Source organism: Shinella lacus (genome assembly GCF_010994755.1).
Lineage (GTDB): Bacteria > Pseudomonadota > Alphaproteobacteria > Rhizobiales > Rhizobiaceae > Shinella > Shinella lacus.
The window spans coordinates 1-56,619 of sequence record NZ_WHSB02000010.1 but is presented as its reverse complement, the minus strand read 5'-3'; the positions used below and the strand labels follow the sequence as shown (position 1 = coordinate 56,619).

Sequence of the window (56,619 nt, the reverse complement as noted above, 5' to 3'; positions counted from 1 at the left end):
ACCGGCTGGTTGAACAGCGCCGCCGCCACGGGAACGAAGATCGCGAGGCCGAACGCCTCGAAGAGGACCGCATGACGGACGCGGTCGGGGAAAGTGCGCATGGACATGATGTCTATCCTTTTGTTGTTTTCGTTGACTTGCACGCTTTCTATCTCAATATCGCCGATTACAAAGTTAGCTACTATCCGGATTTGAGATAGATGACCGTTTCCATGGAACAGCTGGAGGCCTTCGCTGCGGCCGCCGAGCACGGCTCCTTCTCCGCAGCCGGCCGGGCGCTGCGCAAGGCGCAGTCGGCGATCAGCGTGCTGGTGTCGAGCCTGGAGGACGATCTCGGCGTCCAGCTCTTCAGCCGCGCCTCGCGCAATCCCGCCCTCACGCCGGCCGGTGAGCGCCTACTGGCGGAAGCGAAGGTCATCCTCGATCGCCGCGAGCACCTGATCGGCGTCGCGGCCAGTTTCGAGGCGCATGTGGAAAAACGCCTGGTCGTCGCCATCGACGAGCTCTATCCGGAGCGCGCGCTGGGCACGCTCTTTGCCGAATTCGCCGAGCGGTTTCCCCATGTGGAACTGGAGCTGCTCTTTCCGATGATGGAGGATGTCAGTCGGCTGGTGCTCGACGGCAAGGCCGATATCGGCGTGATGTGGCGGCAGGAGACGCTGCCGGCGGCCCTCGCCTTCCACACGATCGGCTGGGTGCCGCTGAAACTGGTCTGCGGCCGGAACCATCCGCTCGCCGGCACGGCGGTCGACTGGGAGGAGCTGAAGCGCCATCGGCAGCTGATGGTCGCCGTGCGCAGCGAAGGCCCGGAAAAACAGCGCCTGCGCACCGCCGCCGAAGTCTGGTGGGTGGAAAGCCACTGGGTGATCCTGCAAATGGTCAAGCAGGGCATCGGCTGGGCGCTGGTGCCGGACCATATCATCGACTACTCCCCGGTCATCGACGATCTCGTGACGCCCGCCCTCCAGTTCGACGACGCAGACTGGCCGGTCGCCCTGGAAATGGTCTGGCACAAGCAGAAACCAAGCGGCCCGGCCGCCGAATGGCTGCGCGAGCGCTTCGCCTCCACCCGCATCAACGCCACGCCGGGATAAGGGCCGCAGAAGTGCGGCCCTCGCCTCACCGCCCGCCGCTGAACTGCACGAGATCCCAGAGATTGCCGTAGAGATCCTCGAAGACCGCCACCGTGCCGTAGCCGGCCTGCTTTGGCTCGCGCACGAAGCGGATGCCCCGCTCGGTATAGAGCGCGTGATCGCGCCAGAAATCATCGGTCGAGAGGAAGAGGAAGACCCGTCCGCCCGCCTGGTTTCCGATGAAGGCCTCCTGGTTGGCGGCAGAGGCGCGCGCCAAAAGCAGCGACGTGTTGCCGCCGCGCGGCCGCACCACCACCCAGCGCTTGTCCTGCTCGGGCTGGTAGCTGTCCTCGACCAGCTCGAAGCCGAGCTTTTCGACATAGAAGGCGATGGCCTCGTCGTAGTCGCGGACGACGAGCGCGATATGCGCGATGCTGTGCTTCATTCCGGCTCCCACGGTAGGGGTATTGGCCCGGCAGATCAGCACGAGTTTCCGGCGGATGCCATAATTTTCTTGCCAGCGCACGATGACCACCGGCCCGATAAGGGCTGGCCGCGCAGGTGGCGCACCGTGCGCCGCCGGCCCAAACAGATTCCAATTCACGGACGATCGACGCGGTCCAATCGGACTCGTCCTCCGCGATTTTTCCGGATCCGCTACCGCTTCAGATTCAGATAATGCACGGGATCGCTGGCGGTCTGCGCGGCCTGGAGGTTCTTGTAGCGTCCGTTCTTGCGGGCGATAAGGTCGGCATGGTTGCCGCTCTCGACGATGCGGCCATCGTCGACGACGAGGATGCGGTCGGCGTTGGCAATGGTGGCGAGCCGGTGGGCGATGACCAGCGTCGTGCGACCGGCCGAAAGCTCGGCGAGCGACTGCTGGATGGCGCGTTCGGTCTCCGTGTCGAGCGCCGAGGTCGCCTCGTCGAGGATGAGGATCGGCGGGTTCTTCAGGAAGATGCGGGCAATGGCGAGACGCTGCTTTTGCCCGCCGGAGAGTTTCACGCCGCGCTCGCCGATCATCGTGTCGAGCCCGTCCGGCAGGTTGGCGATCACATCGTCGAGCCGGGCGCGCTTCGCGGCGTCCAGAATCTCCGCTTCCGTGGCGTCGAGCCTTCCATAGGCGATGTTCTCGCGGATCGTGCCGGCGAAGAGGAAGACGTCCTGCTGTACGATGCCGATATTGGAGCGCAGCGATTTCAGCGTCATGTCGCGGATGTCGATGCCGTCGACGGTGATCGCGCCGGCGGTGATTTCGTAGAAGCGCGGCAGCAGCGAGCAGATCGTCGTCTTGCCCGCCCCCGAGGGGCCGACGAAGGCGATGGTCTCGCCCGCCTGGATTGCGAGGTCCAGCCCGTCGAAGACCGGCCTTTCGGCGCTGTAGCCGAAGCGCACGCCGCGATATGCGATATCGCCCTTCAGCCGGCCGGCCTCCCGGGCGCTGTCGCGGTCCATGATGTCAGGCTGCGTGTCGAGGAACTGCGTATACCGCGCAAAGCCCGCAATGCCCTTCGGATAGGTCTCGATGATCGAGTTGATCTTGTCGATGGGCCGGAAGAACACGTTGACCAGAAGCAGGAAACCGACGAAGCCACCGGCGGAAAGCTCGCCGCGCGTCACGAACCAGGCGCCGGCCAGCATCACCACCACCTGCACGAAGCGCATCGAAAGGTAGGACAGCGACATGGACGCCGCCATCACCTTGTAGGCTTCGAGCTTGGTAACGAGGTAGTTGCGGTTGCTCTCGGCAAAAAGCTTGCGCTCGTGATCTTCGTTGGCAAAGGCCTGCACGACGCGGATGCCGCCGACATTTTCCTCGATGCGGGCGTTGAAATCGGCGACGCGGCCGTAAAGCGCGTGCCAGTTTGAGGTCATGCGCGCGCCATAATGCGTGGTGACCCAGGCCGTCAGCGGCACGATGACGGCGGTGATCAGCGCCAGCGGCACATGCACCCAGAGCATCAGCAGGAAAGCGCCGATCAGCGTCATGATCGCGATGAACAGGTCTTCCGGCCCGTGATGGGCGACCTCGCCGATCTCTTCGAGGTCCTTGGTCAGCCTTGCGACGAGATGGCCGGTCTTCTGGTTGTCGAAGAAGCCGAAGGAGAGCTTTTGCAGGTGGTCGAAGGCCTTGCGGCGCATCTCGGCCTCGATGCGCACGCCGAGCATGTGGCCCCAATAGGTGACGATGACCTGCAGGCCGGCATTGATAAGATAGATCAGGAACAGGCCGACGGCGGCGAGCGCGATGAGATCGAGCCGACCGGTCGGCAGCAGCCGGTCGATGAAGAGCGTCACCGCGACGGGAAAGGCCAGTTCCAGCAGGCCGGCGGCGACGGCGCTGCCGAAATCCAGCGCAAACAGGCCCCGGTGCGGACGGTAATAGGCGGCGAAGCGCTTCAGATGGTCGGACATGAACGGCATGCTTTCGATATCGGTCTTATTGCTAAGACGATCAACTACTGCGTCTCATCCCACAGGTCGCAAAATTTTTCTTCCCCGACACGGTTTTGTGATTGGCGCCCCTTTCGCGGGCGCCAATTCTAGCTTCAGGCAAAAGCGGCTCAGTTCGCTGCACTAGCCAGGGAAACACCCGTCAGCCGCTCGGACAGCACCCAGAGACGCTCCGCCGCGTCCGGATCCATCGCCCAGGGCGCCACGCCCTTGTTGCCTGCCGCCTCGCCCTGCGGAAGTGCCACCTCGCAATCCTCGCAATAGACGCCGCCGATGCCGTCGAGTTCGGGGCGTGCCGCCGCCCAGACACTGGTTGCGGCCCCCTGCTGCGGGCTCTTCAGATCGCGTGCGGGGTCGACACGGCGGTTGCCGTTCTCGTCATACACGTCGAAGGCATTGATCTCGTCTTCGCTGAGATGGCGGGCAAGATCGGTGAGGATGACGCCCGGATGCAGCGAGAAGGCGCGCACGCCATGCTCCGCCCCGCGCCGGTCGAGCCCCAGCGCAAAGAGCGCATTCGCCGTCTTCGCCTGGCCATAGGCCTGCCACTTGTCATAGGCGCGCGTGTGGAAATCGATATCGTCGAAATCGACCGGACCGATCTGGTGCCCGCGCGAGGAGACCGACACGACCCGCGCGCCGCCGGCCGCAACCAGCGCCGGCCAAAGCCCCGCCACCAGCCGGAAATGGCCGAGATGGTTGGTCGAGAACTGGCTCTCGTGCCCGTCTGCATCGCGCGCCAGCGGCGTTGCCATGATGCCCGCGCTGTTGACGAGGATCGATATCGGCGTGCCGGCCGCGACGATCCTGTCCGCGAAGGCGGCGATGGACGCGGGGTCCGAAAGATCCATCGCCTCGATGCGCACATTTTCGATGCCGGCCAGCGTGCGCTCCGCCTTGGCGCGGTCGCGCGCCGGCACGATGATCGTGGCGCCGGCGCCGGCGAGTGCGCGCGTCGTCTCGACGCCGAGGCCGGAATAGCCGCCGGTCACGATCGCCGTCTTGCCGGAAAGGTCGATCCCCGCGACCACCTCCTCGGCGGTGCTGGCGGCATTGAAACGGGACCCGATAGGTTTTTGCTCGGACATGTCGTCACTCCTTCGTTCTCTCGTGCTGGTGTCCGTGCTTCATATCGGGTACAGTTTCGGCGTCTCCAGCTTGCAAACTCCAGGTTTTTGTCGTGATCGTCCAGAATGCACAGGATGCCCTGTCCGACGTGCTGAGCGCCATCGATGCGCGCGCGCTCTTCTCCGTGCGCTTCGCGGCCGGCGGCCCGTGGGCGGTCGCCTTCCCGCCGCCGTCCTATGTGAAGTTCAACGCCATCCGCCACGGCGGCGCCTGGGTCATCCCGGAAGGCGAGGCGCCGATGCGCATCGAGGCGGGAGATTGCCTGGTGGTCAGCGGCAAGGCCTTTACGCTTTGCAGCGATCCGCGGATGAAACCCATCCCGGCGCGCGACATCTTCATCGGCGGCAACCTCGATGTGATGGTCGGCGACGGCCAGGATTTCGTGCTTCTCGGCGGCAGCGTGAACCTCGATACGGTGGACGGCACGCTCCTGACCGACGCCTTGCCGCCGGTCGTCGTCATCGCGCGCGAAGAGGCCGGGCCGATCGCCTGGCTGCTGGAACAGCTGGATGCGGAGTGGAACAGCACGGCACCGGGGTCGCGCATTGCCTGCAACGACCTCCTGCGCCTGATCTTCATCCATGTGCTGCGCGCCTATCTCGCCCGCGAGACGTCGCGGCATCCGGGCTGGCTGGCCGGCCTCACCGACCGTCGCCTTGCCCCGGCGCTGCGGGCCATCCATGCCGATCCGGCGCGCCGCTGGACGGTGGACGAACTCGCCGGCATCGCCGGCCAGTCACGCTCGGCCTTTGCCGAGCGGTTCCGCGACACCGTCGGCGCCTCGCCGATCGATTATCTTGCGGCATGGCGCATGCGGCTTGCGGCCGCCCGGTTGCGGCGCGGCGACGAACCGCTGCCGCGCATCGCCCAATCGCTGGGCTATGCCTCGGACAGCGCCTTCGCCGCCACCTTCCGCCGTGTCCTCGGCCAATCGCCCGCCCGCTACCGCAGCCTGCACCGCGGCGCGGCCGCCTAGCTTCGCTCGATCAGACCTTCACGGCGCTCGCGGTGTAGATCTCGTCGATCGTCCGGCCGAGGCTGGCATCGAACTCGGCATCGCTCATTTGCAGGCGCAGGTCTTCCGTGAGCGCACGCGAGAAGCTGGCGATCATGCCGTGGTTGCGGCTGAGTTTTTCGCAGGCGTCGGCGCGGCTGTAGCCGCCCGAAAGGGCCACGACGCGGGCAACCGCCTTGTGGGCAATCAGCGGCTTGTAGAAATCCGCGACCGTCGGGATGGTGAGCTTGAGCATGACCTGCTCGCCCGCCGGCACGGCATCGAGCTGGCTGGCGATCTCGTCGCGCAGGATCGCCTCGGCCTCCTCTTTCGTCGCACTCTTGATCGAGACTTCCGGCTCGATGATCGGAACGAGGCCGTGGCCAAGGATCTGGCGTCCCACCTCGAACTGCTGCTTCACCACGGCGGCGATGCCGGCCTTGTCGGCATGGGCGATCACCGAGCGCATCTTGGTGCCGAAAATGCCCTTCTTCACCGCGCGGGCGAGCAGCGCGTCGAGATCAGGCATCGGCTTCATCACCTGCGCGCCGTTCTCCTCGGCGGCGAGCCCCTTGTCGACCTTGAGGAAGGGCACGACGCCGCGGTCTTCCCACAGATAGGAGGGAACCGGCTTGCCCTTGGCTTCGCCATCCATGGTCTTTTCGAACAGGATGGCGCCGATCACCTTGTCGCCGGAGAAAGCGGGCGCCGTCATGATGCGCACGCGCATCTCGTGCATCAGGCGGAACATCGCCTCGTCACCGCTATAGTCGGTGTCGGCAATGCCATAGAGACGCAAGGCACCGGGGGTGGAACCACCGCTCTGGTCGAGGGCGGCAATAAAGCCCTCCTTGCCGGACATCTGCGCCATCATTTTTGCGTCAGCCATGCTTTCCCCCCTTTTCGGACCGGCGCGTGGTGCGCTCGGACACGCTGCTCTGCCAATTTGCTCGGAGCATAACCGACGATATCTTGTTCTCCTACCCCTTGCCGAGATCGGCGCGGGTGGATTTTACCGGCTCAAAACAAACTCATGTCGCCGACCAGGAGGTTTCGCGCGAGCCACGGGCTCTGCCGGCCCTCGGTGTCGCGCAGCACGCGGGATTTGACGGCGGAATAGAATTCGCCGAGATCGATGACGCCGTTGGCATCGACGTCGGCCGTGCCGCGGCCGGTCCCGAGCACCTCGACGATGGCCGAGGTGAAGACGCCGCCGCCCTTTCCGGCACTTTCCAGCGCCACCTGCCGCCCCTTCGAGGCGGCGAGCACGACCATGGGCGCGCCGGCCGACGTCAGTAAGGCACCAGCGACATCGTCGTTCGTGGCAAAGGCGCTGCTGCCGGCAAGGCCGGTGTGACAGGCGTCGAGCAGGATCACCACCGTTCCCTTCGCCTTGGATAGCACAGCCGCGACGTCACTCCAGGCAAGCGCGGTCTCGCGCAGCGCGCCGGTGCGCGTATCCGGCAGGGCGAGCAGCAGGTCGCCGGTCGTGCCCGTGCCACCGGAACCGACGGCATGGCCGGCAAAAGAGAAGAGCAACGTGTCGTCCGGCCCCGTGGCGGCGACGGCATCGGCCACCGCCTTGAGGATCGTTGCGCCCGTCGCCGCACGGTCGCTCAGCACGGTCAGCTCCGGCGACGCCGCGCGATGGCCGCCAACGCCCGCCAGAACCGCCTTCAGGCGCTCCGCATCGCTGCGCGCGAAGGACAGCGCGGGAATGCCCGGATCGCCGGCATAGGCGTCTATCCCGACTAGCACCGCGCGAAGGCGCCCCTCACCGCGCGATGGCGGCGGCAGGAGCAGACCTTTAGGGGTGCTGACCAGGCCGTCGGCGTCGTCGGCAAGCACGGTGATCCACCGGCTGCCGCCGGGATCGGCAATGTCGAAGACCTCTTCGGCCGCCTGTCCCTGCACATTCCGCTCGTCGATCAGCCGGCCGTCGACGAACACACGAAGCCGCGCGAGCCCGGTATCGTCGGTGGCGCTTACGGCCAGGCGGCGTTTTCCAGCCTCGGCCACGCTCGCCGTGAAGGAAACCAGCGGCGGCGAACCCAGCGTTTCCGGCCGCGCGGCGATCTCCCGCCCTTCGAGCACCGCCTGCGCAAGGCCCGGCCGGTGGAGGGCCGCCCCGAACTGGTGCACGGTCTGCAATGCGGGCATGCCGGCAAAGCGCACATTGAGCGCGTGCGCCCCTTCGTAAGTCGTGTCGAACCGACCATCGGGCAGCATGACGACGATCTCATCATCGATATGTGCTCCCCCCAGGATCTGCTCGCCCGTCCCGGCGCGAAACACGGTGAAGCGACCATCATGGTTGAGCTGCACCAAAAACCGGCCGTCCCGCGTGAGGCGCATGGCGCGCACCAGCGTCGGATCGGCAAGCGGAACGAGGTTTCCGACGCGCTTGCCGGTGCGCGTGTCGATGAAGGCGGCCTGTCCGATATAGCTGGCGGAGACGAGAATCCGGTCTTCGCGCACTGCAAAGACCCGGATTTCGCTCGCATCCGTGGAGCTCCACCCAAACGCGCTGGCATCGTCAGGTGCGTTTTCCGGCACGAGTTCCCGGTCGATGTTCACGATGAGGTCGGGCGAAACCAGAATGAGGCCCGCCATGCTGACCCTGGAGCTGCCAGCATAACAATTGGCAAACAGCAGCGCATGGGCCTGTTCCCCCTCGCCCCAGCGCCAGACCTGTTCGATCGAAGCCGGGTCGAACGCCTCGGCGGAGGTCTTGCATTCGAAGGCGATGTTTTCCGGGGCGACGGTGCTGAAGCGCTTGCGGATGGTGGGAGCGGTCCGCGCCACGGCATCGATGAGCGTATCGATCTTCGCCTTTCGATCGGCATTCACATCCATGTAGTGACCATAGGTGCTGTGAGCGACCGACGACACCCGGTCGATCGCGCCGATGACGGCGCCGATCCGGTCGAACACCGTCGCCTCGGAGGGCTGGAACGACGATTGCGGCAGGCGCCCAAGGCCGCGCCCGGCGATCTGGACCCCGCAAAACACGCCGCCCTCGGCGCGCGCCAGACCCCGCCCATCGCCGACATTCCCGCACCGGTCGTCTGCAGCTACGACTGCCGTGCCCTCCATCAGGGGCTTGCGAATGAGCTTGTCGACGGGCACGAACAGCTGCTCGTCCGGCGCGGATGCATTGATAAGATAGCTCTCCATGCCATGCGTGACGCGTATCGGCTCGCCGAAAAGCCAAAGGTGTTTTTCCAGAGGGATATCGATGCCGCGATGGGTCCGGACGAGCTGGCGAAGCGCTTTTCGCGCGCCGTCCGGGTCGAAGTCGTCGAAATTCCCTTGCGAGGCCGACAAGTAGTAACCCGGCCCGCTTTCCTCCAGGTCGTAAACCTCGCCGGAGACGATGTCCCAGAACCGTCCGCCGTCCTTGGTGCCGTCAGCGCTCGGGCCGGTCATCGCCGCGAACATGCGATCGACATCGAGCACGATTTCGGTGCGCCAGCCGACCCCCATGTTCCGCATGTAGGTTCCGGTGCCGATATCGGCGTTGAGAGTGGAGACGACGGAATTCTCCATCTGCCGGATTTCTGCCCCGAGCACGATGAAACTGTCGTTGCGCGTCCAGGCGAGCAGCCCATGGCGCAGGTTCTGGACGACGGCGCCATCAGCAAGGTCGATGACCTCCAGCCGCCTGTCGATCGAACGCACCGCTGCCACGAAACGTCCTGTCGGCGAGAAGCGCGGCTGCAACCCTGCGCGCGAGAACAGCAACGCACCCATCTCGCGGTCGAACACATCGTATCGGTCCTTGTAGACCTTCATCTCGTAGCGCCCGGACGGATCGGCCAGAACCTCGTCCGGCGCATCGCTTGTGAAGCGGTCCTGCACGACGATTTCCGGCAGCCCGAGTTCCACCGTAAGACGCGGCGAGCGCTCCGTGCGCAGCACATGCTCGCCGCAGGCGCCACCCGTCACGAGGCTGACGCCGATATCCTGTTGGCCGGAGGAAAGCAGGAAGACCGTGATGGCACCGCTTGCCGCAGGCATGCGCCCATGCAGCGGAATGATGGCGCGCGTGCGCTCTTCGGCATGTTTCAGACCATCCGGCCCCTTCGCCCCCGCTGTCAGCGGCAGGAAACCCTTTCCCTTGAAGCGCGTGGCCACCGGGAAATCGGCGACGATGAAAAGCGGCAGGGGTGCGGGTTTTGCCGCCCGGAGCTGATAACCCAATAGGAAGCCCGTGCCCGGCGTCAGTTTCTGCGTCATGCCGATGGTAAACTGGATGCCGGCGACCATCGCCCGCGCCTCATTGAGCGCCTCGGGACAGGCAAGCGCCACGGTCTGCATCACGGGCATCTGCCGAAGTTCGGCGATGCGCTCGCGCATCTGTTTTGCAAGACAGGCCACATCGCCGCGGCATCGGCTTCGCTTGCGCATCCAGGCGCGCTGGTCCGCCACCAGCTTTTCGGCCGTCTTGCCTTCAGCCGCGGAGCGTTGCTGCGAATAGACGGCGGCCATTTCGGCGTCGAGCGCCGCCAAAGCCGGATCGCCGCATATCGCATGTTCCACCGCATTGGAGGCCTTGGTGCAATCGAAACTGGGCTGCGCGGGTGCCGATCCGGCGCCCAGCAGCAAGAGGACGGTGCAAACAGCCGCCATCATCAGAACATGCAGTCGCGTGCCGGAACCGGTCATGCCGTCCCCCTCCGCATAGGGCGTGCTCCCCTGTCCGGAAGCAGGCCTCACCACTCGGCTTCACTGACAATTGCTGAATTCCTGCGCTGGCGGGGCCAGGTATACTCAATTCTTCTAACGTACCAGCCAGGCCGTTCATTCGGCCGACGACGGCGGCGTTCAAAAACGGCACATTTTCCGCAGGTCGCGCCTAAATTCATTAACCCTGGCGTTCCAGCCGAAACAACACATACGAGTTGTAGTTGCAGTTTTGCAAAACTCATTTAGCGTGCCGGAAGCGGAGTGCCGCGCGGCTGCAAGTGGGAAAACGCATGAACTATCTGCACGCGATCTTCCAGCAATCCCCCGAGATTGCTCTCTTCCTCGCCCTTGCCGGCGGCTACTGGATCGGCAAGTTCCAATTCGGCAAATTCCAGCTTGGCGGCGTCGCCGGCTCGCTGTTGGTCGCCGTCGTCCTCAGCCAGGTCGGCGTGACGATCGACAACGGCATCAAGACCGTGCTCTTCGCACTGTTCATCTATGCCGTCGGTTTCGAGAGCGGGCCGCAGTTCTTCCGCTCGCTCGGCCGCAAATCCATTCGCGAGATCGTCATGGCGGCCGTGCTGGCGCTGAGCGGGCTTGCCACGGTGGTGGTGCTCGCCAAGATATTCTCCCTCGACAAGGGTCTCGCCGCCGGCATTGCCGCGGGCGGGCTCACCCAGTCGGCGATCATCGGCACCGCAAGCTCGGCGATCGGCAAGCTTGGCCTTCCGGCAGACCAGACTCAGACGCTCCAGGCCAACGTGGCGATCGGCTATGCCGTCACCTACATCTTCGGATCCTTCGGCGCGATCCTGGTCTGCGTCAACATCCTGCCCTGGTTCATGGGCCGCGGCATTCGCGACGACGCGGTGAAGGCTGAGGCCGAGATGCTCGCCGGCGCGCAGGTCTTCGGCCCGGGCGAAAGCGCGGCCCTGCCGGACCTCGTCGGGCGCCTCTTCACGGTGGAGAAGGCGGCGGGTCGCACGGTCGCCGACCTGGAGGCCAGCGCCACGGCAGCCCCGATCGCCGTCGAGCGCATCAAGCGCAAGGGCAGCATCGTCGGCGTCGATCCCGGTTTCGTTCTGGAACGCGGCGACATCGTGCTCGTCGTCGGGCGCCGCTCCGGCGTCGTCGGGCTGGAGGCGGTCGTCGGGCCGGAACTGCAGGCCTCCGATGGCATGGAGATGGTTCTCGCCACACGCGACGTCGTCGTCGCCAATGCCGAATTCGCCGGCCACACGGTCTCCGACATCATCGAGGCGACGCGCGACCTGCGGCACGGCGTCTTCGTGCTCTCCGTCAAGCGCGGCGGCACCCCACTGCCTCTCGAAGCGAAAACCCGGATCGAGGCTGGCGATATCGTCACGGTCTACGGCCTCCAGGAAGATCTCCAGCGCATCGCCAAGCGCGTCGGGCCGGTTCTCGTGCCGAGCGACAAGACGGATTTCGTCTTCCATGGCCTCGGTATCGTCGTCGGCCTGCTGGTCGGCCTTCTCGTCGTGCGCATCGGCTCGATCCCGCTGACGCTCGGCAGCGGCGGCGGCGCGCTTCTGGCGGGTCTCGCCTTCGGCTGGTATCGCAGCCGCAACATGACGCTCGGCAACATGCCGACCGGCGCATCCACCCTGCTTCGCGACCTCGGGCTTGCCGGCTTCGTCGCAGTGGTCGGCCTCCAGTCCGGCCAGCAGGCGGTGCACACCATCATCGAGAGCGGTCTGTCGATCTTCCTGATCGGCGTCGCCGTCACCATCATTCCCATGCTGATCACCATGGCCGTGGGACGATACGTGCTGCACTACGACAACGTCGCCGTGTTCGCCGGCTCGCTGTCGGGTTCGCGCAGCGCCAATCCCGCCTTCGGCGAAGTGCTCGACAAGGCCGGCAATTCCGTGCCGACGACGTCCTTCGCCATCACCTACGCCCTCGCCAATGTGTTCCTGACCCTGCTCGGGCCACTCGTCGTCGCCCTCGTATGACCGACCCCCAAGGTCAAGCCTTCGGAGAAAGCCCCATGACCGACTACAGCCAATACGCCAAGCTGAGCCCGTTCGAGCTCAAGGACGAGCTCATCAAGCTGGCCACGAGCAAGAAGAACCAGACCATGCTGAATGCCGGGCGCGGCAACCCGAACTTCCTCGCGACCCTCCCCCGCCGGGCCTTCTTCCGGCTCGGCCTGTTCGCCACGGCCGAGGCCGAGCTTTCCTACTCCTACATGCAGCAGGGCATTGGCGGCCTTCCCAATATCGAAGGCATCGAGGGCCGGTTCGAGCGCTTCATCAGCGAGCATCGCGACCAGGAGGGCGTCGTCTTCCTGAGCCGCAGCCTGTCCTATGTCCGCGACCAGCTCGGCCTCTCCGCCTCGCAGTTCCTGCATGAGATGGTCGAAGGCATCCTCGGCTGCAACTATCCCGTCCCGCCCCGCATGCTGCGGGTGAGCGAAGAGATCGTCCGGCAATATCTCGTCAAGGAAATGATCGGCGGCTTCACGCCGGCCGGCGATGTCGACGTCTTCGCAGTGGAAGGCGGCACGGCCGCCATGACCTATATCTTCAACACCATGAAGCAGAACGGGCTCGTCGAGCGCGGCGACAAGGTGGCGATCGGCCTGCCCGTCTTCACGCCCTATATCGAGATCCCGCAGCTCGAGGAATACGGCCTGAAGGAAGTCGCGATCAATGCGGATCCGGCCGCCGGATGGCAATATCCCGATTCGGAACTGGAAAAGCTGAAGGACCCCGCCATCAAGGTGTTCTTCTGCATCAATCCGAGCAATCCGCCCTCCGTCAAGCTCGACGAGCGCAGCCTGAAGAAGATCGCCGACATCGTCGCCAACGACCGGCCGGACCTCATCATCCTGACCGACGACGTCTACGGAACCTTCGCCGACGACTTCCAGTCGCTTTTCGCGGTCTGCCCGAACAACACGATCCTCGTCTATTCCTTCTCGAAATATTTCGGCGCCACGGGCTGGCGGCTCGGGGCCATCGCTACCAATCGGGAAAACGTGCTCGACCGGAAGATCGCAGACCTGCCGAAGAAGACACGCGAGGCACTGGAAAAACGCTACAACTCGATCGTGACCGACGTCAGCGCGCTGAAATTCATCGACCGGCTCGTCGCCGACAGCCGCACGGTCGCCCTCAACCACACGGCCGGGCTCTCGACGCCGCAGCAGGTGCAAATGGTGCTGTTCTCGCTCTTCGCCCTGATGGACGAGCACGACATGTACAAGGCATCGCTGAAGAAGGTCATTCGCCGGCGCGAAGCGGCCCTCTACCGCGAACTCGGCATCGAACTCACCGAGAACCCGAACCAGGTCGATTATTACACGCTGCTCGACCTCGAAGACATCGCACAAAAACTCTACGGCTCGGAGTTCGCGGCGTGGGTGAAGAAGACCTTCACCGCCAACGAACTTCTCTTCCGCATCGCCGACGAAACCGGCATCGTCCTCCTCCCCGGCCGCGGCTTCGGCACGCAGCACCCTTCCGGCCGCGCTTCCCTCGCCAACCTCAACGAATACGAATATGCGAGGATCGGCCGTGCACTGCGGAACATGGCGGACGAGTATCACCGGCAGTTCACGAAGAAGAAGTCGAAACGCTGAGGCTGTCGGAGCCACCAGCCGAGTGGCAGCAGGTCTGACCTGTCGTTTCGGTGCTCACACCGACAGCAGGGTTCGCGTCAGGGCATGTGCCGGGTCGGCGAGGCCGTCGTTGATGGTGAAGTGGTGCCTGTCCGGCTCGACGATCGTCGCTGTTGTGGCGCCCAGTCCCGTCCAGATATTGGCGAGCAGGGCGTTCTGGCGCAGGAATTCCGGGCGCTCGCTTCCGCCCACCCAGCAGGTGATGCGGGCGTCTCTCATAGGCCGCAGCAGCGCCGGGCTTTCCGCAAGCGCCTCCGCTTCGTCGATGGCGAGCCTTTCGTTCATGGCGGTCGACAGGAGGGGGCGCAGGTCGTGCAGGCCTGAAATCGAGACGACGTTGCGGATGCGTTGCTGAACCTGTGGCGCCAGCGGCGCCGTCGTGGTGATCATCCGGCTGGCGAGATGGCCGCCGGCCGAATGCCCGGTCAGGATCAGCGGTCCCTCGACCAGTCCTGCTGCTTCGGTGATGGCCGCCGCGACCTCCCTGACGATTTCCGCGATGCGAACCTCCGGGCACAGCGTGTAGGAGGGCATGGCGACCGCATAACCGCTGGCGACGGCGCCTGCGGCCAGATGCGACCAGAAGCTCTTGTCGAGCTGCAGCCAGAATCCGCCATGCACGAAGACGACCAAGCCCTTGGCCGGACCTTCCGGGAGAAAGAGGTCCATGCGGTTTCTCGGGCGCTCGCCATAGGCAAGGTCGAGTTTTGCGCGGCCGGCCGACAGCAGCGCGCTTCGGAATGTCTCGGCGGGCGTGACCCAGGCCTCCGGCCATCGATCGCCGCGCGGGATGTTCACCCCGTTTGCATAGGCGTTGTCCCAGTCCGAAATGCGGTATTCCAGCATCGTTGCATCCCTCCCGTTGATGTGGCCGACGACATAGAAATCACCCGGACGGCGGCCAAAGGCAATGCCGTCAGCAAAAAACTTTAGGCTTGAAATAATTTTTGACTGATGCGATGCTGCACCATGTTCAGCGCAGAAGTGGAGGTCTTCGCTGTGCCCATCACAATCGATGACATTTCCGCGACGACATGGCCCGTCGGCTCGGCGAAGCCGCGCCTGGCCGCCCGCGCCAACGCGACCGTAAAAAATCTAGCCGATGCAGCCTGAACAACAGGCGCGACACGAACAGGGGGATGGCCGCCACATGCTTGGACCGACCGCACATGTCGACACGTTCACACGCGACAACCTGCCGCCACCGCAGGAATGGCCGGATTTCCTGCTCGACGGTTTCGACTATCCCGACCGCCTCAACGCCGCCGTCGAACTGACGGATGCGATGGTCGCAAAGGGGGTCGGCGACCGCACCGCGCTCATCGGCAACGGGCGCCGCCGGACCTACAAGGAACTCTCCGACTGGACCAACCGGCTGGCCCATGCGCTGGTCGAGAATTACGGCGTGAAGCCGGGCAACCGCGTTCTCATCCGCTCGGCCAACAACCCGGCCATGGTCGCCTGTTGGCTCGCCGCCACCAAGGCCGGCGCCGTCGTCGTCAACACGATGCCGATGCTGCGCGCCGGCGAACTCACCAAGATCGTCGACAAGGCCGAGATCAGCCTGGCGCTGTGCGACACGCGCCTGATGGACGAGATGATCGCCTGCGCCAAGGACAGCCGCCATCTGAAGCAGGTCGTCGGCTTCGACGGGACCGCGAACCACGATGCCGAACTCGACCGGATCGCCCTCGACAAACCGGTGCGCTTCGACGCCGTGCCGACCGGCCGCGACGACGTGGCGCTTCTCGGCTTCACCTCCGGCACGACCGGCGTGCCAAAGGCGACCATGCACTTCCACCGTGACCTGATGGCGATCGCCGACGGCTACGCCCGGGAAGTTCTCGGCGTGACGCCGGAGGACGTCTTCGTCGGTTCGCCGCCGCTCGCCTTCACCTTCGGCCTGGGTGGCCTTGCGATTTTCCCGCTGCGCTTCGGGGCGGCGGCGACGCTGCTCGAACAGGCGACGCCGGCGCTGATGGTGGAGATCATCGAGACCTACAAGGCGACGATCTCGTTCACCGCGCCCACGGCCTACCGGGCCATGCTGAAGGCGATGGATGCCGGCGCGGACCTGTCGTCGCTGCGCGTCGCGATCTCGGCGGGCGAGACGCTGCCCGGCCCGATCTTCGAGGAATGGACCGAGAAGACCGGCAAGCCGATCCTCGACGGCATCGGCGCCACCGAGATGCTGCACATCTTCATTTCCAACCGCTTCGAGGACCGCAAGGCCGCCTCCACCGGCAAACCGGTCGGCGGCTATGAGGCGAGGATCGTCGACGACGAGATGCGCGAAGTGCCGCGCGGCACCGTCGGCAAGCTCGCCGTGCGCGGGCCGACCGGTTGCCGCTACATGGCCGATTCCCGCCAGCGCGACTATGTCCGCGACGGCTGGAACATCACCGGCGACGCCTTCTTCCAGGACGAGGACGGCTTCTTCCATTTCGCGGCCCGCTCCGACGACATGATCGTGACCGCCGGCTACAACATCGCCGGCCCCGAGGTCGAGGCGGCGCTGATCGCGCACCCGGAAGTGGCGGAATGCGCGGTGGTGGGCGCGCCGGACACCGAGCGCGGCCAGATCGTGGAAGCCTATGTCGTGCTGACCGCCGGCGTGCTCGCGGACGAGGCGACGATCAAGCGCCTGCAGGATCACGTGAAAGCGACGATCGCGCCCTTCAAATATCCCCGCTCGGTGAAGTTCGTCGAGGCCCTGCCGAAGACCGCGACGGGCAAGATCCAGCGATTCCGTTTGCGGGCGGAGCACTGACATGAGCGACCCATACGACCCTTCGAAGGAAGGCGCACAAATGTCGTTCGAGGGGCGCATGTCCTACAGCGACTATCTCAAGCTGGAGAAGGTCCTCACCGCGCAGGCGCCGCTTTCGCAGGCGCATGACGAGATGCTGTTCATCATCCAGCACCAGACCTCCGAGCTCTGGATGAAGCTTGCCTTGCACGAGATCAGCTCGGCGATCCGCTCGATCCGCGAGGACCGGCTGGAGCCGGCCTTCAAGATGCTGTCGCGGGTCGCGCGCATTTTCGAGCAGTTGAACAATGCCTGGGACGTGCTGCGCACGATGACGCCCAGCGAATATACCGAGTTCCGGGATTCGCTCGGACAGTCGTCCGGCTTCCAGTCCTGGCAGTATCGGGCGATCGAATTTTCGGCCGGCAATCGCAACCTCGCCATGCTGCGCCCGCACGCCCATCGCCCCGAAATCCTGGAAAAGCTGGAGGCGATCCTCGCCGCCCCGTCGCTCTATGACGAGGCGATCCGGCTTCTGGCACGCAACGGCTTCGATGTCGGCGACGAGGCCGGGCGCAGCGATTGGCGCGAGACGCGCAGCGAGAACGACAAGGTCTTTGCGGCCTGGCAGACCGTCTATCGCAATCCGGAGCGCTACTGGATGCTCTACGAGCTTGCGGAGAAGCTGGTTGACTTCGAGGACTATTTCCGGCGCTGGCGCTTCAACCACGTCACGACAGTCGAACGCATCATCGGCTTCAAGCGCGGCACGGGCGGAACGTCCGGCGCCTCCTATCTCAAGAAGATGCTCGAGGTGGAGCTCTTCCCCGAACTATGGCATGTGCGTACGGATCTTTGATAGAACACGATAAAAATCGAACCATAATGAGGAGAACAGCATGAACCGCATTCTGGCAGCAAGCCTCTTCGGCCTCTCGCTCGCGACATCCGGCCTCGCCCATGCCGAGCCGGTGAAGATCGGCGTGATTACCACGCTTTCCGGCGGCGGCGCCGGCCTCGGCATCGACATGCGCGACGCCTTTACGCTGGCGATCAAACAGTCGGGCAACAAGGACGTGGAACTGGTGATCGAGGACGATGCCCAGAAGCCGGAACTTGCGGTGCAGATCGCGGAAAAGATGATCCAGGGCGACAAGGTCGATCTCATGACGGGGATCATCTGGTCGAACCTTGCCATGGCCGTGGTGCCGAATGCGGTGGCGCAGGATGTGATCTACCTCTCGCCCAATGCCGGCCCGTCGGCGCTGGCCGGTGCGAACTGCAATGCGAACTACTTCAACGTCGCCTACCAGAACGACAACTTCCACGAGGCGATGGGCCAGTACGCCAACCAGGACTACAAGAACTCGTTCATCCTCGCGCCGAACTATCCCGCCGGCAAGGATGCGCTGACCGGCTTCAAGCGCTTCTACAAGGGCAGTCTCGCCGGCGAGGTCTATACCCAAGTCGGCCAGACGGACTATGCGGCGGAGATCGCGCAGATCCGCGCATCCGGCGCCGATTCCGTCTATTTCTTCCTGCCCGGCGGCATGGGCATCGCCTTCATGAAACAATATGCCCAGTCCGGCGTCGGCATTCCGGTCATGGGGCCGAGCTTCTCCTTCGACCAGGACGTGCTGCCAGCCGTCGGCGACGCGGCACTCGGCGTGAAGAACTCCGCCAGCTGGTCGCCGGACCTCGAAAACGAGGCCAGCAAGGCCTTCGTCGAAAGCTTCAAGGCCGAATATAACCGCCTGCCGTCGATCTACGCCGCGCAGAGCTGGGACACGGCAAACCTGATCCTGTCGGCGCTTTCCAAGGCGAGCGCCAAGGACAAGGACGCCTTCAAGGCGGCGCTGAAGGCCGCGGACTTCAAGTCCGTGCGCGGCACGTTTTCCTTCAACACCAACCAGCACCCGATCCAGAACATCTATGTGCGCGAGGTGGTGAAGGATGGCGACGTGCTGACCAACAAGATCGTCGCGACCGCCTTCGAAAACCACAAGGACGCCTACGCCGAACAGTGCGGCCTGTAACGCCCTCGCACGTCCTGTTGTCCGGCGTCCGGCTTTTCTGCCGGCGCCCGGACGATGCCCACGCGATCCCGACCTGAAGCTTGGACCGACGCCGTGTTCACCGCACTCCTGATCGAACAATTGCTCAATGGGCTTCAGCTCGGCGTGATGCTGTTTCTGATGGCCGCCGGCCTGACGCTGATCTTCGGCGTCATGGGCCTCATCAACCTGGCGCATGGCTCGCTCTACATGATCGGCGCCTTTGCCTGCGCGACGGTCGCCGCGGCCACCGGCTCGTTCTGGCTCGGCCTGATCGCGAGCCTCGCCGCCGCAGCCGGCGTCGGCGCCCTCATCGAGGTCGCCGTCATCCGCCGGCTCTACGACCGCGACCATCTCGACCAGGTGCTCGCCACCTTCGCGCTGATCCTGATCCTCTCGGAAGGCGCACGCTGGGTCTTCGGCTCGTTCCCGCTCTATCTTGACATTCCCCCGCAGCTTCAGGGCGCAGTGCCCCTGCCGGGCGGCGGCCAGTACCAGCTCTACCGCCTGGCGATCATCGCCGTCGGCATCGCGGTTGCGGCGGGGCTCTATCTCCTCATCTCGAAAACCCGGCTCGGCATGCGCATTCGCGCCGGCGAATCCGACCGCGAGATGATCGCGGCGCTCGGCGTCGATATCAGCACGCTCTATACTGTGGTCTTCGCGCTCGGCGCCGCACTGGCGGGTTTTGCCGGCGCGCTGGTCGGCGCCCTCCAGTCGGTCCAGGTCGGCATGGGTGAACCCGTGCTCATCCTCGCCTTCGTGGTCATCGTCATCGGCGGCATCGGCTCGATCAAGGGCGCCCTCGTCGGCGCGATGATCGTCGGCGTCGTCGACACGATGGGCCGCTTCCTGCTGCCCTCGCTTCTCGCGCTGACGATGCCCGCCGCGCAGGCCACCACGATCGGCGCGGCCCTGGCCTCGATGCTGATCTATGTCGTCATGGCACTCATCCTCGCCTTCAGGCCGAGCGGCCTGTTCGCGGCGCAGTCGTGAGGACAAGATGACTCGCGAAACCACGATCAACCTGCTGCTCGCCCTCCTCCTGCTCGCCATGCCGCTAGCGGCCGCGGGGCTGGGAGAACCCTTCTACGTCACGCTCGCGACCCGCGTCGTCGTGCTGGCACTCGCCGCCACCGGCCTCAACCTGGCGCTCGGGCTCGGCGGGCTGATTTCCTTCGGTCATGCTGCGTTCTTCGGCCTCGGCGGCTATGTCGCGGGCATCCTGGCGACGCACGCCTTCAACGCCGAGCCGCTGGTGGCCGGCATTCCCGGCACGACGTCGATGCCCATCATCTGGCTGACGGCCGTGGTCATCGCCGGGCTCGTCGCGCTGCCCATCGGCATCATCAGCCTGCGCACCACCGGCATCTACTTCATCATGATCACGCTCGCCTTCGCGCAGATGATCTACTACTTCGCCATCTCCTGGCCGGCCTATGGCGGCGAGGACGGCCTGTCGATTTACGTGCGCAACGCCTTCCCCGGCATCAACACCACGCAGCCCCTGCCGTATTTCCTGGCCTGCTTTACCGTCCTGATGGCGACGCTGCTGCTGTTCCGGCTTGTCGAAGGCTCGCGCTTCGGCAGCGCCCTGCAGGCGGCGCGGCAGAACGGCACGCGGCTTGCCGCGGTCGGCATCGCGCCCTTCAACATCTGGCTTGTCGCCTTCGTTCTCTCCGCGATGATCACCGGTTTTGCCGGCGCGCTCTATGCCGATCTCAACCGGTTCGTCGGCCCCTCCATGTTTTCCTGGCACATGTCGGGCGAGCTGATCGTGCTCATCATCCTCGGCGGCAAGGGGCGGCTGTTCGGGCCCGTCGCCGGCGCGATGATCTTCGTCTGCCTCGAATATGTGCTCGGCGGCATCACCGAGCGCTGGCAGTTCTTCCTCGGCCTCATCCTGCTCGGCATCGTGCTCTTCGCACGCGGCGGGCTTTTGGGCCTGCTCTCGGGAAAGCCGCGTCATGCCTGAGCCCATTCTCGAAATCCGCGATTTGCGCAAATCCTTCAACGCGCTGAAGGCCACGGACGGGGTGAGCCTCGACCTCTATCCCGGCCAGATCCACGCCCTGATCGGCCCGAATGGTGCGGGCAAAAGCACGCTCATCCACCAGATCGCCGGCTCGCTTGCGGCCGACAGCGGTACGATCCGCTTCTTGGGGCAGGACATCGGCGGGCTCGACATGGCGGCGCGTGCGCGGCTCGGCCTTGCGCGCAGCTTCCAGATTTCGTCGCTCGCGCAGGAGTTCTCCGCGCTTCGCAACGTTATGCTGGCGGTGCAGTCCAGGCAGGGCAGCAGCTTCCGGTTCTTCCGGCAGGTGGCGAGCGACCGCAGCCTGATCGATCCCGCCATGGCCATGCTGGAGCGTGTCGGCCTTGCCGCCCGCGCCCATGTGCCGGCGGCGGAACTTTCCCACGGCGAGCGCCGGCAGCTCGAAATCGCCATCGCGCTCGCGCTTTCGCCAAAAGCCTTTCTCTTCGACGAGCCCATGGCGGGCATGGGGCCGGAAAGCTCCAAGCAGTTGACCTCGTTCCTCGACGGCTTGCGCCACGAGACACCGATGCTGCTGGTGGAGCATGACATGGATGCGGTCTTTGCGCTGGCAGACCGCATATCTGTGCTCGTCTATGGCCGCATCATCGCGACGGGCACGGTCGATGAAATCCGCAGCGACCCCGAAGTGCGCCGCGCCTATCTCGGAGAAGCCGCGTGACCCTCCTCGACCTGAAAGGCCTTGAAACCTTCTACGGCGCCTCGCAGGCGCTGTTCGGCGTCGATCTCGATATTCGCGAGGGCGAAGTGGTCGCGCTGATGGGGCGCAACGGCATGGGCAAGACGACGACGATCAACTCGATCATTGGCCTCGTGCGCCCGCGCTCCGGCGTGATCCGCTTTTCCGGCAAGGCGATCTTCGGCATGCGACCCTACCGTATCGCCAGGCTCGGCCTCGGCCTGGTGCCGGAGGGACGGCGCTGCTTTCCCAACCTGACGGTCCTGGAGAACCTCATCGCCACGGCCCGCGGCAGCGAGTGGACCTTCGACAAGGTCGTCGATCTCTTTCCTCGCCTCGGCGAGCGGCGCGACCAATATGCCAGGACGCTCTCCGGCGGCGAACAGCAGATGCTCGCCATCGGCCGCGCGCTGATGACAAACCCGCGCCTCCTCATTCTCGACGAGGCGACCGAAGGTCTGGCGCCGGTCATCCGGCAGGACATCTGGTCGGCGATCCGCAAGCTGAAGGCCGCCGGCCAGTCGATCCTCGTCGTCGACAAGACGCTCTCTGAATTGCTGCCCGTCGCGGACAGATGCTTCGTGCTGGAGAAGGGCACGACGGTTTTCGTAGGCGCGCCGACGGCCCTGACACCGGAGCTTCAGGACCGCTATCTCGGCGTCTGATCCTCAAGCGGCCGGAATGCCGCCCGCGAGCACCACGGAATAGGCCAGCGCGTCGACATTGCCGCCGGAAATCACGCAGACGATATTGCCCGTCAGGTCGGGTCGCGCAATCGCGGCGGCGAGCGAGGCGGCACCCGCACCCTCGGCAACGATCTTGGCCTTGCTGAACAAGAGCCGCATCGCCTCCGTCACCTCGGCGGGGCTGACGGCGATGGCACCGTCGATCAGATCCTGGGCGACGGGCCAGAGTTGCGGCACCAGCGAGGGGCCGCCGATGCTCTTGATGAAGGACGGCCGGGTTTCGATCGTCACGATTTTCCCGGCTGCAAGAGCCGCGGTGACCGGGGCGGCGCTGTCGTCCTCGACGGCGAAGACGCGCACCCGCGGGGAAACGGCCTTGACCGCGCTGGCGAGGCCAGTGGTCATGCTGCCGCCGCCATAGGGTGTCAGCACCACGTCGACGCCGGGCAGATCCTCGACGATTTCCATGCCGATGGAACCGTTGCCGTTGAGCACCGCCTGGTCGGTCACCGGGTTGATCAGCAGTTCCGGCGCATCCGGCCGGTCCGCGCCGATGATGTAGTCCCACCAGGTCTCTGCGCTGACGAAGCGCACCGCGCCCCCGAGGTTCCGCACACCATCGATCTTGGTCTGTGGCGCGCCGCGATACATGTAGGCCACCATCGGCACGCCGGCGAGGCGCGCGGCGAAGGCCATGCCATAGGCCATGTTGCCGGAACTGGTGACCGCGACGCCCTTCTTGAGCATCGCGGGATCGCGGGACAACACGGCGTTCAGCGCCGGGCGAAGCTTGAAGGCGCCGATCGGAGACAGCGTCTCCAGCTTCAGGAAGATCTGCCGGTCCGGCAGCCCGAGATCGAGTTTCACCAGCGGCGTGCGTGCAAGATGCGGTGCGATGCGCTCACGCGCCTCGGCGATCTCATCCAGCGTCGGACGGCGTGATGCGGTCATGGCGAAAGTCCCGGATCAGGTCACGGCGGCGCGCACGGCAAAGCGTGCGTCCTGCCATGAACCTGTGCGCAGGATATCCTCCAGGATCACCACCGCCTGCCATACGTCCGCGTAGCTGACGTAAAGCGGCGTGAAGCCGAAGCGCATGGTGGACGGGGCGCGGAAATCGCCGATGACGCCGCGGGCGATCAGCGCCTGCATGACCGCATAGGCGTTCGGATGGCGGAACGAGACCTGGCTGCCGCGTTTTACCCGTTCGCGCGGGCTTTCCAGCTCCAGGCCGTAAGCCCCGCATTTCGCCTCGACGAGCGCTATGAAGAGGTCGGTGAGGCCGAGGCTCTTTTCGCGCAGCGCCGCCATGTCGACCTCGTCCCAGATGTCGAGCGCGCCCTTCAGCGCGCGCAGCGACAGGATCGGCTGCGTGCCGCACAGGAACCGGCGGATGCCTTCGCCGGCCGCATAATGCTTTTCGAAGGCGAAGGGCCGTGCATGGCCCCACCAGCCGCTGAGCGGTTGGCTGATGGCGCCGTGGTGGCGTGCGGCCGCATAGATGAAGGCCGGCGCGCCGGGGCCGCCATTCAGGTATTTGTAGGTGCAGCCGACCGCGAAATCGACATTCGCGCCGTCGAGATCGACCGGCAGGGCGCCCGCCGTGTGGCAGAGGTCCCAAATGACGAGCGCGCCGTTTTCGTGGGCTTTCTTCGTCAGCACCGCCATGTCGCGCAGTTCGCCCGACTTGTAGTTGACGTGGTTGACCAGAACCACGGCAACATCGCCGTCGATCAGGTCCTCGATGTCAGGCGCATCGACGCCTTCAAGGCGCAGCGATGCTCCCGGACGCGTCGAGATCACGCCTTCGGCCATGTAGATATCCGTCGGGAAGCTGCCGCCCTCGCTGACGATGACCGACCGATCGGGCTTCAGCGCCATCGCCGCGTGAAGAGTCTTGTAGATGTTGATCGACGTCGTGTCGCAGACGACCGTCTGGCCGGCAGCGGCCCCGATCAGCCGCCCGACGCGGTCACCGAGCGAGAGCGGCATGTCGAACCAGCCTGCCGTGTTCCAGCTGCGGATGAGGTCCTGCCCCCATTCCTGCATGGCCGCCTTCTGAAGCTCCGCGAAGGCGGCATGCGAGGCGACACCGAGCGAATTGCCGTCGAGATAGATGAGCCCCGTTGGCAGGATGAAGCGCTCGCGCAGGGGCCGCAGGCCATCGGCCGCATCCATAGCCTCGATTGCAGCGAAATCGGGAAGTGCAGTCATAAGGTCGTCCTTGGATTATTCTCGAATGGTTTCGCGGGCCGCGGCCGGCCCGCGGCTTCGCTTGAGGCTCGGCAGGGCGAGCATGGCGAGCACGAACAGGCCCGTCGCCAGCTTCAGATCCGGCGGCGGCATGCCGGCGGCAAGGCAGAAGGAGACGAGCTGGTAATAGACGATCGCACCGACGAAAGGGGCGGCGAGCTGGCGCGGCACGCTGCTCTTGCCGACGATCGCCTCGCCGATCATCAGGGCCGCAAGCCCGTTGATCAGGATGCCGAGGCCCATATTGACGTCGGCAAAACCCTGCGACTGCACCATCAGCGCACCACCGGCCGCCGAAAACGCGCCCGCAAGCCCGACGCCGCCGATCGTCGCCAGCCACACATTGATGCCCTGCGCCTCCGCCATGTCGGGATTGGCCCCAACGGCGCGCACGGCCGTGCCTTTTTCGGTGCGGAAATAATGCAGCAGCAGCGCGAAGACGAGGAGACCGAAGGCGCCGGCCATGACGATCTTGCTCGCCGGAAAGCCCGGCTGCAGGAACGGCACCCAGTCGAAGATGGTCGTCGAGCCGAAGACCGAGAGGTTCGAGCGGCCCATGATGCGCAGGTTGATCGAATAGAGCATCGTCATCATCAGGATGCCGGCGAGCAGGGTATGGATGCGGAAGCGCAGGTGGATGAAGGCCGTGCAGCAGCCGGCGACGAAGCCGGCGAGGAGCGCGATGAGGATCGCCGCGAGCGGCGACATGCCGGCGGCCATCAGCACGCCGCAGACGCAGCCGCCGAGCGGGAACGCGCCCTCGCTGGTCAGGTCCGGAAAGCTTAGCATGCGGAAGGGGATCATGATCCCCAGCACGACGAAGGCGAGGATCAGGCTCTGCGCGAGCGTGACGGGAACGAGCGCGATGAAGCTCGAGACGGTGTTTTGAAGCAGATCCATGGTCGTCAGCTCGCCAGAAACATGCGGTCGGTTTTGACGGAGAAATGGCCGATCAGGTCCGGCACCGTGATGGCCGCCTTTTCCCTGCCGGCGATTTCGAGGCGCACGCGACCGGCATCGAGCATGATGACCCGGTTTCCGAAATCCACGGCATGCTGCATGTTGTGCGTCACCATCAGCGTCGTCAGCTTCAGGGCTTCGACGGCGCGGATCGTCGCCTGCATGACGATGTCGGCGGTGCGCGGATCGAGCGCCGCGGTGTGTTCGTCGAGCAGCAGCAGTTCCGGCGAACCGCCGACCGCCATGATCAGCGACAGCGATTGCCGCTGCCCGCCGGAGAGCAGTTCCACCCGCGTATCGAGACGGTTTTCGAGGCCGAGACCCAGCAGAGACAGGCGCTCCTTGTAGGCCGCAAGCCGCGTCGGGTTCAGCCCGCGGCGCAGCGTCCGCCGGGCGGCCCGCAGTTCCGCCAGCAGCATGTTCTCCGCCACGGTCATCGAGGCAGCAGTGCCCTTCATCGGGTCCTGGAACACGCGGGCAAGGCGCATGGCGCGCTTGTGCACGGGCATGGCCGTCACGTCGTCGCCGTTGATGAGGACCTTGCCGCTGTCGAGGACGAGCGCCCCGGAAATGGCATTGAGCATGCTGCTCTTGCCGGCGCCGTTCGAGCCGATGACGACGCCGAAGTCTCCTGTTTCGAGGCGCAGGCTGAGATCGTTCAGCGCGGTCTTCTCATCCGCCTGCCCCTTGTAGAACATCTTGCGGGCCGACCTGATTTCCAGCATTGGCTTCCCCCCATTTTATTGTTGAGTGACGGCGCTTGTCGCGCCGCCACCGGTTTGGAGATCAGTCGATCAGGCAACCACAATCGGCGAGCGACGCCGGCAGTTCAACGCCGAAGGCAGCGAGCGTCTTCTTCGAGATCAACGGCTTGTGATCCTCATAGGCCGGACGCCACGGAGCAATGGACTTCGGGTCCTTGCCCTTGAGGATTTCCGCGGCGATCCGGCCGGCAGCAAGGCCGACCTGTTCGTAGTTCACGGCAAAGCTCGCCGGAACGACACCGTCGCGCACGGCACCGTCGTCGGAGTTGACGATCGGGATGCCCGCCTGGCGCGCCGCGGCCGAGACGGCGGCGATGGCCGGCTGGAGCAGGTTGGAGGCCGGCGTATAGATCACGTCGGCCTTGCCGGCGAAGGAGGCGATGCGCTGCTGGATGTCGTTGACGTTATCCACGCCGACATCCACGACCTCGAACCCGGCGGCGGGCGCCGCTTCCTTGATCTTGTCGAGCAGCGCCGCGTCGTTGGCCTCGCCGGGATTGTAGGGCACGCCGAAGCGCTTGGCATTCGGCAGCAGCTTGTGGGTGAATTCCATCACGGCGGCGACGTCCTGAAGGTCCGTCGCTCCGGTCATGCCCTCGTCGCCGGCGTCCCAGGAGGGCACCAGCTTTGCGGCCACCGGATCGGTGACAGCGGAAAAGACGACCGGAATCCCGGAGCCGGCTAGCGCCTTTTTGGCGATCTGCGAGACGGGCGTCGTGATCGTGTAGATCAGCTTCGGCTGCTCGGCCTGGAGCTTGGCGATCATCTGCGGCACCAGCGACGCGTCAAAATTGGTGTGGCTCTCGGTGTAGACGACGTCGGTGCCCTCGACGAAACCGTTCTCCGCCATCGCCTTCTTGAAGCCGGCGATCGATGCGGAGAGCTGCGGATGTTCGCCGAAATTAGCGATGCCGATGCGGATCGGCTCGGCGGATGCCGTCGTGGCGCCCAATGCGAGCGCACCGGCGACGACCAATCCCGAAAACCACGTCTTTGTAAGCCTGCCCATGAAATCCTCCCAGATACGATAAGCGGCCGCCGTTCCTCAGCGGCTTGGCAGGGATCATGGCGACGGCGCGCTTTCTTGTCAAACAAATATATATAGTTTTGCGTAACGCGCAGAACTATATATATTTGTCTGCATCACAGGGAGACGCTAAGGGAACTTGATGCAAGACCTTGAGCAATCGACCAAAACGGAATCGGCCTACCGGCTGCTGCGGCGCGACATCCTCACGACGCGGCTCCTGCCGGGTGCGCCGATGAAGCTAAGCGCGTTGCGCGACCGCTATGAACTCGGCTGGACGCCGCTGCGCGAAGCGCTGTCGCGGCTTGAGGCCGAGGGCCTCGTCACCGCCATCAGCAATCGCGGTTTTGCCGTCGCCCCGGTTTCGCGCGAGGCGCTGGAGGATCTCACCCGCGCGCGTCTGGTCGTCGAAATCCCGCTTCTGCTCGAATCGATCGAGAATGGCGGCAGCGACTGGGAATCCGCCGTCGTCACGGCGCATTACCGGCTGTCGCGCTGCAAGATCGCCGTCGAGAACGCCTCCGAAAGCGAGATCGACGAGTGGGACGAGAAGCACACGGCCTTCCATGCGGCGCTGATCAGCGCAGCCCGTTCGACCTGGCTTTCTCGTTTCCAGGCAACGATTTCCGACCAGCTTCGCCGCCACCATCGTTTCCTCGGCCTCGCGCCCACCTTGCGCGCCGCCGAAGGCATGAGCGAGGGCTACCAGGAAGCGATCGCAGCGCTGCACGACGCCATGTCCATCGCGCATCATACCGAATTGATGGAGGCGGCGCTCGACCGGAACGTGGAGCGCGCCAAGGCGCTGATGGCCGACCACATCGGCATTACGGTCCATGTCTACGACCAATCCAAGGACGGCACCGGCACCGTGCTGTCGGCACCCCTGCAAGCGTCTTCCAAATGACGCACGGCCTGTCCAAGAGCCCGAAACATCTCTAAAAGGCTAGGCGACATGAAAGCGGGTGTTGGCAATGACGGGTGAAGACAAGTTCGACATCTCGCCGGAATGGCTGGATGGCGAGACCAAGGTCCTTGAGGCGCCGCACGATCACCGCGCCGAGCTCCGGCTCTGGCTGCGCCTCCTGACCTGCTCGACCCTGGTGGAGAGCGAGGTCCGGCGGCGGCTTCGGGAAGAGTTCGACTCAACACTGCCGCGCTTCGACCTGATGGCGCAGCTCGAACGCGCGCCGGACGGCATGGTGCTCGGCGAAGTCTCCAAGCGCATGATGGTTTCGCCCGGCAATATCACGGTGCTGGTGGAGCGGCTCACCGAGAGCGGACATATCAGCCGCACGACGCTCGCGACGGACCGGCGCGTGCAGATCATCGCGCTCACCCCCTTTGGCCGCGCCGAATTCGAGAAGATGGCGGCCCATCACGCCGACTGGATCTCCGACCTCTTCGCCGGCCTCGCCCCGAAGGACAGCGGCGTATTGATGGACGAGCTTGCCAAGCTCAAGCGCTCCATCATCGCGTCCCTCGCCAAGGGCGCCTGAGACGCACCTTCCTTTTCTGACATTCCTTGCGGTGCGACCTATTCGGCGCGTGCCCATTTTTGCGTCTTCGCGCCAAAAACAATTTTAAGCTTGAAATTTCTTCCGAACGGGTCCACCTTGCCTTCGACGCAGCCGGACCTCGGGAGGAGAACGACATGCGGATTGTCTGTATCGGCGGCGGGCCTGCCGGGCTCTACTTTGCGCTGCTGATGAAGCGCCAGCATCCGGACCATCACGTCACTGTCGTCGAGCGCAACCGGGCTTTCGACACGTTCGGCTGGGGCGTCGTGTTTTCCGACGCCACCATGCAGTCGATGCGCCGATGGGATCCGGAGACGGCGGAAGCCATCGAAGTCTCCTTCAACCATTGGGACGATATCGAGCTGGTGTTCAAGGGCCGCAAGATCCGCACCTCGGGCCACGGCTTCGTCGGCATCGGCCGCCGCAAGATGCTCAACATCCTGCAGGAACGCTGCCTGGAACTCGGCGTCGAACTGCTCTTCGAGCGCGACGTGGAAAGCGACGCGGAATTCGCCGATGCCGACCTCATCATCGCCTCCGACGGCGTCAATTCGCGCATCCGCAACAAATATGCCGAGGTCTTCCGACCCGACATGGTCATGCGGCCGAACCGCTATATCTGGCTCGGCACCAACAAGCTGTTCGACGCCTTCACCTTCGATTTCCAGCGCACCGAACACGGCTGGTTCCAGTCACATATCTACCGCTTCGACGACACGACCTCGACCTTCATCGTCGAGACCACGGACGAGGTTTTCAAGGCACACGGGCTCGACCAGATGGACCAGGATCAGTCCATCGCCTTCTGCGAAAAGCTTTTTGCGGAAACCCTCGACGGCCAAAGCCTGATGACCAATGCGCGGCACATGCGCGGCTCCGCCTGGCTTAATTTCGGCCGGCTGATCTGCGACAAGTGGAGCCATTTCAACGGCCGCAGCCATGTCGTGCTGATGGGCGACAGCGCCCACACCGCCCATTTCGCCATCGGCTCGGGAACCAAGCTCGCCATCGACGATGCGATCGAGCTGACCCGGCAGTTCGACATCCTCGGCCATGACAAGGCCAACATCCCCGCCGTGCTTGCCGCCTACGAGGACGTGCGCCGCATCGACGTGGCGCGCATCCAGAATGCGGCGCGCAACGCCATGGAATGGTTCGAGGTCGTCGGCACGCGCTATGCCGATACCCTGGAGCCCGAGCAGTTCATGTATTCGATGCTGACCCGCTCGCAGCGCATCAGCCACGAGAATCTTCGCCTGCGCGACAAGGACTGGCTGGAAGGTTTCGAGCGCTGGTTCGCCGAACGGGCCGGCGCCGAACCCATGGCAAACGGCGCGGTCCCGCCGCCGATGTTCACGCCCTTCAAGATCCGCGGCCTGACGCTCCGCAATCGCATCGTGGTCTCGCCAATGGCGATGTATTCGGCGACGGACGGGCTGGCGGGTGATTTCCATCTGGTGCATCTCGGCTCCCGCGCCATGGGCGGTGCCGCGCTCGTGTTTCCGGAAATGACCTGCGTGTCGGCCGATGCGCGCATCACGCCCGGCTGCCTTGGCCTGTGGAACGACGAACAGGCGCAGGCCTTCAAGCGCATCGTCGATTTCGTCCATCACCAGACGCCGGCCAAGATCGGCCTCCAGCTTGGCCATGCCGGGCGCAAAGGCGCCACGAAACTCGCCTGGGAAGGCATCGATCAGCCGCTCGCCGAAGGAGGCTGGCCGCTGATCTCGGCTTCGGCCCTGCCCTATCTCCCGCATTCGCAAACGCCGCGCGAAATGACCCGGGCGGACATGGACCGCGTCATTCAGGACTTCGTGCGAGCCACCGAACGAGCCCGCGACATCGGCTTCGACATCCTCGAACTGCACGCGGCGCACGGCTACCTGCTGTCGAGCTTCCTGTCGCCATTGACCAACACGCGCACCGACGACTACGGCGGCGACCATGCGGCCCGCGCCCGCTTCCCGCTCGAAGTGTTCCACGCCATCCGCAAGATTTGGCCCGAAGACAAACCGATCTCGGTACGCCTGTCGACCCATGATTGGCACGAGAGCGGCAATACGCCCGAGGATGCCGCCATTTTCGCCCGTCTGTACAAGGAGGCCGGCGCTGACCTGATCGACTGCTCGTCCGGCCAGGTGGTGAAGGAGGAGAGGCCGGTCTACGGCCGCCTGTTCCAGACACCCTTCTCCGACAAGATCCGCAACGAAATCCAGGTGCCGACCATCGCCGTGGGTGCGATTTCCGAGGCCGACCACGCCAATTCGATCATCGCGGCCGGCCGGGCGGACCTCTGCGCCGTCGCCCGCCCGCATCTGGCGGATCCGTCCTTCGTGCTGCACGAAGCGGCGCGAATTGGCTATGACGGCCAGCCCTGGCCGAAACAATACCACTCCGCCCGGGCGCAATATGTCAACAACCTCGCCCGCGCAGCAACGACGGCGGGCAAGCCATGAGCAAGCGGCACGCCCTCGTCACAGGCGCCGGAAGCGGCATCGGAAAAGCGATCGCGCTCGCCTTGGCGGCCGACGGTCATGTCGTAAGCCTCGCCGGGCGGCGCACAGCCCCCTTGCAGGCCTTGCGGGACGAGGTCCGCGCGGCGGGCGGGGAAGCCTTCGTGCATGAAGGATTCGACGTTAGCGACGCTGCTTCCGTTGAGCGCGGCCTTGCGGCCGCCATCGCTGAAGCCGGCGACATCGCCGTCCTCGTCAATTGCGCCGGCGAGGCGCCCTCGGCACCGTTCGAAAAGACCGATCTCGCGCTCTGGCAGCGGGTCCTCACCATCAACCTGACGGGCGTCTACCTGGTCACGCATGCGGCCCTCGCCTCCGTGCGTCGGGCCGGAAACGGCCGGATCGTCAATGTCGCGAGCACGGCGGGCCTCACCGGCTATGCCTATGTGTCCGCCTATTGCGCCTCCAAACATGGCGTCATTGGCCTGACACGGGCGCTGGCACTTGAGCTTGCGCGCACCGATGTCACCGTCAACGCCGTCTGCCCCGGTTTCACCGACACGCCGCTCATCGACGGCGCGCTCGACACGATCAGCCAGAAGACCGGCCGCACGCGCGAGGACGCCCGCGCCAGCCTCGCCCGCGCCAACCCGCAGGGCCGGCTGGTGACGCCCGGCGAGGTGGCCCACACCGTCTCCTGGCTCGTCTCGGAAAAGGCGACAGCAATCACCGGCCAGGCCATTGCGGTCGCCGGCGGCGAAGTTCTCTAGGGATATCAGACATGACGAACCCCATGCAGGCCAAGAAACGCCCCTTCAAGGACCACGCAGCAAAGCACTTCCTGTTCGAAACGGATGCCGACGGCCGCGTCGCGACGATCACGCTCAACCGCCCGGACAAGAAGAACCCGCTGACCTTCGAAAGCTATGAAGAGCTCGGCGATCTTTTCCGCTCGCTGACGCGCGCCAGCGACGTGCGCGCCGTGGTGCTGGCCGGCGCGAAGGACAACTTTTCCTCCGGCGGGGACGTGTTCGAGATCATCGAGCCGCTGACGCGCATGGAAATGCCGGACCTCCTCGACTTCACCCGCATGACGGGCGAGCTGGTGCGCCAGATGCGCGCCTGCCCGCAGCCGATCATCGCCGCCGTCGACGGCATCTGCGCCGGCGCCGGCGCCATCCTGGCCATGGCCGCCGATTTCCGCGTCGCGACGCCGGAAGCCAAGACCGCCTTCCTCTTCACCCGCGTCGGGCTAGCCGGCGCGGATATGGGCGCCTGCGGCATCCTTCCCCGCATCATCGGCCAGGGCCGCGCCGCCGAACTGCTTTTTACCGGCCGCGTCATGAGCGCGGCGGAAGGTCTGAACTGGGGTTTCTACAACGCCCTGCACGAGCGTCCCGCGCTGCTGGCCGAAGCACAACAATTCGCCCGCACCGTCGCCGACGGCCCCTGGTTCGCCCATGCGATGACGAAGAAGATGCTCGACCAGGAATGGGCGATGGGCATCGACCAGATGATCGAGGCGGAGGCGCAGGCCCAGGCGATCTGCATGGCGACGGGCGATTTCCAGCGCGCCTTCGAAGCCTTTGCCACCAAGGCGAAACCCGCCTTCCAGGGAAACTGACCATGCGCGCGCCCACCCGCGACCATCTCGACTGGCCGTTCTTCGACGAGAGCCATCGCGCGCTTGCAAAAGACCTCGACAGCTTCGTAGCCAAGGGCGGCCTCGACGGCGTCGATCACGGCAATGTCGACGCCGCCTGCCGGCGTCTGGTCGCAGCACTCGGCACCGCCGGCCTACTTCGCCACTGCGTGCCAAAAGCGTTCGGCGGCGCGAGCGAAGAGATCGACAGCCGGGCGCTTTGCCTCGTGCGCGAGACGCTGGCCTATGCCGATGGCCTCGCCGACTTCGCCTTCGCCATGCAGGGCCTCGGCACCGGCGCGATCAGCCTGTCCGGTTCGCAGGCACTGAAGGAACGCATCCTACCCAAGGTCGCGGCCGGTGAATGGATATCCGCCTTCGCCCTTTCCGAACCCGATGCGGGATCGGACGTCGCCGCCATGGCCTGCGCCGCCCGGCGCGACGGCGACGATTTCGTGCTCGATGGCGAAAAGACCTGGATTTCCAACGGCGGCATCGCCGACGTCTACACGGTCTTCGCCCGCACCGGCGAGGCACCCGGCACGCGCGGCATTTCCGCCTTCGTCGTCTTCGCAGATACGCCAGGCTTTACGATTGCCGAGCGCATCGAGACGATCGCGCCGCATCCGCTGGCCCGCATCCGCTTCGAAAACTGCCGCATCCTCGCCGCGCAGCGTCTCGGCAGCTCCGGCGAAGGCTTCAAGATCGCTATGCGCACGCTCGATATCTTCCGCCCCTCCGTCGCCGCGGCCGCCACCGGCTTTGCCCGCCGGGCGCTCGATGAAGCCGTCGCGCATGCCAAAAGCCGCAAGATGTTCGGCGCGACGCTGGCCGATCTACCGACGGCGCAAAGCACGCTTGGCGAAATGGCGACCGCCATCGACGCCGCAGCCCTCCTCACCTGCCGCACCGCCTGGAGGCGCGACGTGCAGAAGCTGCCGACGACGTGCGAAGCCGCGATGGCGAAGATGACCGCAACGGAAAACGCCCAATGGGTCATCGACCAGGCGCTCCAGCTTTTCGGCGGCCGGGGCGTGCGCACCGGAGAGATCACGGAGCGGCTTTACCGCGAAATCCGGGCGCTGCGCATCTACGAGGGCGCGACGGAGGTTCAAAAGCTCATCATCGGCCGCGAACTGATGAAGGACGCCGCACGATAACGGGAGGTGCCGACATGCATTTCAGGCTCCGTTCGCTTCGCAAGCGCAACTGACCACACGCCAAGTTACTTGCCAGGCCGGACGACATCCGCGCCGCACAGACACAAAAGCTGGAGACGCCTCATGCACACCATCCTGCAACCTGAAGGCTGGGCAAAACCTATCGGCTATGCCAACGGCGTGGCGGCGACCGGTCGCACGCTCTTCGTCGGCGGCCAGATCGGCTGGAACGAACGCTGCGAGTTCGAAACCGACGATTTCGTTGAGCAGGTGCACCAGACGCTGAAGAACGTCGTGGCCGTGCTCGCGGCAGGCGGCGGCGAACCGCACCACATCACGACGATGACCTGGTATTTCACCGACAAGCAGGAATATCTCGGCAACCTGCGCGGCATCGGCCAGGCCTATCGCGATACGATCGGCCGGCATTATCCCGCCATGGCGGCCATGCAGGTGGTGGCGCTTGTCGAGGACCGCGCCAAGATCGAGATCCAGGCCACGGCCGTCATTCCCGCGTGAGGCTTTCCGAAATGCGTTTTTCGCAAAGCGTTTCCGCCCGCCTTGAGGGGGGCGTGCTCGTCCTCACCATCGACAATCCGCCCGTCAACGCCCTGTCGGCGCATGTCAGGGCCGGCCTGCTGGCGGCGCTGGATCATGCCGCGGCGACCGCACACATTACGGGCATGGTCATCTCCGGCACCGGCCGCACCTTCATCGGCGGGGCGGATATCAAGGAGTTCGGCCAGCCGATGGTCGAGCCGACACTTCCCCAAGTGGTCGAGCGTATCGAAGCCTTCGAAAAACCGGTCGTCTGCGCCGTCGACGGCGCGGCACTTGGCGGCGGCTGCGAAGTGGCCCTTGCCTGCCATGGCCGCATTGCCGGCGAGAACGCCTCGTTCGGCCTGTCGGAGGTGAAACTCGGCATCGTTCCGGGCGCCGGCGGGACACAGCGCCTGCCCCGCCTGATCGGCCCGATCGCCGCCATCGATCTCATCGGAACGGGACGCGCGGTCAAGGCGCGCGAAGCCGTCGCGCTCGGCCTTGCCGATACCGTCGTCGCCGACCCTGTCGCCGCAGCCGTCACGGTTCTACGCGCCGGGCAGCCGCTGCGCCGGACCGGCAGCATCGATGTTCCCGCCGCGGATGCCGCCGCCATCGACGCCGCGGAAGCAAAGGTGCTTGCCAGAAGCCGCGGCCAGCTGGCGCCCGCGGAGGCCGCCCGCCTCGTCAGGGCGGCGAGCCAACTCGACCTTGACAAGGGTTTGGCGGAGGAACGCGCCACGTTTCTGCGTTTGCGCGACTCCTCAGAATCCGCGGCCCTGCGGCATGTCTTCTTTGCCGAGCGCGCTGCCGGCAAGGTCGAAAAACTCACTGACGTCTCGCCACGCCGGATCGAAACCGTCGGGATCGTCGGCACTGGGCTGATGGGCTCCGGCATCGCGGTCTCGGCGCTTACCAGCGGTTACCGCGTCATCGCGCTGGAACAGACGCAGGAGGCCGCCGCCGCCGGGCGCGCGCGCATCGCCGGCATCCTCGACAAGGCCGCTCAGTCCGGGCGACTGAGCACGGAGGCGCGCGAGGCCTGCCTTGCCCGGCTCGGAACAACGACCGAGGCGACAGACCTTGCGGCAGCCGACCTCGTCTTGGAAGCCGTCTTCGACGACCTCTCCGTCAAGACGGAGCTGTTTCGCAGGCTCGACGCCATCGTCGGACCAGACGCCATTCTGGCGACCAATACGAGCTATCTCGATCCCGATGCGATCGCCGCCGCGACGGCCGATCCATCCCGCGTGGTCGGCCTGCATTTCTTCTCGCCCGCCCATGTCATGCGGCTGGTGGAAGTCGTCGATTGCGCCAAGACCGCGCCCGACGTGCTGGCGAGCGCGCTTTCCTTCGTCAAACGCCTCGGCAAGCTTCCCATCGTTTGCGGCGTCACCGAAGGTTTTATCGGCAACCGCATCTTCTCCGCCTATCGCCGCGCGGCGGAGTTCATGCTGGAGGATGGTGCCCTGCCGCACGAGATCGATGCCGCGCTGGAAGCCTACGGTTTTCCGATGGGCATCTTCGCCGTCAACGACATGGCGGGCCTCGAAATCGCCTGGGCACGGCGCAAGCGGCAGGCCGCAACGCGTGATCCCGCCGAGCGCTATGTCGAAATCGCCGACCGGCTCTGCGAAGCCGGCCGCCTCGGCCGCAAGACCGGCCTCGGCTGGTACGCCTACCCCAATGGCGAGCGCATCATCGATCCCGCCGTGACCGCAGCGATCGAAGCGGCACGGGCCGCGAAAAACATCGCGCCCCGCGCGTTCACCGCGCAGGAGATCATGGAGCGTCTTCTCAAGGCGATGGTCGATGAAGGAACGGTGCTACTCGCGGAGGGCATCGCCGCCCGCCCCGGCGACATCGACCTGGTGATGATCAACGGCTACGGCTTCCCCGCGCACAAGGGCGGGCCGATGTTCGCCGCCGAACACTGATCGATGACGGGCCGGAGCAGACCGGCCCGTCCTGCCCGTCAGGACTTTTCGGAAGCGCTCAGGCCGGCGAGAAAAAGATCGATGCCTGCCTGCGCGCAATCGCTGTCCTGCGCGGGCGTTCCCGAACTGACGCCGACCGCGCCGACGACCTGCCCGTCCACGATGACGGGAATACCGCCGGCCACGACCAGCAGACGCCCGCCGATGGCCGAGTTGATGCCGTAAGCGGGCTTGCCGGGCTGGCTCGCTTCCCAATAGCTCTCGGTGGTGCGCTTGGCGCCGGCGGCCGTGAAGGCCTTGTCCTGGGCGATCGTGGTGCTCGTGACCTTTCCGCCGTCCATGCGCTCGAACGCGATCAGCTGACCCGATTCATCGGTCACGGCGATGCACATGGGCACGCCGATTTCCGCGGCGCGAACGCGGGCGCCCTCGATCAGGGTGCGGGCGTCGGCAAGGCTCAGTCTCTGGATTGTCAGCACGGTAGGCTCCCTTTCGATTTTCAACGACGCGCGGCGAGCGCAGATGCGCTCTCTTGCGGTCTGTCGGCAAGAAATGCCAGAGCCGCCGCGCCGACCAGACCGGAATTTTGACCGAGCGCCGCCCGAACGACAGTCAAGTCCTTGAAGGCGGGCATGGCCCAGCGAGCAATATAGTCCTGGATTCCAGGGCGAAGACGGTCGAATTCATGGGAAAGGCCGCCGCCCATGATCACGACGTCGCGGCTGAAAATCTGAACCAAGCTGACGAAACCCCACCCCAATATCTCCGCCTCCTCGTCTATCAGACGGTTGGCAAGAACGTCGCCACTCCTTCCCGCAGCGAACACGTCGCGGCTGTGGACGGGGCTTCCGCTTTTTCCGAAAGTGGTCTCCTCGCTGACGATTGCACAGGCGCGGGCGCGCTTCGTAAACGCCGTGCCGGAGCCGTATGCCTTGAAGCACCCCCTGTTTCCGCAGGGGCAAAGCTCGCTGTTCGGCACCACGGACATATGGCCGATGTGAGCCGCCATGCCCTTGCGTCCGCGAAGTACCCGACCATCGGCGACGATGCCCACGGACGCGGGAGGGGTTGGACGCGGCAAGCAGACCATCGGCTAGGGCGCGGATTTGCCCGATCACGCGGCCGGCACCCGCATTCGCCTCCGTCCGCTCTTCGGCCCACGCAACAATGTTGCCTCGATACAAACGCGGGGCACGGCTGCGCTCGAAGAGTGGATGGCGTGGCTGCGCTTGCCAAGGACACCCTTCTCCACTCACGCGGCAGCCTTGAAGAAATCGCCGAAAAGGTGGGTTGCAAATCCGCCAGCGCCTTCAGCCAAAAAGTCGGCTGCCCCCAAGCGAATTCGCCCGCAGGGCCGTCGCGACGTGCTGATTAAGCGAGAAACGCGCGCTCAGCGAAGACGAGATCATTGCTCGCGGCGCTGATGCCTACCTCCCTCAACGAAACAGGCGAAGCGCCCTTCGTGTCCTTACCTTATAAAAACTGCATCGGTGCTTGACGCATGGGGAGCGAGGAGTAGTGAAAGCTTCATGCAATGACCTCACCATCGGCGCCGACTGCCCTTCTCCAGGCCCGCGCCTCAGCCTGAAAGCCATCCATGTCGGAAAGAAGCTCCCATCGCGGGCTCGTCGTCGCCGCGATCATGGCAAGCATGGCAATGATCGCCATCGAGGCAACGATCGTTTCGACCGCAATGCCGCAGATCGCCGCCCAGCTCGGACAAATCAATCTGTATTCCTGGGTCTTTTCGTCCTTCCTTTTGACCCAGACGGCGACGACGGTGGTCTTCGGCAAGCTCGCGGATATTTATGGCCGCAAGCCGATGATCCTGATCGGTATCGCGCTTTTCCTGTTCGCCTCCGTGCTCGCGGGCTTCGCATGGTCGATGCCGTCGATGATCGCCTTTCGTCTTTTGCAGGGGATTGGCGCAGGGGCGATTCAACCCGTGGCAATGACGGTGGTCGCTGACCTGTTTCCCGGCAATCAGCGTGGCAAGGTCCAAGGTTACCTGGCAAGCGTCTGGGCGTTGTCTGCCGTTGTCGGACCGCTTCTCGGTAGCCTCATCATTCATAACCTCCCATGGGCGTGGATCTTCTGGATCAATGTGCCGGTTGGGCTTCTTGCGGCACTCGGGTTCGTTCTGTTCCTGCATGAAGAGAAACGGACACGCGTCGTCTCCATCGATATCCTTGGCGCTTCCCTTTTTGCAGTGTCCATTTCCGCGCTGATGATTGCTCTGACGGAAATGGAGACCACGATCTCCAGCACCGCTATGGTGGCCCTGGCCATCGCCATCGTAGCCCTTGTCGCGTTCATCTGGCAGGAGCGGCGCGCCGAGGCGCCCATGGTCGCTCCAGATTTGTGGCTGAAGCGACCCATCGCGTTTTCGAACCTGGCTGTCTTCTTCGCAAGCATGTCGATCATGGGGCTGACGACGTTCCTGCCGATGTATGTGCAGACCGTTCTCAACGGCTCACCATTGGTGGCGGGTTTCGCCCTGACCATGCTGCTCCTGGGCTGGCCCTGCGGTGCAACGATCGCGTCGCGACAGTTTGCTCGGTTCGGCCTGCGCCCCATTATGATCACTGGTAGCATCTGCATTCCGGTCGGCACATGTCTCCTCGTCCTGCTCACGCCGTCGAGCTCCGCGATATTGGCAGGCGCCGGCTCGCTGATAATGGGTTTCGGCATGGGCCTGCTGAATATCAGCGCCCTGATTCTGACGCAGGATAGCGTGAGTTGGACTGAGCGCGGCAGCGCCACAGCATCCAATGTTTTTTCGCGCAATCTCGGCAGCACGCTCGGCGCCGCCGTGCTGGGTGCGGTGCTGACCTACGGACTGGCGCATTCCACCAACGGCCAGCCGATTACGCCAGAACAACTGCGAGCCCTGCTGAACGGCACCGGCACCATCATGGCCGATGGAGAAACCATCCGGCTTGCATTGCAGCATGCTCTGCATTCCACCTTCGTCGCCATGCTTTTGATCGCCGCACTGATCGTCCCTGCCTGCCTGCTCGTTCCTCGACACGAGCCCATCAGGGAAATGCAGCAATAAAGCTGAGCCTGACCGGATCGCAAAAAATCCCGGCAGATCAGACCCGCATTTACCCAAGAACCGCAGGCCCGTCATGTGTTGTAATATTTACTTTTTCTAATAGTCATGCTACTCACATGACCATCCGTTGCAGGCATTGCCAATATATTCGCCGTTGGATTTTCCTCCGAGGAATTGAACATGCTTGTGAAAAGTCTGCTCGCCTGTGCGATGGTTGCGCTCGGCTCGGTATTTTCGCACGGCTTCGCCGACGCACGGGCGGCAACGCAAGAGGTTCCCTCCGATACGTGCCACGAGATAGCGACTGCCGATGCAGCCGTTTCAAGCGATGCAATTCAAAGCAAGGCGGGCAAGCTCGCCCTTGTGATCGGAAACGCGGCCTATAGCGGAGGAATACCACCGCTTCGCAACCCGGCGCATGATGCCACCGCCGTGAGCGACGTCCTTCGAAAGCTGAACTTCACGGTGTTCTTGGCGATCGACGCGCGAGGGGCAACGATACGTGACTGCGTCGCGCGTATGAAGGCCGCCCTTTTGGGTGACGATATCGCACTCATCTATTATTCCGGCCACGGCATCCAGATCGACGATCGCAACTACCTGGTTGCAACCGACGCCAAGGCCGGCGACGGCCTTTCCGATGCCTTCCTCTACATCGATGAGATCATCGACGGCATGAAGGAAAAATCGGCAGCGACCCTCGTCTTCCTTGATGCTTGCCGGAACAACCCCTTTGCGGGCGAAGGCAACCAGGGTTTGTCGGTGTCGACCGGCCGCGGCCTCGACAGAGGGTTGGCGAAGGTCGACCCAGGGACTTCGGACGCGAGAAAGGAAGCGCGCGGCATTTTCGTTGCCTATTCAACATCGCCGAATGCAACGGCGACAGATGGCGAGGGAGACCTCAGCCCCTTCACCGCCGCCTTCGTCAAAGCCGTAAAGACCCCCGGCGTCTCGGTTCAGCGTGCTCTGAGCGAGGTTTCTCGCAGTGTCGGTGAGGCGACGGACTGGTCTCAGACACCATGGATAAAATCCTCGCTCACCGCCGAGATCCTTTTGAACGGCGTCCTGACGCTTGAGGAGGCGATTGCGGTCTCCCAAAATCATGCGGCGACGTCGAAGCGTCTCTTGGGAACCGGCGATGTCCAGGGTGCGATCGTCGAAGCCTTTCGCGGGCTTCCGCAGAAAATAGACGAGACGGCCGCAGCACAATATCCACACGCCTATCAGGCGCTGACAGCTGCTGCACGGTCCAGCAGCATCGTTCTTCCCGTTCCTGCAAACAACATTCACGTCGTCATCGTCAATGCGAGCGGCAGCCGGGCCGTTGTCGCTTCCGTCGACCGCGAATATCGCGGAACTGGCAAGGGCACGCTGGAAATCTGGGATACTACCACCAAGAAGGTGATCGGCACTCTGGGAGATTTGGGCACCGCAGTCCCCAGCGCAAAATTCTCTGCGGACGGATCGCGCGTGGCAGCCTATCTTGGCAAGGGAATCACAAAAATCTCCGACGCCATCACGGGCGAGACCGTCGCGACGATCGCACTCTCTGGAGACAATCTCGGCCCAGCCCATGGCGCCCTCAATCCCCCGATCTTGGTGTTCAGCCAGGATGGAACGGTTCTTGTCGGCACGCTCCACAAGAAGGGCATGGCGCTGGCGCAGGGCTGGGATGTGGCGAGCGGTGCAAAGCGTTTCGAGTTTGATCTCGGCTCCCGGTGCAACGGGCTGGTCAAGATAGCCGGCTGGAGCCTGGACAGGGGTTTTGCCGTGCTGAACGCCGACGGCGCATCCCTTTCCTTCGTTTGCACCAACAATTCCCCCAAAATAGGAAAGGCGATCGTCGTCGGCCGATGGTCATTGTCGCAGAACGCCATGATCGGCTCCGGTGTCTTACCGGTCCCGGACGAGATTTATCCGATCGGATTCGGTTTCAGCCCCGACGGGACGCGGATGACTGTCCAGGAACTCGACAATGGCGGCTCGTACCAAATAACCGTCCTGGATACACAGACCGGGCAAAAGATCGGAGACGTGACGAAAGGGCTCTATTCGTCTTTCTCCCCGGAAGGCGACCTCTACTCCGTCGTTCATGAAGGAGGTGCCACGATTTTCTCCGCGAGAAATGGCGAACGCGTGAGCGAGATCACGGATTATGCCTATACTGTGCCGGCCGCCTTCCGGAAATTCGGCGAGAAATTTGCCGACTACATTCTTCTCGACAACGACATGTCCACGCTGACCCACGACGTATGGTGGCGGCCGGCGGGCACCCTCACGGTCGCTGAGGCGGCACGATCGAGACTGACGGCGGAACAAAAGGCGGAGGCTGATGCCGGCGCGCTGGCTTACAATGAAATTCCGTGAGGCCCGGGCGAAATTCGACCTTCCGAGGGGGCCCGGCCGGGCTGTAACATAAACCTGTCACGCGACTTTCCACTGCGATAGTCTTGGCCCATGAAACTCGACCAGACCATACGGTTCTGCAGCTCGGCAGATGGCACCCGTATCGCCCTCGCGTCCTGCGGGAAGGGACAGGTACTCCTGCGCGCGGCCCACTGGCTCAGTCATGTCGACTATGATCTCCAGAGCCCCGTCTGGCGGCCATGGCTCCAGGCGCTTTCGGCCCGCAACCGGTTCGTGCGCTACGATCCACGCGGCTGCGGTCTGTCGGATCGCTACGTTGCCGACCTCTCGGTCGATGCGTGGCATGCGGATCTGGAGGCCGTGGCCGAAACGATCGAGGAACCGCAATTCGTCCTCCTCGGCCTTTCGCAGGGCGGCGCTCTTGCCATCGCCTATGCCGCGAGGCATCCCGAGCGTGTCTCCCGACTGGTGCTTCTGAACGCCTACGGCCAGGGCGCCCGGGTCCGGGCGCAGACCGATGCGGAGCGACTGGAAGCCGAGACACTCGTCAACTTCATCCGCGTGGGCTGGGGACGCGACAACCCGGCATTTGCCCAGTTCTTCACCAATCTCTTCATCCCGGATGGCACACCGGAGCAGCATCGCTGGTGGGGCGATCTCGAACGCCTGACGGCGGCAGGCGACGTCGCCGCGCAACTGCTATGGAACATGCAGGGCATCGATGTGCTGGAGCTCGCGGCGACGCTGCGCGTGCCGACATTGATCGCCCATAGCCGCGGTGACATGCGCGTGCCGTTCGACCAGGGCTGCAAGCTTGCAGCGGCAATTCCGGGCGCACGCTTCGTACCGCTCGAGAGCAAGAACCATGTCTTGCTGCCCGATGAACCCGCCTGGCCCGTCTTCCTGTCCGAACTGGCCACCTTCCTGGGGCAGGATCGGCCCATGCGGCCGCTTGCGGTCCGCGAAGCCGGTTTGACGCCCGTGGAGGCGGCACTTCTCGACCTCGTCGCAGAGGGGCTCGACAACCGCGAGATTGCGGAACGTCTCGGCAAGAGCGTGAAGACCGTGCGCAACCAGTTGTCGGTGCTCTTCGGCAAACTCGACGTACACAGCCGCTCGCAAGCGATCGTCATCGCGCTGTCTCGATAGCCGCGCCGTGAGCCGGGGCGAAACGGGACATCTGTCCCCTGCATTGTTATATTTCCTCGCCGGTCCGGGACTTGCGCCTCATGCCATCCCTAGGGACGAAGCCCATCCTCTCTCGTCGTGGGCGGCGGCATGTCGTCCGGAACAGGAGGAAACCCACATGACGGAACTCAATGAAACAGCGCTCAATGAACTCGTGGGCCGCGTGCTTGGCGATCTTGGCGGAGCCGTCAGCGTGCCGCTGGTGCGGATCGGCGATGCTCTCGACCTCTACAAGACGCTCAAGGAGATCGGGCCGTCGACGGCCGATGAATTCGCAGATGCTGCGGGATGCTCGCCTCGATACGTGCGGGAGTGGCTCGCAGCGCAAGCGGCTTCGGGTTACGTGCGCTACGAGAACGGCCGGTTCTCGCTCACCCCCGAGCAGGCTTTCGTGTTTGCGGAGCCCGACAGCCCCGTCAATCTGATCGGCGCATTCGATACCGCTGCTGCAATGGCTGAAAACCAGCCGAAGGTGCAAGCCGCCTTCAAGACCGGAAGGGGCGTCGCCTGGGGCGACCAGGCCGGCTGCATGTTCTGCGCCGTGGCACGACTTTTCCGCCCGGGCTACGTCAATGCCCTCGTGCAGGATTGGCTTCCCGCGATGGATGGTGTCGTCGACAAACTGAAGGCAGGAGCGACCGTAGCGGATGTCGGATGCGGCCACGGACTGTCGACGATCCTAATGGCCCAGGCCTTCCCGCACTCTCGGTTCACGGGCTATGATTTCCATCCGGACTCGATCGCCGCTGCAACCGCGCACGCCAGATCGCATGACTTGGCGAACGTGCGCTTCGAAGTCGGCCGAGCCCAGGACTTCAATGGGCGCGATTTCGATCTGATCACCTGCTTCGATTGCCTGCACGACATGGGCGACCCCAAGGCAGCGGCAACGCATATTCGCCAGGCACTGAAGCACGATGGGACATGGATGGTGGTCGAGCCCATGGCCGGGGACAAGCTGGAAGACAACATCAATCCCGTCGGCCGGCTCTACTACTCAGCGTCGACGATGATCTGCATTCCCACATCGCTGGCGCAGGAGACGGGGCTCGCGCTCGGTGCTCAGGCGGGGGAGAAACGGCTCGCCGAAGTGATCCGATCCGGTGGCTTCACTCGCGTTCGGCGCGCCGCCGAGACGCCCCTTAATATGGTTCTAGAGGCGACCTGATGTTGTTTTTACGGTTGGTGCAACAATTGGCCACACCTTCCCTCACCAATCAAAAAAAGGCCGGCGGGTGCCGGCCTTTTCCTTGGTCCATCAGCGCCTGTAGCGCAGACGTTCCTGTTCGATTTCGGCCGTACCATACGGCTTCTGCGTGTCGTCGAAGCTTGTCCAGCCGCCTTCGGCATAAGCCGCGCGCCTCTGCTCGGGGTCCACCCAATTCGACTTGCGAAGGATGGCCTCGGCTTCGGCCTGCAGGTTGTCGTCGACCTTCGCGGTCACCAGCGTGCCGCCGCGGCGCACGCCCTCGGCATAGACATGCGCGTGTTCTTCGGACACGCCGGATTCGGTCAAAGCGCCGATCAGCCCGCCGGCCGCACCGCCTGCCACGGCACCGGCGACAGCACCTGCTGCCGTGGCAGCGAGCCACCCGGCGGCGACGACCGGCCCGACACCGGGGATGGCCATGATGCCCAGTCCGGTCAGGAGGCCGCCGACGCCGCCAACGGCAGCACCGATGCCCGCGCCGGTTCCGGCACCTTCAGCGGCATTGGTTTCCTTGCCGTGGCGTTCGTCCGCATTGTTGGAAACGATGCTGATATCGCTGGAGGGCACACCACGTGCCTCCAGGGCGCTGACGGCGGCGCTGGCATCGGAGTAATCGTCGAACAGTCCGGTAACAGTTTTCATGGGAATCTCCTGAAGTCTGAAATTACTTGGCGACGATGTTGCCCTGGTAGTCGAGCGCGACGGTCACGGCCTTGCCGTCTTTCATCGCCTTGGCCTGCCAGATGCCCTTGTCGTCCAAGGCAAGGTCGGTGACCTCAGCATAGCCGGCTTCTGCGATGCGTTCCTTCGCCTGGTCCTCGGTGAAGCTGTTGGCACCCTCAACAGGCGCTGTCGCATTCATGCTGTCGGGCGTGGCAACCGCGGGTGTGTCGCCATCAGTCGTCGGGGTCGTGGACGTCTGAGCAAAGGCGCCAAAAGTCGAGGCGCCCACAAGCGCTGCGGCTAGGAGAAGTTTTTTCATGATTATTTCCTCGTTGAGGCCTGAGAGCAGGCTCCACAAGAACACCGTGCCAGGCGCATGGTTCCACGAAGAAAAAAATAGAAAATGGTGATGATAATCCGTGGAACATCAGCCGTTTCAAAGAGTTGACGCGACATGCTGCGAACATTCGCTCGCAGGCAATTGGAGGTCTTCAAAATGGGTCGCGGTATTCTTCTCTGGCTTCTGGGCATTCCCCTGCCGATTGTCATCCTGCTCGTTCTCTTCCTGCGATAGGAGGCGGACATGTCCCTTTACAGTTCTGACGTCTCCGGCGTCGGCGTTGAATCCAGCACGCCCGCGCTCGCCTGGGGTCCCGTAATCGGCGGTTCGGTCGCGGCAGCCGCCACGACGATCATCCTCCTCCTTCTGGGTTCCGGGGTCGGCCTCACGATGGTCTCGCCCTGGGCGGGGGAAAGCGCGTCCTTTACGGCGGTCAGCGTGACGGCGGCGATCTGGTTCGTCGTCGTGCAATGGCTCGCTTCGGCGCTTGGCGGCTATCTCACCGGTCGCCTTCGCACCAAATGGGCCGGCATCCATACGGATGAGGTCTTCTTCCGCGATACGGCGCATGGCTTTCTCAGCTGGGCCTTGGCGACAGTTGTCGTTGCAGGCCTGGCCGGTTCCGCCTTCACGTCGCTTGCCGGGACGGGCGTGCAGGCCGCCTCGACGGTCGCAGCAACCGCGACAGTTGCAGGCTCGGCCGCGGCAGCAAACAGCGATGCGTCGCCCGACGCGGCCACCGGCTACTTTACGGACCTTCTGCTTCGCCCGCAGGATCTGACAACGCGGGCGCAGGGCGATGACGCATCGGCCACCGCCGAGATTTCCCGCATCCTGTTGCAAGGCGCGGTCAACGATGGTGTGCCGGAAGCCGACCGGGCCTATATGTCCGCCATCGTCGCATCGCGCGCCGGCGTGACCCCGGAGGAAGCGCGTGCCCGGGTTGACCAGGTTCTTCAGCAGGTCGAGGATGCGAAGAATGCCGCGCTGAAAGCCGCCGATGAGGCGCGCAACTCCGCCGCGACGGTGGCGATGCTCGGTGCCCTGTCGCTGCTCGTCGGCGCGTTCATCGCGTCCGCTGCCGCCGCCCTCGGTGGACGTCAGCGTGACGACGAAGAAGCCGCATTGATTGTCAAGCGCTAGACCTGATCGAAGCCGCCTCCCGGGGCGGCTTCTTTCCTCAAAGCAGATTTATTGTGCAGTGCAGCAACCATATCGCTACTGATGGGTTAGGGTGTATGCGCCAATCCGGCGCGCCCCTGGAGCACCCCATGAGATCCCTGTCCGATACGCTCGAACGCCTCGCCCGGTTGCGCGCGGTGAAGCCCGCCGCCCCGACGGGCTCCATTCTCAGGAAACTCGATCAATTCGGAAGCAACCCTGGTGCTCTGACCTCATGGCACCATGTGCCCAAGCATCTGCCGACCGCGCCGGCCCTGGTGGTCGTGCTGCACGGCTGCACCCAAACCGCCGCCGGCTACGATGCCGGCTCCGGCTGGTCGGCGCTCGCCGAGGATTACGGTTTCGTCGTCCTTTTTCCCGAACAGGTCAGACAGAACAATGCGAACCTGTGCTTCAACTGGTTCAATGCCGCCGACACGCGGCGCGATGAGGGCGAGGCCATGTCCATCCGGCAGATGATTGCCACGATGGTCGCCGAACACCGCATCGATGAGCGCCGGGTCTACATCACCGGCCTCTCGGCCGGCGGCGCCATGGCGAATGCGATGCTGGCCTGTTACCCGGATGTTTTTGCCGGCGGCGCCATCATCGCCGGCCTCCCCTACTCTGCCGCGTCAACCGTGCCGGAAGCATTCGATCGCATGCGCGGGCAAGGGCTTCCCAAAACGAACGCCCTGCAGGCAAGCCTGCGCGCCGCCTCACGGCATGAGGGCGCGTGGCCGACGGTTTCCGTCTGGCACGGAACGGGTGACAACACGGTCGTGCCGGAAAATGCGGCCGCGGTCGTCGCGCAGTGGCGTGGCGTGCATGCATTGCCGGAACAGCCGACATCCTCAGAGACATTCGCCAAATATTCCCGGTCGGCCTGGCGCGACGAACGCGGCACGGATGCCATCGAACTCTACCGGATCCCCGGCATGGCCCACGGCACACCCATCGATTCCTCCACCGGCTATGGCCACGGCGCGCCCTTCATGCTCGATGTCGGCGTTTCCTCCACCGTGGAGATCGCAAGGACGTGGGGACTTGCGGCCTCCTTCGAGCGCCGCGAGCGTCCGAAGGCCGAAGTCATCGACGAGCGTCCCGCCATACACCCGAGCGGCGGTGCTGGAAACAAGATCCAATCCGTCATCGAGAATGCACTGCGCTCGGCCGGGCTGATGAAATGATGGCACCGTGGCTCACCTGACACGCCACATATAGATGGTCGGCGGAGCACGTCGCTCCGTCGTTGTTCTGGCAAGAGACCGACGGTCCGCCCGTTACAATTCCGAGAGCGAAGGGCTGGATCGGCGGCGAGGCCAGCTGCACCACGCGTCATCCGAAATCGTCAATGTCCATCTTGCCGGCCGTATTCGAGGCTCACATCCGACAAAGGGTCTAGGCCTTCTTGAGCGCCTCTGGCTTGTGCGCTGCCCGCTTGCCCGATTTGTCGCTTTCGACGATGAACTGAGGATCATCTTTCGTGGCCTTGACGGTATGGCCCTTGATCTTTGTTTCGCTGGTCTGCTTCCTTACGACCTTGCCTTCGGTTTCGCCCTGGCTGGTCTCCCAGTTCACCTTGTCGCCTTTTTTGAACTTGTCGCTCATCTTGGCCTCCAGCAACGTCAATCGGGGCTCGCCACTGAGGGAGGCCTGATGTTTGCGGGCTCGCTTTCCCCGCCGCCGCGCGCGAATTCGTCGTCGGCTTGCTGATTGACCCGAGTCACGTCATCCGACTCCTGCTCACTCAACTCCACTTCCTCTCCGGCGCGCCTCCAATGGTCGGCGTGTTGGCCGTACGGACGGCATTCGTCCTCCCAGATTTTATAGGCGCGCTCACGGTGCTGCTGCTCCTTATCCACCATTTCAGTCTCCGCGATTTTTGAGCCGATCCACGACCAAAAGCCCGGCATCGAGCCGGGCTTCAGGTCTGCTGAAATACCTGTCAGTGATGGTGTTCGGGCATTTCCTTGAGCTGGTCCTTGGTCCAGCTCGTCACCGCGTGAACGTCGCCGTCCTCGTCGCGCATGAACTCGAGATCGGTCAGCGGAACGCCGACCGGCTTCGCACCGATGCCAAGGAACCCGCCGACGTCGATCACAGCTGTGCTTCCGGAGCCAGCGCCGTGGACATGGTCAAGGGTGCCGACCTTGTGGTCGTCCGCCCCATAAATGGTTGCGCCTTCCAGAACGTCAGGCGTCATTTCGGCAGCGGTTAGACGTACGTGATTTGTGTGGTCCATGTCGGTTTCCTCCATTGAATAGGAGTTTGGGAAACCCGCATGGCTCCTCTTTGTTCCGCGAGGACGACCTGCGATTTTGCGGTTCTCAGCGCAACGACAGCCCCCTGTAGTCAGCTATGATCGAAGAGACGGCGTCGAGTGCAGTCTTCGCATCGACTCCACCGGCTTTCCGAGCCTCACCACATCATTTCCGGTTGGATCTCGGCAAAGGGACGCGCCGCCCCTATTAGGAAGGCGCGTCCTGCCGGCCACGTCGCTCCAGCGTCGTCCGCCCCGTTCCCTGGAACGAAGGCGCCGTCGCCGTTGGATCCTATTCTTCGCTATCGTTCGGAATATGGCTATCGACGCCCCGTGTCAGCAGCTCCCGCGCATGCACATTGCGAACGCCCTTGACTGCGCGGATCGAGCCAATGAGATGGCGACGATCGTCCTCGCTGTCGATACTGCCATCGATGTCGACCACGCCGTCGCGGACGTTGATCTCCAGGGAGGCAAGGTCGATCTGCTTGTCGCCTTCAAGTGCTAGCGTTATGCGCTCTTCCAGTTCGTCGTCCGCGATCACATCTTCCGTCCCGTCGGAAAATGGCAGGGGAGCGCCGCTCACGTCGGTCGCCACCGGATCGAGCGACACCTCGACACCCTCATTGTCCAACTGGTCGAAGTTTGCGTCAGGGGCGCCATAGGGTGCGTTCCGCGCTTCGCGCGGATCGGCGTCCTTGTCGGCATAGGGCCATCCATCGCGGATGTCCCGTTGCTCGAAGTCACGAAAATCGTCTTCACGTGAGACTTGCTTGCGGTCGGCCATCGCTTTCTCCACTTCATTATTCCTGCTGCATTGGGAAGATCGAACCGATCATGACGCACTTTGTTCCCTGCTTGCCCTGCTGCGCAGGGTCTGTGCGCTTATGCGGCAATCACCTTGCGCCCTATCTTGATGGTGCGGATGCTGTTAGCACCATTGGGCAACATTGGAGAAAGCCGTGACCCTCAACGAAAAATTCAAAATCATTCTCGGCGCCTTCCTTAGCCCGCGCTACGGCGTCTCGCCGTCTACCCCCCGCGGCACGGTAGAAAACTACTCCAGAAAACATGGGTTGGCCGGCTCGGACTTTTCCGAGACCATCGAAGCGGCCATAAGCGCGGGATTGATCTCGATCGGCTCAGACTCGTCGTTCTCAATTAGGGAAGCCGGCCGCACCAAACTGGCACGGCGCTAGCCAAGAGCTGGAGCCGAAAGCGCAGAATGACCCCCTGAATAGGTTGGCGTGTTCATTCGCGAGACCTCACCAAGATAGCGCTCTCGGACGTTTCAGGCTTCAAGCAACTTCCAAATTTGTCTTGCCGTCGATGCGAGGCTCGGAGCCGCTCGAACCAAAGCCAGTGAACTGCGTTACTGGTGCGCTACGCTATCCGTATTGGATTTATTCCAAGAGGACGAGGCGAGGCGCGAGGCCAGTCAAAGCCCCGACTGGCCTCGTTCGAAAGGAGACACCATGACGACGCTTATCACCTCGCCACCCAAACCAACGAGTGACGCCTCCGCGCAGAGCGACTGTGAGAACGCTTTTGCACGACCAGTGTGCGAATTGATCGACAAAATCACTCAAGCAGGCTGCGCGCCGGAGATTGCCTTTGCGGCAGTCAAAAGAGTGCTGGAGGATCAGACGCATGCCTACGCGAAACACCCGCGGCCTGCCGAGGGCCATAAACCCAGCCCATTTCCGCTCGCGCCGTTCTGATAGGAGTCAACGCTGTGAGACTGAAAGCCAATGTCATGGGCATTTGTTTGCTCGCCACCTTCGTCCTCATCTTCGGATCGATTATCAGTATGGTGCTGTTCTCGGCAGGAACGGCTCCAACGACAATGAGCGTCGAGGCCCTCGCAAAGCAAGAGGCGCACTAGTGCCTAAAGGCGCCAAACAATCCTAGATCCGGACGTAAAGTGCTTGAGTAGGGCAAGCAAAAGCATTCGGACGTCCCGCGTATGAAAAGGCGATGTTCGTGGCTAATCTAGTGGCTCAGCGTCGCAGCAAATCCCGTCCCGGCAGCAAATGAGGAAGATCGGCGCCGGTGCAGGTTTACCCCTTGCCCGCCGCAGGATGCGAGCCATATCGCTCAAAGTAAGTCCCTCAGGAGCAAGATCGATTTCCCGACGCGCCCTCCCCATCCTGCTGATCCCGCTGAGCGGCTGTACCGGCGCGCAGTCGGCGCTCGACCCGGCGGGAGAGGAGGCCGCGGCGGTTTTTCAGCTCTTTCTTGTCATGGTGGTGGGTGGCGCGCTGATCTGGATCGCCGTGGTCGGCCTGCTGATCCATGCCGGGCGGCGGCGCGAAACGCCTTGGTCGGCGGAGAAGGCCGGGCGGCTGATCGCCTGGGGCGGGGTCGCCTTTCCCGTCGTGGTGCTTCTGGCGCTGCTTGCCTATGCGGTCTGGCTGATGCCTGCGATCCGGCCATGGCTGGCGCGCGTCGCCCCGGCACCGGAAACGATCGAGGTCACCGGGGAGCAATTCTGGTGGCGCATCCGCTATCCGGCCAGCGACGGTATGCCGGGTTTCGAGACGGCAAACGAGCTGCGGCTGCCGGTCGGCACGCGCACCGCCTTTTCGCTGAAGGCGGCCGATGTCATCCATTCCTTCTGGATCCCGGCGCTTGGCGGCAAGATGGACATGATCCCCGGCCGCACCAACATGCTGTCGCTGGAGCCCACGCGCACCGGGCTTTTTCGCGCGCCCTGCGCGGAATTCTGCGGCACGTCGCATACGCTCATGGCCTTTTCGGTCGTCGTCATGGAGCCGGACGACTATGCCACCTGGCGCCGGGCACAGGCGGGCGGCAACCGGCCGGGTACCGGCGAAGGAAAGCGGCTTTTTGCCTATCACGGCTGCGCCGGTTGTCATGGCGTGCGCGGCGTGACGGGGCCGGCAACCCTCGGCCCGGACCTCACCTTCTTCGGCCAGCGCCAGACGGTCGGCGCCGGCACGCTTGCCAACACGGCGCAGAATGTCGCCCGTTTCATCCGCGACCCAGGCGCGGTGAAACCCGGCGCGAAAATGCCGGCCTTCGACATGCTGCCGGAAAAGGACATCGCCGCCATCGCCACTTACCTGGTGGGGCTCCAATGACCGATCTCTCCAGCGAAGACCGGACAGCGCAGGAGGCACGATTGCGCGAGGTCTGGCGCACGCCGTCCGGCTGGCGCTACTGGACCTCCGTCAACAACACCGAGATCGGCCTGTGGTACGGCGCGGCCGCCTTTGTCTTCATGCTGTTTGCCGGTGTTCTGGCCCTGCTCGTGCGCGTGCAGCTCGCCGTGCCGGGAAACGATTTTCTCTCCGCCGACATGTTCAACCAGGCCTTCACCCTGCACGGCACGGTGATGATGTTCCTTTTCGCCGTGCCGATCTTCGAGGCGGTGGCGATCTTCCTGCTCCCTTCCATGCTCGGCGCGCGCGAACTGCCCTTCCCCCGGCTTTCCGCCTTCGGCTTCTGGAGTTTCGCGCTCGGCGGCGTCTTCGTCTGCGGCTCGATCTTTTTTGGCGCGGCGCCGAACACCGGGTGGTTCATGTATCCGCCGCTCGCCACCGACAAGGAATATTCCGGTATCGGCGCGGATATCTGGCTCCTCGGTCTCTCCTTCATCGAGGTCGCGTCGATCGCCGCCGCGGTGGAGCTGATCGTCGGTATCATGAAGTGCCGCGCTCCCGGCATGCGCATCAACATGATGCCGCTCTTTGCCTGGTATCTCTTGATCGTGGCCGGCATGATCCTCTTCGCCTTCCCGCCGCTGATTGCCGGCGACATCCTGTTCGAGATGGAACGGATGTTCGACTGGCCGTTCTTCGACGCGGCGCGCGGCGGCGATCCGCTGCTGTGGCAGCACCTGTTCTGGATCTTCGGCCACCCGGAAGTCTACATCATCTTCCTGCCGGCAATCGCGCTGATGGCGATGATCGTGCCGACCTTCGCGCAAAGACCGATCGTCGGCTATTCCTGGATCGTGCTCGCCGCCGTCGGAACCGGGTTCCTGAGTTTCGGCCTGTGGGTGCATCACATGTTCACCACCGGCCTGCCGCAGATCTCGCTCGCCTTCTTCTCCGCCGCCTCCGAGGCGGTGGCGATCCCGACCGGCGTGCAGATCTTCGTCTTCATCGCCACCATGCTCGCCGGCCGCGTCATCTTTTCCGTTCCGATGCTGTTTGGCGCCGGCGGGCTCGCCATCTTCATCATCGGCGGACTGACCGGCGTCATGGTGGCGCTGGTGCCCTTCGACTGGCAGGCGCACGATACCTATTTCATCGTCGCCCATCTGCATTATGTGCTGATCGGCGGCATGCTCTTCCCGATCGTGGCCGGCATCTACTACTATTATCCGCTGCTGGATGCGCGAAAACTCTCCGACCGGCTCGGGAAAATCGCCTTCTGGCTGATGTTCGTCGGCTTCAACGTGGCCTTCTTCCCCATGCATCTCGCGGGCCTGCGGGGCATGCCGCGGCGTGTTTTCACCTATCCCGCCGATATCGGCTGGGACTGGTTCAACCTGATTTCGACCATCGGCGCCTTCATCTTCGCCTCCGGCGTCACCCTTGTGGTGATCGACGTGCTGCGCCCAAAGCACCGCCAGCCGAAGGGCGAGCAGAACCCCTGGAATTCCGGCACGCTGGAATGGATCAGCGAGCCGGAGGAAAAGTGGGGCGTGCGCTCCATCCCGATCATCACGAGCCGCTACCCGATCTGGGACCAGCCCAGCCTGATCGAAGACATCAAGGCTGGCCGCGGTTATCTGCCCGACGCCAAGGACGGCGCGCGTGAAACGCTCGTCACCTCGGTGCTTGACGCAAAACCCATCCAATGCCTGCGCGTCGGCGGCACATCGATCCTCACCATCGTTGCCGCCTTCTCGCTCGGCGGTGTCTTCATCGCGCTGACCTTCCATTGGTGGATCACGACGATCGTCTGCGCGATCATGACGCTCGCGGCGATCATTGCCTGGCTCTGGACAGGCACGGCCGTCATCCCGAAGGAGGAGATGCGCGATGTCGGCCTCGGCGAGACGCTGCCGCTCTATACGTCGGGGCCGCAATCGGTCGGCTGGTGGGCGATGTTCATCACCATGGCGGGCGACGGCACGGCCTATGCCAGCCTGATGTTCGGCTATTTCTTCTACTGGACGATCCACGAGGATTTCACCGCCGGCCATGCGGGTCCCGGAATGCTCTGGCCGCTTACCGCCGCCGGTCTCTTCACGCTCGCCTGGGCGGCCATGCTTGCCGCGCGATGGGTCAATGAAACCGACCGGCGCGGCCTCACCCGGCTCACGCTCGCCGTCGCGATGCTCCTGACGCTCGCCGCCTGTTGCGCGGGGCTTGCCGGGCCCTATCTCACCAGCATGGACCCGACCGTACATGTCTACCCGGCGATCGTCTGGGTCGTCGCCCTCTGGACCGTCGTGCATGGCGGCGTCGCCATCATCATGCAACTCTACTGCCTCGCCCGGAACCTCGCCGGGCGGATGAGCGCGCGCCACGACATGGACCTGCGCAATGTCGTGCTCTACTGGCATTTCCTCGTCATCACCGCGATCACGTCTTTCGGCGTGCTCGGCCTCTTTCCGGGATCGAGGTGACGCGATGCGCCTCATCCCCAAGGACGTCGAAAGCCTCTGGACGCTCTTCACCGCACCGACCGTCTGGGCGCTGCATTTTCTCGCCTGTTATGTGACCGCCGCGGTCTTCTGTGCCAAGGCGGGCGTTGCGCCCTTCTCCTTCGAGGCGATGCGGTTGGCCCTCGGCGTTGTCACGCTGGTTGCGCTGTCGGGCATCGTCCTCTCGGCCTATCTTGCCTGGCGGCAATGGGGTTTCGGCTCGGGCGACCCGCCGCATGACGAGCCGACCCGCAAAGACCGCTTGCTCTTCCAGGGCTTTGCGACGCTGCTGCTCTCCGGCCTGAGCTTCGTCGCGGTGGTTTTCGGCGCCGTGCCGCTGCTGTTCATCGGAGCGTGCCAGCCATGAGGACGATCGCGCTCCCCGCCGGCCTTGCGCTTCTCGGCCTTGCCCTCGTCCTCGGTCTTGGCGCAGGCTCCTTCACCGTCCATATGGTCGCGCATATGGGCATCGTCGCGGTGGCCGCGCCGCTGATCGCCTATGGCCTTGTCGGCACGCAGGGTGATCCGCCGGCAGGTTTAGCGTGGGTGACGCCAATACTGGCCTCGCTGGTCGAACTCGCTGTGGTCTGGTTCTGGCATGTACCGGTTCTGCGCGCGACGGCGGATGCGAGCCGGGCGCTGACGCTCTTCGAGCAGGCGAGTTTTCTCGCCGCCGGCCTGCTGCTGTGGATCACCTGTCTGCGGCCGGGCGACGGGCGGCTCGCCGGGACGATCGGCCTGCTGTTCACCTCCATGCACATGACGCTGCTCGGCGTGCTTCTGGCATTGGCGCCGCGCCCACTCTACGGCGACGGCGCCGTCAGTTGTTTCGGTATCCCTCTTTCCGCGGCCGTCGACCAGCAGATCGGCGGCGTGGTCATGCTGATGGTGGGGGCGCTCTCCTATCTCGCCGGCGGCGTGGCCCTGCTTGCGGGCCTGCTTCGAGACGGTGAAGAAAAGATGGTGGAGGAGCGCTGATGCGGATCGGCTGGAAACACCTCGCCGCTCTGCCCGTCGCCGGCATCGCGGTCGCATTTCTCGTCGCATGGAGCGGCCTGATCAGCGTCAAGGCAAGCACCGGTCATTGGAAGGTCACGGACATTTTCCTGCACTGGGTGATGCGGTCGTCGGTCCGAACAGCCGCGATCGGCACGACGGTTCCGGCCTTTACCGAGGGCATGCTGCCGATGGCGGCCGGACACTTCGAGACCGGGTGTGCGATCTGCCACGGCTCGCCGGCCATGCCACGACCCGATAGTGTCGGCAGGATGCTGCCCGCGCCGCCCGATCTCAAGGACAAGATCGCCACCTGGAGCGACGCGGAACTCTTCCAGATCGTTCAGCACGGCGTTCGCTATACCGGCATGCCAGCCTGGCCGGTCGCCGGCCGTGAAGACGAGGCCTGGGCGATGGTCGCCTTTCTCCGTCGCTATCGCGAACTCGATGCCGAACAATACCGCACGCTCGCGGGCTTCAGTGCAACCCGGTCGCAGGCGATGGACCGGATCATCGAGACCTGCAACGGCTGCCATACGCCGACCCGGCTCGGGCCGGACAGCCTCATTCCCCGTCTTGCCGGGCAATCCGCGGCCTATCTTGAACAGGCTCTTCTTGCCTATGCTGACGGAACGCGGCACAGCGGCGTCATGGTCGTGGCCATCGAGACACGGACCGAAGCGGAGTTGCAGGCACTAGCGCGCCATTTTTCTGAGGAACCCGCCGATTCAAGGCCCCTATCGGAGAGCGGCCTGTTCGAACGAGGCCAGACGCTCGCGACAAAAGGCGATCCTGACCGCGGCATTCCGGCATGCCTCTCGTGCCACGACAAGGCCCAGGCAAACCCCAGTTACCCCCGCCTATCCGGCCAACCCGCTGCCTATCTCGCAAACCAGCTTCGGCTGTTCATCGGGAAAACGCGAGGGGGCGGCCCTTTCAAGGAGCTGATGATCCGCTCGGCCGCGAACCTGGAAGCGAACGACATCGCGGCATTGGCGGCCTACTTCGCGATACGGGAAGCGGCTGGGACCAATGTTGCGAAGTGAGCGGAGGGGACGCACGCGGATCGCCTGATTAGCAGCACATAACAGCGGCTGATTTTCCCCACCCCTAGAAACGTCAAAAGCCCTCCATGTTTGGAGGGCTTTTTGTTATGATTTGGTTGCGGGGGCAGGATTTGAACCTGCGGCCTTCAGGTTATGAGCCTGACGAGCTACCGGGCTGCTCCACCCCGCGCCAAGGTTTTTGCCTTCGGCAAAATACCGGTGCGATGAACCTGAGGGGTT

General features: G+C 64.3%; 52 protein-coding genes, 1 tRNA gene and 1 pseudogene (1 of these 54 only partly in view). 33 read left to right on the top strand and 21 right to left on the bottom strand.

Annotation, left to right across the window (positions count from 1 at the left end):
• Positions 1 to 107 carry the beginning of a PACE efflux transporter gene (locus GB927_RS23400; RefSeq protein WP_256119635.1) on the bottom strand. The gene continues 328 nt to the left of window position 1, outside the view, so only the first 107 of its 435 coding nucleotides appear in the window; its start codon is at positions 105 to 107; its stop codon lies off the left edge, out of view.
• Between the two features lie 93 nt (positions 108 to 200).
• On the opposite strand from GB927_RS23400, the gene GB927_RS23395 reads away from it, so the two are divergent.
• The gene (locus tag GB927_RS23395; protein ID WP_256119634.1) at positions 201 to 1,094 is read left to right on the top strand and encodes a LysR family transcriptional regulator; all 894 of its coding nucleotides are present in this window, start codon (positions 201 to 203) and stop codon (positions 1,092 to 1,094) included.
• Positions 1,095 to 1,119: 25 nt separating this feature from the next.
• Here the strand turns inward: GB927_RS23395 and GB927_RS23390 are convergent, their stop codons facing one another.
• The 3 genes from GB927_RS23390 to GB927_RS23380 all read right to left on the bottom strand — a co-directional run bounded on the left by GB927_RS23390 (position 1,120) and on the right by GB927_RS23380 (position 4,615).
• Positions 1,120 to 1,518 (bottom strand): VOC family protein, encoded by a 399-nt coding sequence (locus GB927_RS23390; RefSeq protein WP_256119633.1) that lies wholly within the window; start codon positions 1,516 to 1,518, stop codon positions 1,120 to 1,122.
• Positions 1,519 to 1,730: 212 nt separating this feature from the next.
• Positions 1,731 to 3,488 (bottom strand): ABC transporter ATP-binding protein, encoded by a 1,758-nt coding sequence (locus GB927_RS23385; RefSeq protein ID WP_256119632.1) that lies wholly within the window; start codon positions 3,486 to 3,488, stop codon positions 1,731 to 1,733.
• 149 nt (positions 3,489 to 3,637) lie between these two features.
• On the bottom strand, positions 3,638 to 4,615 hold the full coding sequence (locus GB927_RS23380) for an oxidoreductase (protein ID WP_256119631.1): 978 nt from the start codon (positions 4,613 to 4,615) through the stop codon (positions 3,638 to 3,640).
• Between the two features lie 92 nt (positions 4,616 to 4,707).
• Here GB927_RS23380 and GB927_RS23375 point away from each other — a divergent pair, with 92 nt between their 5' ends.
• Positions 4,708 to 5,631, top strand: a complete 924-nt coding sequence (locus tag GB927_RS23375; RefSeq protein WP_256119630.1) for an AraC family transcriptional regulator — start codon at positions 4,708 to 4,710, stop codon at positions 5,629 to 5,631.
• A gap of 10 nt (positions 5,632 to 5,641) precedes the next feature.
• Here GB927_RS23375 and GB927_RS23370 read toward each other — a convergent pair whose 3' ends face one another.
• On the bottom strand, positions 5,642 to 6,538 hold the full coding sequence (locus tag GB927_RS23370; protein ID WP_256119629.1) for a fructose bisphosphate aldolase: 897 nt from the start codon (positions 6,536 to 6,538) through the stop codon (positions 5,642 to 5,644).
• A 131-nt stretch (positions 6,539 to 6,669) separates the two neighbouring features.
• Positions 6,670 to 10,317, bottom strand: a complete 3,648-nt coding sequence (locus GB927_RS23365) for a caspase family protein (RefSeq protein WP_256119628.1) — start codon at positions 10,315 to 10,317, stop codon at positions 6,670 to 6,672.
• 311 nt (positions 10,318 to 10,628) lie between these two features.
• On the opposite strand from GB927_RS23365, the gene aspT reads away from it, so the two are divergent.
• A complete protein-coding gene (gene aspT / locus GB927_RS23360; protein ID WP_256119627.1) occupies positions 10,629 to 12,314 on the top strand; it encodes an aspartate-alanine antiporter in 1,686 nt (561 codons plus the stop codon).
• A 35-nt stretch (positions 12,315 to 12,349) separates the two neighbouring features.
• Positions 12,350 to 13,945, top strand: a complete 1,596-nt coding sequence (locus GB927_RS23355) for a bifunctional aspartate transaminase/aspartate 4-decarboxylase (RefSeq protein ID WP_256119626.1) — start codon at positions 12,350 to 12,352, stop codon at positions 13,943 to 13,945.
• A 54-nt stretch (positions 13,946 to 13,999) separates the two neighbouring features.
• On the opposite strand, the gene GB927_RS23350 is transcribed toward GB927_RS23355, so the two are convergent.
• Positions 14,000 to 14,830 (bottom strand): hormone-sensitive lipase, encoded by an 831-nt coding sequence (locus GB927_RS23350; protein ID WP_256119625.1) that lies wholly within the window; start codon positions 14,828 to 14,830, stop codon positions 14,000 to 14,002.
• 304 nt (positions 14,831 to 15,134) lie between these two features.
• Here GB927_RS23350 and GB927_RS23345 point away from each other — a divergent pair, with 304 nt between their 5' ends.
• The 7 genes from GB927_RS23345 (at position 15,135) to GB927_RS23315 (ending at position 22,187) form a co-directional block, all read left to right on the top strand.
• Positions 15,135 to 16,754, top strand: a complete 1,620-nt coding sequence (locus tag GB927_RS23345) for a benzoate-CoA ligase family protein (protein ID WP_256119624.1) — start codon at positions 15,135 to 15,137, stop codon at positions 16,752 to 16,754.
• A gap of 1 nt (position 16,755) precedes the next feature.
• Positions 16,756 to 17,592 carry a tryptophan 2,3-dioxygenase gene (gene kynA, locus GB927_RS23340; protein ID WP_256119623.1) on the top strand — a complete coding sequence of 279 codons (837 nt, stop codon included), beginning with the start codon at positions 16,756 to 16,758 and terminating at the stop codon, positions 17,590 to 17,592.
• A 40-nt stretch (positions 17,593 to 17,632) separates the two neighbouring features.
• On the top strand, positions 17,633 to 18,769 hold the full coding sequence (locus GB927_RS23335) for an ABC transporter substrate-binding protein (protein ID WP_256119622.1): 1,137 nt from the start codon (positions 17,633 to 17,635) through the stop codon (positions 18,767 to 18,769).
• 93 nt (positions 18,770 to 18,862) lie between these two features.
• Complete coding sequence (locus tag GB927_RS23330; RefSeq protein WP_256119621.1) at positions 18,863 to 19,783, top strand: branched-chain amino acid ABC transporter permease; 921 nt, start codon at positions 18,863 to 18,865, stop codon at positions 19,781 to 19,783.
• 7 nt (positions 19,784 to 19,790) lie between these two features.
• Positions 19,791 to 20,762, top strand: coding sequence for a branched-chain amino acid ABC transporter permease (locus GB927_RS23325; protein ID WP_256119620.1), 972 nt, complete (start codon positions 19,791 to 19,793; stop codon positions 20,760 to 20,762).
• Positions 20,755 to 21,504, top strand: a complete 750-nt coding sequence (locus GB927_RS23320) for an ABC transporter ATP-binding protein (protein WP_256119619.1) — start codon at positions 20,755 to 20,757, stop codon at positions 21,502 to 21,504. Before GB927_RS23325 ends, GB927_RS23320 begins: the two co-directional genes overlap by 8 nt.
• A complete protein-coding gene (locus GB927_RS23315) occupies positions 21,501 to 22,187 on the top strand; it encodes an ABC transporter ATP-binding protein (protein WP_256119618.1) in 687 nt (228 codons plus the stop codon). Before GB927_RS23320 ends, GB927_RS23315 begins: the two co-directional genes overlap by 4 nt.
• A gap of 3 nt (positions 22,188 to 22,190) precedes the next feature.
• On the opposite strand, the gene GB927_RS23310 is transcribed toward GB927_RS23315, so the two are convergent.
• From GB927_RS23310 to GB927_RS23290, 5 genes are all read right to left on the bottom strand, one after another.
• Complete coding sequence (locus GB927_RS23310; protein ID WP_256119617.1) at positions 22,191 to 23,159, bottom strand: pyridoxal-phosphate dependent enzyme; 969 nt, start codon at positions 23,157 to 23,159, stop codon at positions 22,191 to 22,193.
• Positions 23,160 to 23,174: 15 nt separating this feature from the next.
• Positions 23,175 to 24,422, bottom strand: a complete 1,248-nt coding sequence (gene kynU / locus GB927_RS23305) for a kynureninase (RefSeq protein ID WP_256119616.1) — start codon at positions 24,420 to 24,422, stop codon at positions 23,175 to 23,177.
• Between the two features lie 15 nt (positions 24,423 to 24,437).
• Positions 24,438 to 25,361, bottom strand: coding sequence for an ABC transporter permease (locus tag GB927_RS23300; RefSeq protein WP_256119615.1), 924 nt, complete (start codon positions 25,359 to 25,361; stop codon positions 24,438 to 24,440).
• A gap of 5 nt (positions 25,362 to 25,366) precedes the next feature.
• The gene (locus GB927_RS23295; protein ID WP_256119614.1) at positions 25,367 to 26,146 is read right to left on the bottom strand and encodes an ABC transporter ATP-binding protein; all 780 of its coding nucleotides are present in this window, start codon (positions 26,144 to 26,146) and stop codon (positions 25,367 to 25,369) included.
• A gap of 61 nt (positions 26,147 to 26,207) precedes the next feature.
• Positions 26,208 to 27,194 (bottom strand): ABC transporter substrate-binding protein, encoded by a 987-nt coding sequence (locus tag GB927_RS23290; protein WP_256119613.1) that lies wholly within the window; start codon positions 27,192 to 27,194, stop codon positions 26,208 to 26,210.
• A 160-nt stretch (positions 27,195 to 27,354) separates the two neighbouring features.
• Between GB927_RS23290 and GB927_RS23285 the strand changes: the two genes are divergently transcribed.
• The 8 genes from GB927_RS23285 (at position 27,355) to GB927_RS23250 (ending at position 36,464) form a co-directional block, all read left to right on the top strand.
• The gene (locus GB927_RS23285; RefSeq protein WP_256119612.1) at positions 27,355 to 28,119 is read left to right on the top strand and encodes a GntR family transcriptional regulator; all 765 of its coding nucleotides are present in this window, start codon (positions 27,355 to 27,357) and stop codon (positions 28,117 to 28,119) included.
• A 67-nt stretch (positions 28,120 to 28,186) separates the two neighbouring features.
• Entirely contained in the window at positions 28,187 to 28,711 is a 525-nt protein-coding gene (locus tag GB927_RS23280; RefSeq protein WP_256119611.1) for a MarR family winged helix-turn-helix transcriptional regulator, read from the top strand.
• Positions 28,712 to 28,866: 155 nt separating this feature from the next.
• A complete protein-coding gene (locus tag GB927_RS23275) occupies positions 28,867 to 31,188 on the top strand; it encodes a bifunctional salicylyl-CoA 5-hydroxylase/oxidoreductase (protein ID WP_256119610.1) in 2,322 nt (773 codons plus the stop codon).
• On the top strand, positions 31,185 to 31,955 hold the full coding sequence (locus tag GB927_RS23270; protein WP_256119609.1) for an SDR family NAD(P)-dependent oxidoreductase: 771 nt from the start codon (positions 31,185 to 31,187) through the stop codon (positions 31,953 to 31,955). Before GB927_RS23275 ends, GB927_RS23270 begins: the two co-directional genes overlap by 4 nt.
• A gap of 11 nt (positions 31,956 to 31,966) precedes the next feature.
• On the top strand, positions 31,967 to 32,809 hold the full coding sequence (locus GB927_RS23265) for an enoyl-CoA hydratase family protein (RefSeq protein ID WP_256119608.1): 843 nt from the start codon (positions 31,967 to 31,969) through the stop codon (positions 32,807 to 32,809).
• Positions 32,810 to 32,811: 2 nt separating this feature from the next.
• On the top strand, positions 32,812 to 33,987 hold the full coding sequence (locus tag GB927_RS23260) for an acyl-CoA dehydrogenase family protein (protein WP_256119607.1): 1,176 nt from the start codon (positions 32,812 to 32,814) through the stop codon (positions 33,985 to 33,987).
• A 123-nt stretch (positions 33,988 to 34,110) separates the two neighbouring features.
• Positions 34,111 to 34,506, top strand: coding sequence for a RidA family protein (locus GB927_RS23255; protein WP_256119606.1), 396 nt, complete (start codon positions 34,111 to 34,113; stop codon positions 34,504 to 34,506).
• An 11-nt stretch (positions 34,507 to 34,517) separates the two neighbouring features.
• Positions 34,518 to 36,464, top strand: a complete 1,947-nt coding sequence (locus GB927_RS23250; protein ID WP_256119605.1) for a 3-hydroxyacyl-CoA dehydrogenase NAD-binding domain-containing protein — start codon at positions 34,518 to 34,520, stop codon at positions 36,462 to 36,464.
• A gap of 38 nt (positions 36,465 to 36,502) precedes the next feature.
• Here GB927_RS23250 and GB927_RS23245 read toward each other — a convergent pair whose 3' ends face one another.
• Positions 36,503 to 36,943, bottom strand: coding sequence for a GlcG/HbpS family heme-binding protein (locus GB927_RS23245; protein WP_256119604.1), 441 nt, complete (start codon positions 36,941 to 36,943; stop codon positions 36,503 to 36,505).
• 20 nt (positions 36,944 to 36,963) lie between these two features.
• Positions 36,964 to 37,515: pseudogene (locus tag GB927_RS23240) on the bottom strand (ROK family protein); the annotation flags it as partial.
• 546 nt (positions 37,516 to 38,061) lie between these two features.
• On the opposite strand from GB927_RS23240, the gene GB927_RS23235 reads away from it, so the two are divergent.
• The 4 genes from GB927_RS23235 (at position 38,062) to GB927_RS23220 (ending at position 44,245) form a co-directional block, all read left to right on the top strand.
• On the top strand, positions 38,062 to 39,522 hold the full coding sequence (locus GB927_RS23235; protein WP_256119603.1) for an MDR family MFS transporter: 1,461 nt from the start codon (positions 38,062 to 38,064) through the stop codon (positions 39,520 to 39,522).
• 180 nt (positions 39,523 to 39,702) lie between these two features.
• Positions 39,703 to 41,889, top strand: coding sequence for a caspase family protein (locus tag GB927_RS23230; protein ID WP_256119602.1), 2,187 nt, complete (start codon positions 39,703 to 39,705; stop codon positions 41,887 to 41,889).
• Between the two features lie 90 nt (positions 41,890 to 41,979).
• Positions 41,980 to 43,038 carry an alpha/beta fold hydrolase gene (locus tag GB927_RS23225; protein ID WP_256119601.1) on the top strand — a complete coding sequence of 353 codons (1,059 nt, stop codon included), beginning with the start codon at positions 41,980 to 41,982 and terminating at the stop codon, positions 43,036 to 43,038.
• Positions 43,039 to 43,195: 157 nt separating this feature from the next.
• Positions 43,196 to 44,245, top strand: coding sequence for a class I SAM-dependent methyltransferase (locus GB927_RS23220; RefSeq protein WP_256119600.1), 1,050 nt, complete (start codon positions 43,196 to 43,198; stop codon positions 44,243 to 44,245).
• A gap of 90 nt (positions 44,246 to 44,335) precedes the next feature.
• Here the strand turns inward: GB927_RS23220 and GB927_RS23215 are convergent, their stop codons facing one another.
• Both GB927_RS23215 and GB927_RS23210 read right to left on the bottom strand, forming a co-directional pair.
• Positions 44,336 to 44,929, bottom strand: a complete 594-nt coding sequence (locus GB927_RS23215; RefSeq protein WP_256119599.1) for a general stress protein — start codon at positions 44,927 to 44,929, stop codon at positions 44,336 to 44,338.
• Between the two features lie 22 nt (positions 44,930 to 44,951).
• Positions 44,952 to 45,269, bottom strand: coding sequence for a PepSY domain-containing protein (locus GB927_RS23210; RefSeq protein WP_256119598.1), 318 nt, complete (start codon positions 45,267 to 45,269; stop codon positions 44,952 to 44,954).
• Positions 45,270 to 45,533: 264 nt separating this feature from the next.
• On the opposite strand from GB927_RS23210, the gene GB927_RS23205 reads away from it, so the two are divergent.
• Positions 45,534 to 46,433, top strand: a complete 900-nt coding sequence (locus tag GB927_RS23205) for a hypothetical protein (protein ID WP_256119597.1) — start codon at positions 45,534 to 45,536, stop codon at positions 46,431 to 46,433.
• 128 nt (positions 46,434 to 46,561) lie between these two features.
• Positions 46,562 to 47,641 (top strand): extracellular catalytic domain type 1 short-chain-length polyhydroxyalkanoate depolymerase, encoded by a 1,080-nt coding sequence (locus GB927_RS23200; RefSeq protein ID WP_256119596.1) that lies wholly within the window; start codon positions 46,562 to 46,564, stop codon positions 47,639 to 47,641.
• Between the two features lie 211 nt (positions 47,642 to 47,852).
• Here the strand turns inward: GB927_RS23200 and GB927_RS23195 are convergent, their stop codons facing one another.
• From GB927_RS23195 to GB927_RS23180, 4 genes are all read right to left on the bottom strand, one after another.
• Positions 47,853 to 48,062, bottom strand: a complete 210-nt coding sequence (locus GB927_RS23195) for a hypervirulence associated TUDOR domain-containing protein (protein ID WP_256119595.1) — start codon at positions 48,060 to 48,062, stop codon at positions 47,853 to 47,855.
• 17 nt (positions 48,063 to 48,079) lie between these two features.
• Entirely contained in the window at positions 48,080 to 48,319 is a 240-nt protein-coding gene (locus GB927_RS23190) for a DUF2934 domain-containing protein (protein WP_256119594.1), read from the bottom strand.
• 80 nt (positions 48,320 to 48,399) lie between these two features.
• A complete protein-coding gene (locus GB927_RS23185) occupies positions 48,400 to 48,696 on the bottom strand; it encodes a PRC-barrel domain-containing protein (RefSeq protein WP_256119593.1) in 297 nt (98 codons plus the stop codon).
• Between the two features lie 310 nt (positions 48,697 to 49,006).
• Positions 49,007 to 49,501: a BON domain-containing protein gene (locus GB927_RS23180; RefSeq protein WP_256119592.1), complete on the bottom strand. Its 495-nt coding sequence runs from the start codon at positions 49,499 to 49,501 to the stop codon at positions 49,007 to 49,009.
• Between the two features lie 175 nt (positions 49,502 to 49,676).
• On the opposite strand from GB927_RS23180, the gene GB927_RS23175 reads away from it, so the two are divergent.
• From GB927_RS23175 to GB927_RS23140, 8 genes are all read left to right on the top strand, one after another.
• Entirely contained in the window at positions 49,677 to 49,913 is a 237-nt protein-coding gene (locus tag GB927_RS23175; RefSeq protein WP_256119591.1) for a hypothetical protein, read from the top strand.
• A gap of 276 nt (positions 49,914 to 50,189) precedes the next feature.
• Positions 50,190 to 50,435, top strand: coding sequence for a hypothetical protein (locus GB927_RS23170; RefSeq protein WP_256119590.1), 246 nt, complete (start codon positions 50,190 to 50,192; stop codon positions 50,433 to 50,435).
• Between the two features lie 14 nt (positions 50,436 to 50,449).
• On the top strand, positions 50,450 to 50,599 hold the full coding sequence (locus tag GB927_RS23165) for a hypothetical protein (RefSeq protein ID WP_256119589.1): 150 nt from the start codon (positions 50,450 to 50,452) through the stop codon (positions 50,597 to 50,599).
• Positions 50,600 to 50,795: 196 nt separating this feature from the next.
• Positions 50,796 to 51,818 (top strand): cytochrome c oxidase subunit II, encoded by a 1,023-nt coding sequence (gene coxB, locus GB927_RS23160; protein ID WP_256119588.1) that lies wholly within the window; start codon positions 50,796 to 50,798, stop codon positions 51,816 to 51,818.
• A complete protein-coding gene (gene ctaD, locus GB927_RS23155; protein ID WP_256119587.1) occupies positions 51,815 to 54,319 on the top strand; it encodes a cytochrome c oxidase subunit I in 2,505 nt (834 codons plus the stop codon). Before coxB ends, ctaD begins: the two co-directional genes overlap by 4 nt.
• Positions 54,320 to 54,323: 4 nt before the next feature.
• Entirely contained in the window at positions 54,324 to 54,704 is a 381-nt protein-coding gene (locus GB927_RS23150; protein WP_256119586.1) for a hypothetical protein, read from the top strand.
• On the top strand, positions 54,701 to 55,315 hold the full coding sequence (locus tag GB927_RS23145; RefSeq protein ID WP_256119585.1) for a cytochrome c oxidase assembly protein: 615 nt from the start codon (positions 54,701 to 54,703) through the stop codon (positions 55,313 to 55,315). Before GB927_RS23150 ends, GB927_RS23145 begins: the two co-directional genes overlap by 4 nt.
• A complete protein-coding gene (locus GB927_RS23140; protein ID WP_256119584.1) occupies positions 55,315 to 56,379 on the top strand; it encodes a c-type cytochrome in 1,065 nt (354 codons plus the stop codon). Before GB927_RS23145 ends, GB927_RS23140 begins: the two co-directional genes overlap by 1 nt.
• Before the next feature lie 113 nt (positions 56,380 to 56,492).
• On the opposite strand, the gene GB927_RS23135 is transcribed toward GB927_RS23140, so the two are convergent.
• A tRNA-Met gene (locus tag GB927_RS23135) sits at positions 56,493 to 56,569 on the bottom strand.
• Between the last annotated feature and the right edge of the window lie 50 nt (positions 56,570 to 56,619).

Coding starts and splice junctions, on each gene's coding strand:
- GB927_RS23355 (WP_256119626.1), top strand. CDS start 12,350: ATGACCGACTACAGCCAATACGCCAAGCTGAGCCCGTTCGAGCTCAAG.
- GB927_RS23145 (WP_256119585.1), top strand. CDS start 54,701: ATGAGGACGATCGCGCTCCCCGCCGGCCTTGCGCTTCTCGGCCTTGCC.
- GB927_RS23260 (WP_256119607.1), top strand. CDS start 32,812: ATGCGCGCGCCCACCCGCGACCATCTCGACTGGCCGTTCTTCGACGAG.
- GB927_RS23215 (WP_256119599.1), bottom strand. CDS start 44,929: ATGAAAACTGTTACCGGACTGTTCGACGATTACTCCGATGCCAGCGCC.
- GB927_RS23185 (WP_256119593.1), bottom strand. CDS start 48,696: ATGGACCACACAAATCACGTACGTCTAACCGCTGCCGAAATGACGCCT.
- GB927_RS23390 (WP_256119633.1), bottom strand. CDS start 1,518: ATGAAGCACAGCATCGCGCATATCGCGCTCGTCGTCCGCGACTACGAC.
- GB927_RS23285 (WP_256119612.1), top strand. CDS start 27,355: ATGCAAGACCTTGAGCAATCGACCAAAACGGAATCGGCCTACCGGCTG.
- GB927_RS23220 (WP_256119600.1), top strand. CDS start 43,196: ATGACGGAACTCAATGAAACAGCGCTCAATGAACTCGTGGGCCGCGTG.
- GB927_RS23140 (WP_256119584.1), top strand. CDS start 55,315: ATGCGGATCGGCTGGAAACACCTCGCCGCTCTGCCCGTCGCCGGCATC.
- kynA (WP_256119623.1), top strand. CDS start 16,756: ATGAGCGACCCATACGACCCTTCGAAGGAAGGCGCACAAATGTCGTTC.
- GB927_RS23225 (WP_256119601.1), top strand. CDS start 41,980: ATGAAACTCGACCAGACCATACGGTTCTGCAGCTCGGCAGATGGCACC.
- GB927_RS23310 (WP_256119617.1), bottom strand. CDS start 23,159: ATGACCGCATCACGCCGTCCGACGCTGGATGAGATCGCCGAGGCGCGT.
- GB927_RS23395 (WP_256119634.1), top strand. CDS start 201: ATGACCGTTTCCATGGAACAGCTGGAGGCCTTCGCTGCGGCCGCCGAG.
- kynU (WP_256119616.1), bottom strand. CDS start 24,422: ATGACTGCACTTCCCGATTTCGCTGCAATCGAGGCTATGGATGCGGCC.
- GB927_RS23385 (WP_256119632.1), bottom strand. CDS start 3,488: ATGTCCGACCATCTGAAGCGCTTCGCCGCCTATTACCGTCCGCACCGG.
- GB927_RS23370 (WP_256119629.1), bottom strand. CDS start 6,538: ATGGCTGACGCAAAAATGATGGCGCAGATGTCCGGCAAGGAGGGCTTT.
- GB927_RS23335 (WP_256119622.1), top strand. CDS start 17,633: ATGAACCGCATTCTGGCAGCAAGCCTCTTCGGCCTCTCGCTCGCGACA.
- GB927_RS23345 (WP_256119624.1), top strand. CDS start 15,135: ATGCTTGGACCGACCGCACATGTCGACACGTTCACACGCGACAACCTG.
- coxB (WP_256119588.1), top strand. CDS start 50,796: ATGCGAGCCATATCGCTCAAAGTAAGTCCCTCAGGAGCAAGATCGATT.
- GB927_RS23190 (WP_256119594.1), bottom strand. CDS start 48,319: ATGGTGGATAAGGAGCAGCAGCACCGTGAGCGCGCCTATAAAATCTGG.
- GB927_RS23210 (WP_256119598.1), bottom strand. CDS start 45,269: ATGAAAAAACTTCTCCTAGCCGCAGCGCTTGTGGGCGCCTCGACTTTT.
- GB927_RS23270 (WP_256119609.1), top strand. CDS start 31,185: ATGAGCAAGCGGCACGCCCTCGTCACAGGCGCCGGAAGCGGCATCGGA.
- GB927_RS23255 (WP_256119606.1), top strand. CDS start 34,111: ATGCACACCATCCTGCAACCTGAAGGCTGGGCAAAACCTATCGGCTAT.
- GB927_RS23290 (WP_256119613.1), bottom strand. CDS start 27,194: ATGGGCAGGCTTACAAAGACGTGGTTTTCGGGATTGGTCGTCGCCGGT.
- GB927_RS23180 (WP_256119592.1), bottom strand. CDS start 49,501: ATGGCCGACCGCAAGCAAGTCTCACGTGAAGACGATTTTCGTGACTTC.
- GB927_RS23195 (WP_256119595.1), bottom strand. CDS start 48,062: ATGAGCGACAAGTTCAAAAAAGGCGACAAGGTGAACTGGGAGACCAGC.
- aspT (WP_256119627.1), top strand. CDS start 10,629: ATGAACTATCTGCACGCGATCTTCCAGCAATCCCCCGAGATTGCTCTC.
- GB927_RS23200 (WP_256119596.1), top strand. CDS start 46,562: ATGAGATCCCTGTCCGATACGCTCGAACGCCTCGCCCGGTTGCGCGCG.
- GB927_RS23205 (WP_256119597.1), top strand. CDS start 45,534: ATGTCCCTTTACAGTTCTGACGTCTCCGGCGTCGGCGTTGAATCCAGC.
- GB927_RS23265 (WP_256119608.1), top strand. CDS start 31,967: ATGACGAACCCCATGCAGGCCAAGAAACGCCCCTTCAAGGACCACGCA.
- GB927_RS23320 (WP_256119619.1), top strand. CDS start 20,755: ATGCCTGAGCCCATTCTCGAAATCCGCGATTTGCGCAAATCCTTCAAC.
- GB927_RS23170 (WP_256119590.1), top strand. CDS start 50,190: ATGACGACGCTTATCACCTCGCCACCCAAACCAACGAGTGACGCCTCC.
- GB927_RS23250 (WP_256119605.1), top strand. CDS start 34,518: ATGCGTTTTTCGCAAAGCGTTTCCGCCCGCCTTGAGGGGGGCGTGCTC.
- GB927_RS23235 (WP_256119603.1), top strand. CDS start 38,062: ATGTCGGAAAGAAGCTCCCATCGCGGGCTCGTCGTCGCCGCGATCATG.
- GB927_RS23275 (WP_256119610.1), top strand. CDS start 28,867: ATGCGGATTGTCTGTATCGGCGGCGGGCCTGCCGGGCTCTACTTTGCG.
- GB927_RS23365 (WP_256119628.1), bottom strand. CDS start 10,317: ATGACCGGTTCCGGCACGCGACTGCATGTTCTGATGATGGCGGCTGTT.
- GB927_RS23380 (WP_256119631.1), bottom strand. CDS start 4,615: ATGTCCGAGCAAAAACCTATCGGGTCCCGTTTCAATGCCGCCAGCACC.
- GB927_RS23230 (WP_256119602.1), top strand. CDS start 39,703: ATGCTTGTGAAAAGTCTGCTCGCCTGTGCGATGGTTGCGCTCGGCTCG.
- GB927_RS23295 (WP_256119614.1), bottom strand. CDS start 26,146: ATGCTGGAAATCAGGTCGGCCCGCAAGATGTTCTACAAGGGGCAGGCG.
- GB927_RS23280 (WP_256119611.1), top strand. CDS start 28,187: ATGACGGGTGAAGACAAGTTCGACATCTCGCCGGAATGGCTGGATGGC.
- ctaD (WP_256119587.1), top strand. CDS start 51,815: ATGACCGATCTCTCCAGCGAAGACCGGACAGCGCAGGAGGCACGATTG.
- GB927_RS23150 (WP_256119586.1), top strand. CDS start 54,324: ATGCGCCTCATCCCCAAGGACGTCGAAAGCCTCTGGACGCTCTTCACC.
- GB927_RS23325 (WP_256119620.1), top strand. CDS start 19,791: ATGACTCGCGAAACCACGATCAACCTGCTGCTCGCCCTCCTCCTGCTC.
- GB927_RS23300 (WP_256119615.1), bottom strand. CDS start 25,361: ATGGATCTGCTTCAAAACACCGTCTCGAGCTTCATCGCGCTCGTTCCC.
- GB927_RS23350 (WP_256119625.1), bottom strand. CDS start 14,830: ATGCTGGAATACCGCATTTCGGACTGGGACAACGCCTATGCAAACGGG.